Origin of the sequence: Streptomyces sp. NPDC006463 (genome assembly GCF_042870715.1) — a bacterium.
In the GTDB taxonomy this organism is placed as follows: domain Bacteria; phylum Actinomycetota; class Actinomycetes; order Streptomycetales; family Streptomycetaceae; genus Streptomyces.
Genome location: NZ_JBIAHP010000014.1, coordinates 55888 through 109438, shown reverse-complemented (window position 1 = coordinate 109438; position 53551 = coordinate 55888). Strand labels below are relative to the sequence as shown.

The following is a 53551-nucleotide window of genomic DNA, read 5'->3' as shown; positions in this document are numbered from 1 at the left end:
CGCAGCAGCCGCCCTACCAGGCGCAGTACCAGGCCCCTGAGGCGCTCCAGGCGGGCGGCTACGGCGTTCCGCCGCAGCAGCAGTCCCCGCAGCACCAGACGCAGACGATCTCGCCCTCCGGCGGCCACGGTGGCCACGGCGGCGGTGGCGCCTCCAGCCGCAAGGGCCTGCTCATCGCGGCCGTCGCGGTGGTCGGCGCGGTCGTGATCGGCATCGGCGCGGCCGTCGCCTTCGGCGACAAGGACAAGGACAAGGACAAGAAGGGCGACAACGCGGGCGGCAACCAGCAGTCGGCCGCCCCGCAGAACCCCTCGTCCCCGGCCCCGAGCGATTCCCCGCAGCCGACGGAGGCGGAGCTGCCGAAGGCCGACTTCTCCGGCGCGGGCATGTCCCTCACGGGCGGTGCGCTGCTGCAGAACACGGTGCCGGGCGCCAAGAGTTCGGGCGGCCAGTACGTGGGCGGCCTGAACCAGCTCGGTGCGGCGGCCACATGGACGCTGGAAGTCCCCAAGGCGGGCCAGTACAAGCTGAAGATGACCTACGGGGTGCCGGGCAAGGACGCCAACACCACGCTGACCATCAACGGCGAGGTTCAGACCCGGCCGATCAACATGAAGAACTTCTCGAAGGCCGCCGAGGGCGACTGGGCCAAGGGCTGGACCAACACGTACTCGCTCGTGCAGCTCAAGCAGGGCTCGAACACGATCAGGATCTCGTGCGAGGCCGGCAACCAGTGCGACGTGAACCTCGACCAGCTCTGGCTCGAAAAGGGGTGAGGCGGTGAGGCCCTAGCCGGCCGCCGTCACCTTCACCGACCCCCGTACCTCCTCGTAGGTGCGGGGGTCGAACTCTCCCGCCGCCGGGGCGTGGACCGTGGCCGCCGAGAGGGCGACCGCGCGGGCGAGGCGCTCGGGCCAGTCCAGGCCCTCCGTCAGGCCCGACAGCAGGCCCGCCACCGCGGAGTCGCCGGCCCCGGTGGGGTTGCCGGTCAGGGCGCGCGGCGGGGCGGCCTGCCAGGTGCCCTCGGGGGTGGCCGCCAGCAGTCCGGCCGGGCCGAGCGAGGTGATCACCGCGTGGGCGCCCCTGCGGCGGGCGTCGCGGGTGGCGGGGAGCGGTTCGCGCGATCCGGTCAGCTCGGCCAGCTCGGCGGCGTTCGGCTTGATCATCTCGGGGCGGGCGGCGACCCCGCGGCGCAGGGCCTCGCCGCTGGTGTCCAGGAGGACCGGGATCCCGGCCGCGCGGGCGGCCCGTACGAGCACCGCGTACGCGCCCACCGGCACGCCGGGCGGCAGGCTCCCGCACAGGGCCACGGCGCGGGCTGCGGCCAGCAGGGCCTCGTAACGGGCCAGGAAGCCCGCCCACTCCGCGGGCGTGATCAGCGGGCCCGGCTCGTTGAACTGCGTGGTGTCGCCGGAGGCGTCGTCGGCCACGGCCAGCGTGCGGCGCGTGGTGCCCGAGCAGGGGACCAGGGCGTCCACCACGCCCGGGGACTGCGCGAGCAGCTCCCGTACGACATCACCGACCGGGCCGCCCGCGAAACCGGTGGCCGTCACCTCGTGGCCGAGGGCGGCCAGGACGCGGGCCACGTTGATCCCCTTGCCGCCGGGGCGCTCGGAGACCGCGGCGACCCGGTGCGAGGCGTGCGGGAGCAGCCGCGGCACGCGGTAGGTCACGTCGAGCGCGGTGTTGAGCGTCACGGTCAGGATCATGGGCACCCCCGGGTCTGTTGCTGCCGGGATCATGCCAAAGAGAAGGCGGTCGGCCCAGTCCTGGGGGCGACCGCCTTCCTCCGTACAGCCGGTTGGCCGTCAGGAACCGTCCCCGGGGGCCGGGCTGACGATCCATTCGCCGCGCCGCATGACGCCCTTGAGGTCGAACCCGGCGTCCAGGACGACCAGGTCCGCGTACTTGCCGGGCTCCAGCGAGCCGATCTCGTCGTACAGGCCGAGCAGTTTGGCCGGGTTGGCGGAGATCGCCTGGACCACGGACTCCACCGGCAGCTCGTCCAGGGTGACCGAGCGCTTGAAGGCGGTGTCCAGGGTCAGGGTCGAACCGGCGATGGAGCCGCCCTCGACGAGGCGGGCCACGCCCTCCTTGACCTCGACCTCCAGCGGGCCGAGGTGGTAGGTCCCGTCGCCGAAGCCGGCCGCGTCCATCGCGTCGGTGATCAGCGCGACCCGGTGCGCGCCCGCGTGGTGGAACGCCAGCTCCAGCATGGCGGGGTGCAGGTGCGTGCCGTCGTTGATCAGCTCGACGGTGACCCGCTCGTCCTCCAGCAGCGCCGCGATCGGGCCGGGGGCGCGGTGCGCGAGGCCGGGCATCGCGTTGAAGAGGTGGGTGGCCACGGTCGCGCCCGCGTCGATGGCCTGGCGCGTCTGGTCGTACGTGGAGTCCGTGTGGCCGACCGCGGCGATGACCCCGTGCTCGGCCAGCAGCCGTACGGAGTCCAGGCCGCCCGGCAGTTCGGTCGCGAGCGTGAACATCCGGGCGGCGCCGTGCGCGGCGTCGACGAGCTTGCGGACCTCGGCCGGGTCGGGGTCGCGCAGCAGCTCCTCCTTGTGCGCGCCCTTGCGGCAGGCGTTGATGAACGGCCCCTCGAAGTGGATGCCCGCGATCTCGCCCTGCTGGGTCAGTTCGGCCAGCAGCCCGGCCCGCCTGGCCAGTTCGTCCAGGTCCCCGGTGACGGTGGAGGCGACCAGGGTGGTGGTCCCGTGCTCGCGGTGGGTGCGGACGCCCGTCAGGACCTCCTCGGCGGTGCCGGAGGTGAACGAGGCGCCGCCGCCGCCGTGGTTGTGCATGTCGACGAAGCCGGGGACGATCCAGTGCCCGGACAGGTCCACGACCCGCACGTCCTCCCGGGCACTGCCGGCGATGCGGTCGCCGTCGACGATGACCCGTCCGCCCGCCACGGTTCCGGTGGGCAGCACGACCCTGGCGCCGGAGAGAACAGTGCTGTGCGCGCTTCCGGACATCAGGCAGGTACCTCCGTGGCGAGTAGGTCCCAGGCGAGCAGCCCTGCGCCCAGGCATCCGGCGGTGTCCCCGAGGGCCGCCGGGACGATGTGGGGGAGCCGCTGGAACGTCACGCGCTCCTCCACGGCCGTCCGTAGTGGTGTGAACAAGGTTTCCCCGGCCTCGGCGAGCCCGCCACCGATGATCAGAGTGCTCGGGTCCAGCAGGGTGATGGCGGTGACCAGCCCGTCGGCGAGGGCGCCGACGGCGGCCAGCCACACCTCCCGGGCGCGCGCGTCGCCGGATTCGACGGCCTTGGCGCAGTCCGCGGCGTCGGCGTCGGGGTCGCCGGAGGCGGCCGCCCAGGCGCGGCTGACGGCGGAGGCGGAGGCGAGCGTCTCCAGGCAGCCGTGCTGGCCGCAGCCGCAGGCGGGGCCGCCGGGGCGGACCACGATGTGGCCGATCTCGCCCGCGTAGCCGTGCGCGCCGGCCTCGATGCGGCCGCCGATGCCGATGGCTCCGGCGATGCCGGTGCCCAGCGGCACGAACAGGAAGCGGTCGGCGCCGCGACCCGCGCCGATGCGGCCTTCGGCGAGTCCGCCCGTGCGCACGTCGTGGCCGAGGGCGACCGGGATGCCGCCGAGGCGCCGGCCGAGCAGCTCGCGCATCGGTACGTCGCGCCAGCCCAGGTTCGCCGCGTAGACGGCGATCCCGTTCTCGGCGTCGACGATGCCGGGGACGGCGACCCCGGCGGCCGAGGCGGGCCGTGCGAACTGCTCCCGGCCGATGTCGAGGAGCTCGGCGGCGAAGTCCTGGATCGTCTCGACGACGGCGTCGGGGCCCCGCTCGCGGCCGGTGGCGCGGCGCGCCTCGTGCAGCAGGGTGCCGTCGGCGGCGACCAGGGCGGCCTTCATCCCGGTGCCGCCCACATCGAGGGCGATGACGTGTTTCACGGGTTTCACAGGTGACAGTCTCGCGTGCTCGACGGGGAAAGGTCTAGTCCATTGGATGGGATTGTTGAGCGGCCATACAAATTCGGGACCCGGTCCGGATCCGGATGTGAACGAGCCGCCAAAGTGGTGTAGACCTTACGTGGATCGTACGTACAACTAGGGGTGGACGAGAACTGTGAAGCGCCGATACCTGAGCCTGGCCGCGTCCGGCGCCGCACTGAGCCTGACGGCGGTGACGCTGACGGGCTGCGGAGCTCTCGGTGGACTCACCGGGGACAACGAGGTGACCCTGCGGGTCGTGGCGGCCGAGTACGGGGACAATCCGCAGAACTCGTCCGCGACGTACTGGAAGACGCTCGCCGACGGCTTCGAGAAGGCCAACCCGGGCATCAAGGTCGAGGTCAGCGTCTACTCCTGGTCGGAGGTCGACGCCAAGGTCGCCGCGATGGTCAAGGCCGGCAAGGCCCCCGACATCGCGCAGATCGGCGCCTACGCCGACTACGCGGAGGCGGGCAAGCTGTACACGGCGGACGAGCTGCTCTCGGTCAAGACCGAGGCCGACTTCCTCGGGCCGCTCGCCGACGCGGGCAAGGTCAAGCGGATCCAGTACGGCCTGCCCTTCGTGGCCAGCACCCGGCTGCTCTTCTACAACGAGAAGCTCCTCACCGACGCCGGGGTCATCGCCAAGGACGCCAAGAACGGCTGGCAGCCCAAGAGCTGGGCGGAGCTGGAGGCGGCCGCGAAGAAGCTCAAGGGCGCCGGCGTCCAGACCCCCTTCGCGCTGCCGCTGGGCCGCGAGGAGGCGCAGGCCGAGACGATGATGTGGATGCTCGCGGGCGGCGGCGGCTACACCGACAACGAGGAGCAGTACTCCATCGACTCCGCGGAGAACGTCAAGGCCCTGGAGTTCCTGCGGGACAAGATGGTCGGACAGGGGCTGACCGGGCCGGGCGAGCCCGGCAAGACGAACCGGCAGGACGCCTTCGACGCCTTCACGCGCGGCGAGGTCGGCATGCTCAACGGCCACCCCACGCTGATCAAGCAGGCGGCCGGGAAGGGCGTCAAGTTCGGCATGGTGACCATGCCGACCATCGACGGATCCGATCGCTCGGCGATGGGCGTCGCGGACTGGGTGATGGCCTTCAAGAACGGCCACCCGAAGGAGTCCGGCAAGTTCCTGGACCACCTGTACGAGGCGAAGAACGTGACCGCCTTCACCAACATGTACGACCTGCTCCCGGTCACCACCACCGGCTACCGGGCGGTGCAGGCCGGCAAGGGCGGCGCGGCGCCGCAGCTGAAGACCTTCCTGGAGGCGCTGCCGAGCTCGCGGCTCTACCCGGTCGGCAAGAAGTCCTGGGCGGGCGTCAGCGAGGACATCAAGCAGAACATCGGCAAGTCCGTCCAGCCGGGCGGGCAGCCGGCGCAGGTGCTGGAGGAGATCGCCGGGTCGGCGCGGGCGGCCGACCCGCGCTGACGCGGGGCGGGCCGCGGTGGTGCCGCGGCGGCGGTGGCCGCGGCGGCCCGGGCGGTCGGGCCCGTGTCGGTGGGCGGCGTTAATCTGGCCGTATGACGGACGAGGGGCAGCTGACGGCCACGGAGGCCGCGGTGCTCGCGTACGAGGGGCGCACGTGGCCCGGGCCCGGGGCCAAGGAGCGCGCGATACGGGAGGGGCTGGGGATGGCCCCGGTCCGCTACTACCAGCTGCTCAACGCGCTGATGGACGACCCCCGTGCGCTGGCACACGCCCCGGGCACGGTGAACCGCCTGCGCCGGATCCGCGAGGCCCAGCGGGCCAGGCGATAGCCGTCACGCGGCTGGGCCGTTAGGGTCGTCCGTATGGGGAGCCATCCGCACGACTTGCCGATGCCCGTCACCGCAGCCGGACGCGAGGGACTCGAAGCCCTGCTCCGCGCACCCCGCCGGTCCGTGATCGCCCTGGACTTCGACGGGACCCTCGCAGACATCGTCCCGGACCCGGACCAGGCACGGGCCCACCCCCGAGCCGTACCCGCCCTGGCCGCGCTGGCCCCCGAGGTGGCCTCGGTGGCCGTGGTCACCGGCCGGCCGGCGGGCGTCGCCGTCCGCTACGGAGGCTTCGCCGGGGTCTCCGGACTGGAACACCTGGTGGTCCTCGGTCACTACGGGGCCGAACGCTGGGACGCCGTCACCGGGATAGTCCACGCCCCCGCCGAACACCCCGGGGTGGCGGCGGTCCGGGCCGAGCTGCCGGGATTCCTGGACTCGATCGGGGCCTGGCGGGGCACGTGGATCGAGGAGAAGGGCCGGGCGCTGGCGGTCCACACCCGCCGCGCGGAGGACCCGGAGGCGGCCTTCGCGGCGCTCCGGGAACCCCTGGCCGAGCTGGCCGCACGGCACGGGCTGATGGTCGAACCGGGCCGGGCCGTGCTGGAGCTCCGGCCGCCCGGCACGGACAAGGGCGTCGCCCTGACGGAGTTCCTCACGGAGACGGACGCGGGGCCGGTGCTGTACGCGGGCGACGACCTGGGTGACCTGGCCGCGTACTCGGCGGTCGAGAAGCGCCGGGCCGACGGCCTGCCGGGGCTGCTGGTGTGCAGCGGTTCCGCCGAGGTCCCGGAGCTCGCCGCGCGCGCCGACCTGGTCCTGCCGGGCCCCGGCGCGGTGGCGGCCTTCCTGGCCGACCTCGCCGGGGCCCTGCGCTCCTGACCCGCGGGTCAGCCCTGCAGGTCCGCGAGTTGGGCCGCGAACCACTGGGACGGGGGGAGGGCGGTGGCGGCCGCCGCAAGGCGCTTCGTGCGGTCCGCGCGCTCGGCGTCCGGCATGGACAGCGCCGCGTGCAGTGCCTCGGCCGTCTGCGTCACGTCGTACGGGTTCACCGTCAGCGCGTCCTGGCGGAGCTCCTCGTACGCCCCCGCCCCGGTCGACAGCACCAGCACGCACCCCGCCTCCGACACCACCGGGATCTCCTTCGCCACCAGGTTCATCCCGTCCCGCACCGGGTTCACCAGCGCGACGTCCGCCATCCGGTAGGCCGCGAGCGAGCGCGCGAAGTCGTCCTGCACCGACACGTGCACCGGCTGCCAGTCCGCCGTGCCGAACTCCGCGTTGATCTCCTCTGCGAGCTCCCGCACCGACTCCGTGTACGCCCGGTACACGGCCAGGTCCTGCCGCGACGGGTACGCGGACGCCAGGTGAACCACCCGGCCGCGCCATACGGGGTGCGTGGTCAGCAGCTCCCGGTAGGCGAGGAGCCCGCGCACGATGTTCTTCGACAGCTCCGTCCGGTCCACCCGGACGATCGTCTTCAGGCCGCCGACCTCCGCCCGCAGCGCCGCCAGCTTGTCCTCCACCTCCGGCCGGTGCGCCAGCACGCGCAGCTCCTCCGCATCGACCCCGAGCGGGTACTGGGCCACGTGCGTGAACCGCTTCTCCCCGTAGCCCCGGCCGTCCGGCCGGGGCCGGCGGTGGTACACCCCGCGCTCGGGAGTCCCGCTCGGGATCGAGGACTGCGCGATGCCGGTCTCGTCGTCCAGGTTCGCGCTGGTGATGAAGTTGACCGACCAGGCCCAGGTGTGGAAACCCAGCCGGTCCGCCCCGAGCATCCCCCACAGCAGCTGCTCCCGGATGTCGTCCGGCAGCATCCGCAGGAAGTCGGACGAAGCCCACGGCGTGTGCGTGAAGTGCCCGATCCGCAGGTCCGGCCGCAGCTCACGCAACTGCCCCGGCACGAGCGCCAGGTGGTAGTCCTGCACCAGGACGCGGGCGCCCTGCGCCGCCTCCTGCGCCAGCGCCTCCGCGAAGGCCCGGTTGTACTCCACGTAGGACCCCCACTGGCGGCGGAACTCCGCGTCGAAGACCGGCGTGCGCGGGATCTCGTACAGGTGGTGGTGGGTGAACCACAGCACCGAGTTCGCGATGCCGTTGTACGCGTCGTCGTACACCGTGGGATCGATGTCCAGCATCCGGACACCGGGCTCGGCCACGCCCCGGCGGACCGCCTCCCGGTCCGCCTCCGACAGAGCAGCGCAGATCCACACCGCGTCCGGCTGCTCCGCCAGGGCCGCGGAGAGTCCGGAGACGAGACCGCCCCCGCCGCGCCGGGCACTGAGCGTGCCTTCGGCGGAGAGGGCGTACGAGAGCGGGCCGCGGTTGGCGGCGACGAGTACCTGAGAAGCCATGCGGCGAACCTAGCCCGGCCCGGGTCCGCTCAAACCGTTCCCCGCGTCACGCCACGCTGCGCAGCGCGTACTCCTTCACGCTCAGCATCGGCGGCCGCTCCTCCGTGTCCACCGCGTACGTCCGCGGCACGAACCCCTCCGGCCCCCGCTCGAACTGCGTCAGCTCGGGCCGTACGTGGGGGTACCCCCAGCGGTAGCTGGGGGAGTGGCCGCGCGAGAGCCGCAGCTGCGCCGTGCGGTATATCGCCGCGGCCATCCGGCCCAGCGCCTGCCCGTCCTGGTGGCGGTGGACCCGTACGCCCACGTCCACCTGGGCCAGCGCGTCCAGCCCGACCGTGTGCAGCGCGTCCACCAGCAGGCCCAGCTCGACGCCGTACCCGACGGGGAACGGCAGCCGCTCCAGCAGGGAGCGGCGTACGGCGTACTCGCCGCCCAGCGGCTGGACGAAACCGGCGAGCCGCGGCCAGTGCAGGTTGAGGAGCGGGCGCGCCACCAGCTCCGTCACCCGGCCGCCCTGGCCGGGGGCGTCGCCCAGCGGGCGGTCGTACATCGCCTTGACGAACTGCACGTCCGGTTCGGTCAGCAGCGGCCCCACGATCCCGGAGACGAAGTCGGCCGAGAAGTCCCGCAGGTCGGCGTCGACGAAGCAGACGATGTCCCCGTCGGTGGCCAGCAGGGAACGCCACAGCACCTCGCCCTTGCCGGGCAGCGCCGGGATCCGCGGCAGGATCTCGTCGCGGTGCACCACGCGGGCGCCGGCCTTCGCCGCCACCTCGGCCGTCCGGTCGCTGGAGCCCGAGTCGACCACCACTAGTTCGTCCACCAGGGGGAACGGCAGTCCCTCGATCAGCTCGCGCCGGATCACCTCGACGATCGCGCCGACGGTCGCCTCCTCGTCGAGCGCGGGCAGCACCACGCTGACCGTGGTCCCAGCCGCCCGTTTCCGGTCCAGCAGCTGGTCGAGCGGTCGGTCGGCGGCGGACCAGGAGCGGTCTGCCAGCCAGCGCTCCACCTCTTCCAGCACCCTCGGTACTCCCTGCATCGTCACTTGTTCGGACCGATATGCGATCCATCTCGCGGTTCGGACGGCTGTCTCAACCGCCCGGCCCTTCGGTTACAGTCTTGAACAACGCAAAGGACCACCGCATGCCGGGGGTCCTTGCGCACAAACGCCCGGGTGCGCCATAGCGCGCGCAACCCGGTGCCATACCGCTCATCCAGAGGGGCAGAGGGACACGGCCCGTTGAAGCCCCGGCAACCCTCCAGTCGGTTCTCGCGATGCGTTTTCACGCACCCCAGCGAGGTCCCCGGCTAGGGAAGGTGCCAATTCCGTCTCATGGCGAAGTGCGCCATGGGGAAGATGAGGAGAAAGGGCCTCGCCATCATGGCTGTACAGACGCATCCCACCTCTGTTGATCTCGGACCTGCCACCGGCCTTTCCTGTCGCGAGTGCGGTACCCGCTTCGAGCTCGGACCCATCTTCGCGTGCGTCGAGTGCTTCGGACCTCTGGAAGTCGCCTACGACCTCCCGACCGGAGACCCCGAGGCCCTGCGAGCCGCGATCGAGGCCGGTCCGAACAACATCTGGCGGTACGCGCCGCTGCTGCCCGTCCCCGCGGACGTGGCCTCGAAGCCGAGCCTGAACCCGGGCTTCACCAAGCTCGTGGACGCCCAGAACCTGGCCAAGGAGCTCGGCGTCACCGGCAAGCTCTACGTCAAGGACGACTCCGGCAACCCGACGCACTCCTTCAAGGACCGCGTCGTCGCGATCGCCGTCGAGGCCGCCCGCGCCTTCGGCTTCACCACGCTGTCCTGCTCCTCCACCGGCAACCTGGCCGGCGCCGTCGGCGCCGCGGCCGCCCGGGCCGGTTTCCGCTCCTGCGTGTTCATCCCGCACGACCTGGAGCAGGGCAAGGTCGTCATGGCCGGTGTCTACGGTGGCGACCTGGTCGGCATCGAGGGCAACTACGACGACGTCAACCGCTTCTGCTCCGAGCTCATCGGCGACCCGCTGGGCGAGGGCTGGGGCTTCGTCAACGTCAACCTCCGCCCGTACTACGGCGAGGGCTCCAAGACCCTGGCGTACGAGATCTGCGAGCAGCTCGGCTGGCAGCTGCCCGACCAGATCGTTATCCCGATCGCGTCCGGCTCGCAGCTGACGAAGATCGACAAGGGTCTGCAGGAGCTGATCAAGCTCGGCCTGGTCGAGGACAAGCCGTACAAGATCTTCGGTGCCCAGGCCGAGGGCTGCTCCCCGGTGTCCACCGCCTTCAAGGCCGGCCACGACGTGGTCCGCCCGCAGAAGCCGAACACCATCGCCAAGTCCCTCGCGATCGGCAACCCGGCGGACGGCCCGTACGTCCTGGACATCGCCCGGCGCACCGGCGGCTTCGTCGAGGACGTCAACGACGAGCAGGTCGTCGAGGCCATCAAGATCCTCGCGCAGACCGAGGGCATCTTCGCCGAGACCGCGGGCGGCGTGACCGTCGGCGTCACGAAGAAGCTCATCGAGAACGGGCAGCTCGACCCGGCGCTCACCACCGTCGTCCTGAACACCGGTGACGGCCTCAAGACCCTGGAGGCGGTGGCCGCCGACAGCGGTCAGACCGCCACCATCCGCCCGAGCCTGGACGCGTTCCGCGCCGCCGGCCTGGCCTGACCATCTCCCAAGCCCTACCGGAAAGGCAGTAGCGCCATGAGCGTCAACGTCCGCATCCCCACCATCCTGCGCACCTACACCGGCGGCCAGGCCGAGGTCCCGGCCGAGGGCGCGACCCTGGCCGAGGTCATCGAGTCGCTGGAGAAGAGCCACCCGGGCATCGCCGCCCGCGTCCTGGACGACCAGGGCAAGCTGCGCCGCTTCGTGAACGTCTACGTCAATGACGACGACGTGCGATTCGAGGGAGGGCTGGAGGCGGTGACGCCGGACGGCGCCGGTGTCTCGATCATTCCCGCCGTCGCCGGAGGCTGACCAGCCCGGCACAGTGCCGGCGGCTGCTGACGCACGAAAACCGTAATTGCCCCCTCCGCTAAAAGCGGAGGGGGCAATTCTGTTTGATTGGGCACGGTAGAGTTGGGGAAGTCCCCTCCGCTGGACTTGCCCGCAGCATATGAACGGGTCGCGTGAGGGTCGACATCGGGTCAATGTGCAAGCGCGGTATGGGGCTTTGGCGAGATATGTCGGGCCCGAGTTGCCCTGCGATATGCCAAATTTTCACTCTATTTCAATGTTTCTGGGTGTCCAGATTTCTCGTCGGATTGACCTGTTGCAGACAGCACCGACGCGGATACATTCAGCCTCGGTCGACGCGTTCCGACGCAAGTTCTGACCCGGGAGCGCGAAGTGCGTTCCTGCGCAAGGGCCAGTAATAGGGGAGTTAGGCATGGCTCAGGGCACCGTCAAGTGGTTCAACGCGGAGAAGGGCTACGGCTTCATCGCGGTCGACGGTGGTGCGGATGTGTTCGTCCACTACAGCGCCATCCAGATGGACGGATACCGCACCCTTGAAGAGGGTCAGCGGGTCGAGTTCGAGATCTCGCAGGGCCAGAAGGGTCCGCAGGCGGACATGGTCAAGCTCGCACTCGGCTAGTCCCGGCGCGATCGACCGCCCACGCGTACGTAAGAGGGGCCCACATCCTGGACACGGGGTGTGGGCCCCTCGTGCGTTCACGGGGGCGTTCGCCCAAGCCGCTTGCACTCGTGGGGGTCGAGTGCTAATCATTGGCGTTAGCACTCTCCAGGTGAGAGTGCTACCAAAACGAGGACCGGGTCGGTGAGGCCCGCAGGGTCCGGCGGGAAGGAACCGCCGGGCACGCAGGCCGTCCGTCGCGGGCGCGGGCGCGGTCCGGGAGCAATCCACCGCTGTCCGGGAGGACCACTTCAGATGGCCAAGATCATTGCGTTCGACGAGGAGGCCCGGCGCGGTCTCGAGCGTGGGATGAACCAGCTCGCCGACGCCGTCAAGGTCACCCTTGGCCCCAAGGGTCGCAACGTCGTCCTTGAGAAGAAGTGGGGCGCGCCCACGATCACCAACGATGGTGTCTCCATCGCCAAGGAGATCGAGCTCGAGGACCCGTACGAGAAGATCGGCGCCGAGCTGGTCAAGGAAGTCGCCAAGAAGACGGACGACGTCGCCGGCGACGGTACGACCACCGCGACCGTGCTCGCCCAGGCGCTCGTCCGCGAGGGCCTGCGCAACGTGGCCGCCGGCGCCAACCCGATGGCCCTCAAGCGCGGCATCGAGAAGGCCGTCGAGGCCGTCTCCGGCGCCCTGCTGGAGCAGGCGAAGGATGTCGAGACCAAGGAGCAGATCGCTTCCACGGCCTCCATCTCCGCCGCCGACACCCAGATCGGCGAGCTCATCGCCGAGGCCATGGACAAGGTCGGCAAGGAAGGCGTCATCACCGTCGAGGAGTCCCAGACCTTCGGTCTGGAGCTGGAGCTCACCGAGGGTATGCGCTTCGACAAGGGCTACATCTCGGCGTACTTCGCCACCGACATGGAGCGTATGGAGTCGGCTCTCGACGACCCGTACATCCTGATCGTCAACTCCAAGATCGGCTCGGTCAAGGACCTGCTGCCGCTCCTGGAGAAGGTCATGCAGTCCGGCAAGCCGCTGCTGATCATCGCCGAGGACGTCGAGGGCGAGGCCCTGTCGACCCTGGTCGTCAACAAGATCCGCGGCACCTTCAAGTCCGTCGCCGTCAAGGCCCCGGGCTTCGGCGACCGCCGCAAGGCCATGCTCGGCGACATCGCCATCCTCACCGGTGGCACGGTCATCTCCGAGGAGGTCGGCCTCAAGCTGGAGAACGCCGGTCTCGACCTGCTCGGCCGCGCCCGCAAGGTCGTCATCACCAAGGACGAGACCACCATCGTCGACGGTGCCGGTGACAGCGACCAGGTTGCCGGTCGCGTGAACCAGATCCGCGCCGAGATCGAGAACTCCGACTCGGACTACGACCGCGAGAAGCTCCAGGAGCGCCTCGCGAAGCTGGCCGGCGGCGTGGCCGTCATCAAGGCCGGCGCCGCGACCGAGGTCGAGCTCAAGGAGCGCAAGCACCGCATCGAGGACGCCGTTCGCAACGCGAAGGCGGCCGTCGAGGAGGGCATCGTCGCCGGTGGTGGCGTGGCCCTGCTGCAGGCCTCCGCGGTCTTCGAGAAGCTGGAGCTCACGGGCGACGAGGCGACCGGCGCCAACGCCGTGCGCCTGGCCCTTGAGGCCCCGCTCAAGCAGATCGCCGTCAACGGTGGTCTCGAGGGTGGCGTCGTCGTCGAGAAGGTCCGCAACCTGCCGATCGGTCACGGCCTCAACGCCGCGTCCGGCGAGTACGTGGACATGATCGCCGAGGGCATCATCGACCCGGCCAAGGTCACGCGCTCCGCGCTGCAGAACGCCGCGTCGATCGCCGCGCTGTTCCTGACCACCGAGGCCGTCATCGCCGACAAGCCCGAGAAGGCCGGCGCCGGCGCCCCGGGCGGCATGCCGGGCGGTGACATGGACTTCTGATCGGCCTGAAGGCTGATCGGCTGTTCTCGAACGAGGGCGGCACTCCCGTACGGGGGTGCCGCCCTCGGGCGTTTCCGCGTGTCTAGAAGCCGGTGGTGTCGATGGTGAAGTCGAACGGCTTCGGGACGTGCAGGGGCTGGTCGAAGGACACCTTCGTACGGGAGCGGTATCCGTGCGGCGAGGGGTCCCAGAAGCAGGTGATCTCCGAGCCCTGCATGTCGACGACCAGGTAGACCGGTACGAGCCGACCGTACACATCCAGCTTCTCGCTCCAGTCGGTATCCCTGGTGGAGACGGACGTGAACTCTCCGACGAGCGACAGGGCCGCCCCGTCCGCGTGCCGGCCCTCGCCCTCGAAGGCCGATTCGTCCGCGACGAAGAGGGCGGGCCCGTACGCGCGCTCCGCTGCCGAGAACCGGAAGAGGAAGGGTGCGATCTCCGCGATGTGCCCCTCGGGTGCGTGGGCCTCGAGCTGTTCACGCAGCGCACGCATGCGACGCAGGTGGCGCAGCTTGGAGAACGGCGAAACGATGATCTTCCCCCGGATGAGCTCGGCCTTGAAGCCCTCTGGCGTGTCCATCTCCTCAACGGTGCGCAGGAGCGTCTCGAACGTCGGCAGTGCCGCCTGCTCTATCGGTGTGGCCCGCTCGGTCATGATCGTCACCGTAGTCCTCCGCGTGGCGTGCTGGGCACTGGCCGTGATGCTCGTTCCAGGCTGGTGACGGGCGGACGGTCCCGCCCGGTTGCCGAGACGGATCACCACCCAACAGGGGGCTTTGGTTGACTGGGGGCATGAGCGATCTCTTCGTCAAGATCTGCGGCCTGAAGACCGCGCACGACGTCGACGTGGCCGTGGCCGCCGGGGCCGATGCCGTCGGGTTCGTCTTCGCGCCCGGCAGCCCCCGTACGGTCGACGCGGCCACCGCGCGGGAGCTGGCCGCGCGGGTGCCGGACGGGGTGCTCACCGTCGGCGTGTTCCGGGGGCAGCCGGTGGCGGAGGTGCGCCGGTTCGCCGAGGAGAGCGGTGTACGGGGCGTGCAGCTGCACGGCGAGGAGGGCCCCGAGGACTTCGCGGCGCTGCGCGCCGAGGGGCGGACGCTGCTGCGGGCCACCGCCGAGCACGTGAAGCGCTGCGGCGAGTACGGCGAGGACCTGCTGCTCCTCGACGCCCCCGACCCGGGCTCCGGCAAGCCGTGGAACTGGGGATCTGCGGACTTCACGCCGCCCGAGGGTCGGTGGCTGCTCGCGGGCGGGCTGACCCCCGCCAACGTCGGCGAGGCCGTCCGGGTCACCGGCGCGTGGGGCGTGGACGTCTCCAGCGGCGTGGAGCGCGCGCGGGGGGTGAAGTCGCCCGAGCTGATCCGCGCCTTCGTCGAGGCGGCGCGCAACACCGGTCGCTGAATGCTTCCATACGATTACCCTGCGCGATGATTCCGGCATGGGTGCGTCCGGTTGTGGGCACACCCCCTGCATGGACTCGGAAAAGCTCGGCTGGCTGCGGCGCTTGACGTCGCGCCTCGCCCCGGCGGGCGCCGGCGGCGCGGGTGCGGTCAAGGCGCGCCTCGCCCCCCTCTTCACCGCCGACTTCACCTCGCCCACCCAATGGGTCGCGGGCCGCTCGTGGGCGTATCCCGACGGCGGCCCGACGAACCCGGGCGACAACAAACTGGACCACCTCGTCGACGATCCCGCCTACAGCCGCAGCGGCGTCTTCCGGGCCAAGCTCAGGCCCGACGGCAACTGGAACACCGGGCTGCTCACCACCGAGGGCAGCGACGAGGGCTTCATGGTGCGCACCGGCGACGTCCTGGAGGCCCGGGTCAGGCTCCCGGTGGAGCTGGGTGCCTGGCCGGCGATCTGGACCTGGCGGGACGGTGGCCAGGAGATCGACGTCTTCGAGTACCACCCCGACAACCCGGACCTGCTGGAGCTCTCCAACCACGTCCGCCAGGCGCACCGCTACCACCGCGACCCGTCGGTGCGGCCGGGCGCCTGGGTCGACCTCAAGGTCGAGTTCGGGCGGAGGTCGGTCGTCTGGTGGGTCAACGGGGCCCGGGTGTTCGCCGACCGCGCGGGCGTCGGCCGCTCCTGGCGCGCGTACCTCATCGTGAACCTGTCCGTCTGCGCCGGGCGTTACCACCCGGCGCCCGGCCCGGGGGTGACGGAGATGGAGTACGAGGTCTCGCGGTTGTGCGTGTACCGGACCTAGGTGGCCGGGCGGGCGGGCCGCTCCGTCAGGATGCGCGCCAGACGGTCATGTCTGCGGACACGAAGGACAGCTCCTTCAACTTCGGGGTCGACTTGATCTGGATCACGAGCAGCGCGATGTCCCCCGACGGGTGCATGACGCAGATCTCGCTGCCGGCCGCCGCCGCGGCCAGCGGGACCTTCTTGGACACGGCGGGCCTCGTCATGAGGCGGCACGTGTCGAGGTTGCCGGTGCCCGGGGGGCCGTACAGCAGCGTGAGCACGCTCGCGTCGCTCTCCAGCTGACAGCCGGTCACCTCGCAGTTCAGGCGGATGTCCCCCGTGCGGTCGTCGCGCCGGACCGGTTCCTTGATGCCGATCGAGTTCTCTTCGTCCAGGCGCACCTGGGGGAAGGGGACCGCCGCGGGCGGCTTGGACGCCGTGGGCGTGCTGGGTGTGCCCGGTGCGGATCCGGAGGTCTTGGGCGCCTTGCCGCCGGTCGCCGACCCGGTCGGCCCCGACGGTGTCCCCTGGGCCCCGGCGGCGGCCGAGCCGTTCGGCTTCGCCCGGGACGCGTCCAGTTCGCGCATCCGGTCCGCCGCTCCCTTGCCCAGCCAGGCCAGGCCCGTCAGCAGCACTGCTCCCGCTGTCACCGCCGCCGCCGTGATCAGCGCGATGCGCCGCCTGCGCGCCCGCTGTTCCTCCGGCCCGAGCGGCGCCGTCGGCTGCGGCGGAAGCCAGTTCACCGGGGTCGTGTGCACCGCCGTGGGCTGCGGGACCGGAGCCGGAATCTCCACCTCGGGCCCCGTCACCTCCCGCCAGACGGCCGGTCCGCCGCCCGCGTCGGCGTCCTTGCCCAGATGCTTCCGGCACCACGCCACGATCTCCGCCGGGGTGGCCCGCTCCTCCGGATCGGAGGCCAGGCACCGGGCGAGCAGCGGGCGCAGCGGCTCCGGGAGCCGGGACAGGTCGGGCTCGGAGTGCACGATCCGGAACAGCACGCTCACCGAGGGCCCGTCCCCGTACAGCGGCTCGCCCAGCGCCGCGAACGCCGCCGTCTGGCCCAGCGCGAACACGTCGGTGGCTGCCGTGACCTCGCCCCCCGACGCCTGCTCGGGGGCCATGTACTGGGGCGTGCCGATGGCGGTGCCCGTGGCGGTCGCCGCGGTGGTGCCGGACGCCAGCGATATGCCGAAGTCGATGACCCGGGGCCCGTCGGAGGCCAGCAGCACGTTCGACGGCTTCAGGTCCCGGTGCACGACGCCCGCGCCGTGGATGGCCTGCAGCGCCTCGGCCACCCCCGCCACCAGCCACAGCACCGCGGGCACCGGCAGCGGTCCGCGCCGGGCGACGGCCTGCGAAAGCGAGGGCCCGGGCACGTACAGGGTGGCCAGCCAGGGCGGCATCCCGTCCGCCTCCGCGTCGATCAGCTCGGCGGTGTACGCGCCCCGGACCCGCCTCGCCGCCTCCACCTCCCGGCGGAAGCGCCGCCGGAACGCCGGGTCCTCGGCCAGTTCCGGCCGTACCACCTTGATCGCGACCGGGCGGCCGCCCTGGGTGTGCGACAGGTAGACGCGGCCCATGCCACCCGCGCCGAGCCGGGCCGCGAGGCGGTAGCCGGCCACGGTCTGCGGATCGTCCGCGCGCAGCGGCTCGAACACCTCGGTCGCACTGTCCATCGGTCTCCCCCCGATCCCCCGATCAACCGATGGGTTGATCCGCATCACCCTAAGCGTCGGGCGGGGGCGGGGAATTGCCGGGGAGTCCGTGCGCGCGAGGCCTTCGCGGTCAGACGGCGGTGCCGAAGGAGGACGCGCCGCCGTCCTCCTCGACCGACTTCACGACCGCGGTCGCCCGCAGGGCCTGGACCTGCTCGGGGGAGAGGCGGGCGGCGAAGCCGTTCAGCGCGTCTCGGTAGACGTGCAGCGGGGTGATCCCGTACGCGTCCGCGACGGCGGCCGGGTCGAGGCCCGGGTGCACCGTGACGATGTACGTGGCATGGTCGGCGGCGGCGGCGGCGGCCGTGCGGGGCACGGGCTCGGCCACGGCGGCGGTGGCCGCGGACACGGGCAGGGCGGCGACGGCGGCCAGTACGGCGGCGACGGCGGCGGCCGTCGGCAGGGCTCGGTTCAGACGGTTGCGCATGGGCCGAGGGCATCACGCGCGGCGGGGCCGGTCAACGACGCCCGCGGGTGTGGCGGGAGCGTGGCGGCTGTGCGCCCCCTTGGGCGGGGGCGGCCCATACGGGTGATCTTTCCGGGGTGGGCACGGCCGTGCGGTCCGGGGCGAGGCCTTGACGGCAGAGGCGGTTAACCCTTTCTGCAGCGTGTCGGACGCGCCGTGTTGACGGTACTGCCGACCGATCGGCCAGGAGGGGGCGTCGGTTCAAGCCGCGCCGAGGCGGCACCCGATGGAAAGGAGGGCCGCACCCGCACGGCACTCCTTGCCGCGGGGCAGCTCACCCAGCCGACCTTTCACCCCGTCAGGGAGATTCCGACATGCGCCTGCTCGCACGCGCCGCCACCGCCGCTCTCCTCACCATCGCCCCCATCGGCGCCGGTACGGCCTCGGCCGCGGCCCCGGAGCCGACGCCGGCACCGCTCCTCACCTCGGCCGATGCGGTTCCCGGCAACTACATCGTGACCCTCGACCAGGGCATGGACGCGGCCAGGACGGCGGAAAAGCTGAAGCTCAAGCCCTCGTTCGTCTACCGGTCCGTGATGAACGGCTTCGCGGCCCCCCTCACCCCGCTCCAGCTGGATGCCGTCCGGAGGAGCCTCGGAGTGAAGTCGGTCGAGGAGGACACGAAGGTGGCCGCCCCGAAGATGCCCGCCGCCGCCAGGGCGAACAGGGCCCCGTCCGTCTCCTGGGGCCGGGACCGGATCGACCAGCGGGAGTCGGCCCTGGACAACAACTTCACCGCCAAGGGCAGCGGCTCCGGAGTGAACGCGTACATCCTCGACACCGGCATCGACTACAAGCACACCGAGTTCGACGGGCGCGCCAGCTTCGGCTTCGACGCGATGCCGGACGCCGCCATCCAGAGGGGCCAGGACTGCCAGGGCCACGGCACGCACGTCGCGGGCATCGTCGGCGGCAAGACGCACGGCGTGGCCACCAAGGCCAACCTGATCAGCGTCCGCGTCCTCGGATGCGACGGCAAGGGCTCCTACTCGGGGATCCTCGCGGGCCTCGACTGGGTGGCCAAGAACGCCAAGCAGCCGGCCGTCCTGAACGCCTCCTTGGGCGGCCCGAAGTCCGAAGCCATCAACAACGCGGCCAACGCGGTCTCCGACGCCGGCATCCTGCCGGTCATCGCGGCGGGCAACGAATCGCAGGACGCCTGCAACGTCTCTCCGGCGTCCGCGAGCCGAGTGCTGACGATCGCGGCCACCAACCGCTACGACGAGGAGACCAGCTTCTCCAACTACGGCGGCTGCGTCTCCCTCTACGCACCCGGGGAGGAGATCGTCTCCGCGAAGCTCGGCGGCGGCAGCATGGCCCTGAGCGGTACGTCCATGGCCGCGCCGCACGTCGCGGGTGTCATCGCCCTCTACAAGCAGGCGCACCCGTCCGAGCAGCCTGCGGACATCGCCAACTTCGTGACCGACGAGTCCACCAAGGACGCCGTCCTCAAGATCAGCAAGGGCACGCCCAACCAGCTGCTGTTCACCTCGGGTCTCTGACCCGGGCCCGTTGACCGGCCCCCCTCGGGCGCGCCAACTAGGCTGCGCCCAAGGGGGGATCATGGGCAACGACTCGACTGACGACACATCTCGGGGCGCGCGGTGGCTGTCGCGCGCCCTGTTCGTTTGCGGCGTGGCGGTCGCCGCCGTGACCGTGCTGTACCTGGTCCTGCTCGGCAGGATGGCGTTCGTCGACTGGTCACGGGGCAAGGGCTGGCTGCTGTTGTTCACCCCGGCCCTGGGGCTCCTCGCGTACGTGCTGCTGGCCCGGGGGCGACGCGGCGCCCGGGGTGCGCCGGTCCGCTGGCTGGCGGTGGTGCTCGCGCTGGCCGCGCTGTGGCCCGCCTGGGAGGCGTACGCGTGGATGCGCGGCCCGCAGATGTACGTGTGGACGTGGTGGCAGCGGGAGAACCCGGAGTCGGCCCGGCCGGTCGGCGCCTGGCTGCTCCCGTCCAAGGGGCTGGCGCGGGCCCGTACGGACGGCGTGTTCGTCTACAACGGCGAGGGCCGCTCGGCCGGAGGGCTGGCCGCCGCCGAGGGCACCACCCTGTGCGCCCTGAGCCGGGCCACCTCGCACGAGACCGGGCTGGTCGCCTCCGCGCGGACTCCGGGCGGCTGCGGCTCGCGGGTCTCGGCCGTGGACCTGCGGGAGGGCCGGCAGCTGTGGGCGAAGGACTTCCCGGCGGCGCCGTCCCGGGACCGGGACGCGGTGCCGGTGGCGGCGGTGGACGGTACGGCCGTCGCCGTGACGCAGGGCGCCCTGCTCGGCCTGGACCTGCGAGGGGGCGCCGAGCGCTGGCGGGCGCCGGTCCCGGCCGGCTGCGAGGTCCGTGCGCTCGACGGGGCCGCGGGCCGGGTCCTGTACGTCGAGGACTGCTCCGGCGGCGGTGACGGCGGAGCAGCCCGGCTGACGGCGCTGGACGCGCGCACCGGCACCGTGGCCTGGCAGAGCCCGCTGCGCACGCCGGGCACCAGTGGCCCGCACACGGAACTGCGGATGGTGTCGGCGCGGCCGATCGCGCTGCGGGCCGGGGAGTCGGTGCTGCTGTTCGACGACTCCGGGCACGAGCGGGGCGCCGTGCCGGTGTCCGGCCCGCGGGAGGACCTGCTCACGGAGCCCGGACCGCTGGTCAGCGGCGACCTGCTGATCACCCCGGTGAAGGACAAGGTCCCGGGTGTCTCCGCGTACTCCCTGGTGGACGGCCACCGCGTCTGGCACGCCGCGCTCGACGGCGCCACGGTCCTCGGGATCGCGCAGGGCCGCAGCCCGGGCGGGGCCGACGTGGTGACGTCGACCGCCGCGCGGACGTACCTGTGGCACCTGGACGGGAGCACGGGCAGGCGGAAGGCCGAGCCCGCGATCCTCCGGGACGTCCCGCTGGGCAGGCGGTTCGAGATCTACCCGGAGGCGGCGGAGGGCTACACGTTCGTGAACCTGGACGCGGGCGGCGAGCTGCCCGCGTTCTTCGCCCTGGGGCGGGTCAGAGGCTGGTGACGAAGGCGGCCCAGGCCGGGCCGTTGAAGGTGAGGTGGGGGCCGTCGGGGACCTTGGAGTCCCGGACGGGGACGATGCCGGGGTGGCCGTCGGCGACCTCGACGCAGCTGCCGCCGCTGCCGCCGCTGTGGGGGGACTTCCGCCAGGTGGCCATCTCCAGGCAGTTGCCGCCATCGCCGGCGCTGTAGCTGGACTTGTGCCAGATGGCCGCTGAAAGGTCGTACTCAGGCGTGCTGGTCATGTGAGTAATCCTCCGCCACTGACTCGATCAGAGCCAGGGATTCTCGTGGTGAGAGCGCGCTGGCCGTGAGGAGATCGTAGGTCAGGGTGTGATGGGCCACCGTGGCTGGATCGTCCAACAGCAGTCCTGTTTCGAGGCCTTCGACGTAGGCGAGCGGCGGAGCATCGTCGAAGTGCATCAGCCTGAGGGGGCCACCCAAAGCGGCGTGGGCTCCCGCCTTGAACGGGATCACCTGGGCGATGACCCGATGCGATTGGATCAGCGTAGCGAGGTGCCTCAAGGACTCGGCCATTACCTGCTGGTTGCCGACCTCACGGCGGAGCACCGCCTCGTCAAGGACGGTCCACAACAGTGGCGTTGTTGGATCAGTGAGTAGCGAGGCCCTGGCCAGCCGGTTCGTGACCAGCTCGTCGATGGTCTCTTCCGTAGCCGTCGGCTGGTACGCACGGAACACGGCCCGCGCGTACGCCTCCGTCTGCAACAGCCCCGGGATGATCAGTGGCGCGTACTCCCGGATGGCCTTCGCCAGAGCCTCCGCCTCGGCCGCCGCCGCGAAGTGGTCCGGGTACTTGGACTTGGCCGCCGCCCCGCAGTTGCGGACGAAGAATCCGCCCGTCTTGAGGATGTCGTCTATCTGGCGGGCCAATTCGAGGTGCATGCGGCGCGTGCCCGCTTCGAGCTGGCCGATGAACGAGCCGCTGACGAAGAGCGGCTCGCCCAACTCGGCCTGGCTGTAGCCGGCGCGCTCGCGCGCCACGCGCAGTTCGGCGCCGAGCAGGGCGCGGGGTGAGGAGGAGGGGTCGAGGTTCTTTCCTGGCATGGCAACTCCCTGACCAACACGTGCGGTTGTTGCGGTTTCCGCATTGAAAGGCTAGCGAGCGCATCGCCACTCTGAGTACTGAAGCCGGATACGCAGAGTAGAAAGGTGACATGTCATGGTGCTCACGCCACAGGAGCGCATGCAGGCGGCCGAGGAGGCCGTCCGCCAGCTTAGGGAATCCCTGGCCGGAGTGGGGGTGCTCTTCCCGTCACTGGGTGTGGAGCGGGTCTCGGCGGCGGGTACGTACGGGCTGCCGCTGGTCGACCTGGGCCGCTGCAACCTGGACACCGCGCTCCGGCTGGCCGCCGTTCTCCACGAGCGGGCCAACCCGTGACCGGGTCGCCGCGCGGCCGGCGTCATGCGATGGCTGCCCGCCTGGAGGAAGCGCTGTCACGCGCCATGGTGGACCTTGACGAGGTACTTCTCGCCGAGGCGGCGGAAATCCTGGGCACGACGAGCAGGCGGGCGACGGTCAACGGCGTGCTGGCGGAGTTCGTGGCGGCCCGGCGGCGGCACGCCGAGGGGGCGGCGGCGCCCCGTTGTTAGCCTGCGCCGATGGGACTGGACATCACCGTGGTCATGGCCGACTGGGAAGAACTGGCCCGGATACCCGCGGGCGGGCGCCTGGAGGCGCTGACCGACGCCGTGTGCCCGTCCTTCTGCTGCGTCGCGTGCGAGGACGCCGACTTCGCGGTGGCGGGCGGCTGGGTGTGGCCACGGCAGTCGCCTTGGTGTGCTGAGTACCGGTTCTTCGGAACCACCGGTTCGTACAGCTGGCACTTCAACCTGGCCAACGCCTGGGAGGAGCTCAGGGCATCGGCCTCGCCCGGTCTGCGGGACGCCCTCGACCGCTTCCTGAGCGGCCTGGTGTGGGACGGCCCGGACGGCGTCGCGGGGACGGATCCGGACGATGGCCCCCCGCCCGCGCGCGGCTTCCCGGAGGACCCCGAACCGTGGCGGCCGGGGGCCCTCCTGCTCCGTGCGCCGGACGAGGTGCCGGCGCTCGTCCGCGCCTGGGAACTGGCCGCACCGCGGCTGGAGGAGCTCCGTGAGCCCTTCGATGCCGAGGCCGCCCGCTGGGCGGCCCGGCCCCGCACCTTCGACGGGACCGTCGCGCTCATGCACGAGTGGGGCGAGGTGGTCACGAGGGCGGAGGTACGGGGCTGGGGGCTGGTCGGACTTCCGTGGTGATCGCGCTGCCGTGGCGGTCGGCGGTCGGCGGGCGCTAGGGGCGCGGGGGGAGTTGGTCGTACGTCTTGAAGGTGTAGTGCGCGGACAGGGCGATCGAGTTGCCGGTCGCGGCCGGGAGGCCGAGGCGGTCGTTGAGCAGGCGGCCCAGGGGGCCGCAGCCGGTGGCGGCAGGGGCGGTGAAGGCGTCGTCGCGCGCGTCGAACTTGATGACCGGCGGGTTCTTCGAGACCCACTGGGACTTGCCCGTGCGCTTGAGGCGGATCTCGATGGGAGCCTCGCCGGCGCCGATGACGCAGCCGTCGGGCAGCGCGGGGCCGACGGCGCGGAAGCGGAGGGTGAACAGGCCCATGTCGTCGCCGACGGAGTAGAAGTCGGACCGGCCGCCGTACTCCGGCCGCAGGGAGAGCTGTCCGAGGCGGGGGTTGTGGTGGCCGGCGGGGGTGCCGAGGATGCCGCCGGGGACGGCGGTCGGGCCGCCGCGCAGGGCGCCCCAGACCTGGCCGTCGGTGCCGTCGGGCAGGGGGCCCTCGGCGTGGGTGATGGTCATCGGGGAGAGCTCGGGCAGGGTGCGGCTGCCGAGGGTCAGGGAGCCGGTCGCGGTGAGGACCTCGCACTTCCAGCGGGCCGCGTCGACCCCGGCGGGGATCGCGGGGCAGTCGCCGAAGTCGTACGAGGGCGCCGGCTCGGCCGCGCTTGCCACGCCGGTGGCGGTGACGGTGGCGGCGGCGAGGACGGCGGCGAACGCGATCCCGGCGGCCCCGCGCCGGACGGCCGAGGTGCGCTTGTCAGTGGTGATCTGCATGCCGGCCAGCCTGCCGCCGCGCCGTGCCCACCGGCTATCGGGGCGTGCCCTTGCCCTACCCCGACCTCCCCCTGACTCCGTGTCAGGGTGACCCTCAGGCCGAGCGGAAGCGCAGGCGGAGGTACTGGGCGTACGGGGACGCCGCGTCGAAGAGCTGGAGGCCCAGGTGTCCGGGGACGGCCGCGCCCCAGAGCCAGACCTGGTCGCAGCCGTAGCAGAACGCCGCCTCGAAGAGCGGCTCCGTGCCGTCGTCCCCGTACGCGCGGATGCCCCAGCCAGGGTCGAACCGGCACAGGTTGATCCGGCCGGCGGGCAGCTTTCCGATCACGGTCAGGGCCTCGGCGGCCTGGGGGCCCTCCCAGTGGGCCAGCAGTTCGCCGGTCATCGCGTCGCCCCACCGCTGGGGCGGCGCGGAGATGCGTACGACGTCCACCCGGGTGGTTGCGGCGACGGCCGCCGCGGGGAGCTTCATGCCGGTGCGTCGGTGCGCAGGCGGGCGTGGAGGTGCTCGTCGTGCCAGCCGTCCGCGTGGAGGAGGGCGCCGCGCATGGTGCCCTCCAGCTGGAAGCCGGCCTTCGTCGCGATGGCGCAGGAAGCCGGGTTGGCCACCGAGTGGGTGATGCGCAGCCGGTGCAGGCCGAGGTCGTCGAAGGCCCAGCGGCTGACGCGTTCCGTGGCCCGGACCATGACCCCGGCGCCGCGCCCGGCGGGCAGCAGCCAGTACACGATCTCGCCGCTGCCGCCGCGCAGATCGAGGTCGGCCAATCCGATGGACCCGACGGCGGGGCCGCCCGCGGCGGGGGCGACGGCCCAGATCGCGGCCACTTCGGCCTGCCAGCGCCCGTGCCAGCGGGCGATGCGGTCCTCGGCCCCGGCCAGGGTGAGGGGGTCCGGCCGGTTCCAGTGCCGGATCTCCGGGTCGAGGCAGGACTCGACCAGCGCGGGGGCGTCGTACGGGGCCCAGGGGCGGAGCAGCATCCCGCCGGGGAGCGGGAGTTGCGGCTGCGGCACGGCGCTCATCCGCCCGGCGGGGACCACATCGGGTATCGGGTCGGTCATGGAGTGATCATGCCCGGTCCCGCGGCCGCCGCGCGGAAGCGGGCGAGCAGGGCGCGGGATTCCGGGGCCGCGGGGTCGAAGAACTGCTTGGCCAGCGGGGGCGGGACGGCCGGGCCGTGGAGCCGTACCTCGTGGCAGCCGAAGCAGAACTGCGCCTCGAACAGCGCGGGCGTGAGATCGCTGTCGTACGCGCGGACCGCCCATCCGGGGTGGTAGCCGCAGCGGTGCTGTCCGCTGCCCAGCAGCGACGCGATCAGTGCCAGGGCCGACGCGGCCTCCTCCGCCGTCCACAGGGCGACGGAATCACCGGTGAACGGGTCGGCGGGACGCACCGGCTCCGCGGTGAGGCGTACGACCTCGATCAGGGCGGCGGCGGACACGGCTTCGGCGGGGAGTTGCATGCTGGCATCATCGCCGCTCCCCGCCCGGAGTGCCGGGCCGGGCCGCGTCAGGTCACGTCAGGTCAGGTCAGGTCAGGGCGGGCTCCTTCGGGGGCTCGGTCACCGGGTCCGGGGCGGGTTCGGGGTCGGTGTTCAGGTCGGTCAGCATGTGGCGGGTGAAGCCGAAGAAGTACGTGGCGACGAAGCCCACCAGGTAGCCCACTGCCAGGCCGCCCGCGTAGATGGCGATGGTCGCGCCCATGCCCGACTTGCCGTCCAGCAGCGGGAACAGGGCCCAGCCCGAGGGGCCGATGGCGGTGGAGCCGAAGGTGACGCCGAGCTGGTTGAAGAGGCCGACGAAGGCTCCGCCGGCCGCGCCGCCGATGCAGGCGGTCACGAAGGGGCGGCCGAGCGGCAGGGAGACACCGTAGATCAGGGGTTCGCCGACGCCCAGGAAACCGGCCGGGAGGGCGGACTTGATGGTCGTACGGAGGGAACGGTTGCGCGGGAGGCGGTAGTAGACCGCGATGGCCGCACCGACCTGGCCCGCGCCCGCCATGGCGAGGATGGGCAGCAGGACCGTGTAGCCGGACTGTTCGATGAGCGTGGTGTGGATGGGGATCAGGGCCTGGTGCAGGCCCAGCATGACGAGGGGCAGGAACAGTCCGCCGAGGACCAGGCCCGCGAAGGCGCCGCCGGTGGCGAGCAGCCGGTCGGCGAAGGTGCCGATGGCGGAGGAGGCCTCACCGGCGAGGAACATGAGGCCGAAGATCGTGGCCAGGCCGGAGACCAGGACGGTGAGGGTCGGGGTGACGAGGACGTCCAGGGCCTCGGGGACCCACCGGCGGCACCACTTCTCCACGTGCACGGCGAGCACGGCGGCCGCCAGCGCGCCGAGGACGCCGCCCTGGCCGGGGGAGAGCTGCTGCCCGAAGGCCTCGATCTTGGTGATGCCCGGGAAGACGATGATCGCGGCGACGGCGCCGCCCAGGACGGGCGTACCGCCGAACTCCTTGGCCGTGTTGTAGCCGACGAAGACCGCGATCAGCGACATGAAGCCGGAGGCGATGGCGGCGAGTGCCGGGACGACGGCGGGCAGCCAGCCCATGTTCGTCAGCACGCCGTTCAGGCCCGCGATGATGCCGCAGCCGATCAGGGCCGGGATCAGCGGGACGAAGATGTTGGCGATGCGGCGCAGGAACAGCTTGAAGGGGGTGGCGTTGCGCGCCTTGCGGGCTTCCTTGAGCGCCGCGCCCTGGGCGGCGAGGTCGTCCGCCGTGATCGGGTGCGGCGCGGCCCGGCGGCCCTCCTCGACCAGTGCCTCGAACTCCGGGGTGACGCGGGCGACTGCGCCCGGGCCCAGCACGATCTGGTACGTGTCGTCCTCGACCACGCCCAGGACCGCGGGCAGGGCCGCCAGGGCCTCGTCCTGGACCAGTGAGCGGTCGCGCAGGGTGATGCGCAGGCGGGTCATGCAGTGCGCGATCGAGGTGATGTTGTCCGGGCCGCCGACCAGAGGAAGGATCGCGGCGGCTGTGGCGCGGTTCTTGTCAGTGGACATGGTGGTGGTCGCCTTGCCGTAGGTGGGGGAGGTCAGCGGGTCCGGGCGTGGGCGTGCGGAGGGGCGAGGGCGAGGGCCGCGCGCAGGTGGCCCTTCGAGGCGGTGAGGAGATCGGCGGCGGCCGGGCCGTCGACGCCGCCGAGGATGACGAGGACGGCGTGCTTGACCTCGCCGTCGGTGGCGGTGAGCGCGGCCTCGATCTCGGCGTCGGGCGCGCCGGTGGCCAGGGCCACGATGCGGCGGGCGCGGGCGCGCAGTTTCTCGTTCGAGGAGCGCATGTCGACCATCAGGTTTCCGTAGGTCTTGCCCAGGCGGATCATGGTGATGGTCGAGATGAGGTTGAGGACCAGCTTCTGTGCGGTACCGGCCTTCAAGCGGGTCGACCCGGTGAGCAGTTCGGGGCCGACGACGACCTCGATGCCGTGTTCGGCGCCTGCGGCGAGCGCGGAGCCGGCGTTGCAGGAGAGGCCGACGGTGAGCGCGCCGCGCGTACGGGCGAACTCGACGGCGCCGATCGCGTACGGGGTGCGGCCGGAGGCGGAGATGCCGATGACGCTGTCGTCGGGGGAGAGGTCCAGCGCGATGAGGTCCTGCGCCGCCAGCTCCTCGGAGTCCTCGGCGCCCTCGACGGCCGTGACCATGGCGGAAGGGCCGCCCGCGATGAGGCCGACGACGTCCGCCGGGTCGGTGTTGAAGGTGGGCGGGCACTCGCTGGCGTCCAGGACGCCCATCCGGCCGGCCGTACCGGCGCCCGCGTAGACCAGGCGCCCGCCGCGTGCCATGCGTGCCGCGATCGCGTCGATGGCGGCGGCGATCAGCGGCAGCTGCGCGGCGACGGCGGCCGGGACGGTGGCGTCCTCGGCGTTCATGGTGCGGGCGATGTCGAGGGTGGACAGCCGGTCGATCTCGGCCAGTTCGGGCCGGAACGCCTCGGTGGTGAGAGTCTCCAGCTGGGCGCGGAGTTCGGCGTACGCGGTCATGGGCGCGGCTCCTGGCGGTTCGGCGGGCGGTCCGGCGGGTGTTCAGCGGGTGGTGCGGTGGCGGTGGGCGAGTGCTTCGTACGAGGCGGCGAGCGCGGGCGCGGCCCGCTCGTACGTCTGCTGCGCGACGGCGACGAACAGGCAGTCCACGACGAGGAGCTGGCTGGTCCGGCTGGACATCGCGGCCGGGCGCAGCTGGGTCTCGCGGGCGGCGGACGTGGCCAGGACGTGGTCGGCGTAGTGGGTGACGGCGGAACCGGGGCGGGCGGTGAGGGCGATGGTCGCGGCGCCGTGCTCGAAGGCGACGCGCAGCGGCTCGATGACGTCGCCCGTCGAGCCGGAGTGGGTGACGGCGACGGCCACGTCGCCGGGACGAAGCTGGACGGCGTTGGTGACGGCGAGGTGGGGGTCGCTGTGGGCGTGCGCGATCAGGCCGATGCGCAGCAGCTTCTGGGCGAGGTCCTGGCCGACGAGCGCGGACGCGCCGATGCCGTAGATGTCGATGCGGCGGGCGGTCGCGAGGGCGGTGACGGCGGCGGCCAGCTGGGTCAGGTCGAGCGCGGCGGCGGTGTCGGCGAGGGTCTGCGCCTCCTCGTGGGCCAGTTTGGCGACGACGTCGGCGAGGGAGTCGTCGACGGCTATGTCGACGGTGACGGCGGGGGCGGCCCCGGATTCCTGCTGGGCGGCGAGGGCGGCAAGGGCGAGGCGCAGGTCGCGGTAGCCGGGGTAGCCGAGCAGGCGGGCGGTGCGGACGACGGTGGCTTCGCTGGTGCCGGTGTGTTCGGCGAGGGCGGAGACGGTGAGCCGGGCGCAGCCCGCGGGGTCGGCGGCGACGGCTTCGGCGACGGCCAGCATGGACGGGGTCATCGAGGGGGCGAGGCTGCGCACGCGCGCCCGGAGGGAGGATGCGGGCGGGGCCGGCGTGAGCGGGGACGGCTCTGCGGTCCGGGGGGCCCGAGCTTCGGCGGGGGCTTCGGCGGCATGGGCTTCGGCGGCCCCGGCCCCGCGGTGGTGGGCCGCGGCCCCCGTGCCGGCCGCCGCTCGGGTCTTGGCGCCGGTCTCCGCCTTGACGCCCGTCTCGCTGAAAGTTTCTTTCGCTGTCTCGCTCACACCTGAAACTTATTTTCGGACCGTGTGGGGGTCAAGGCGCCATGAGGCCCCCGGAAAATGGACCTACGCCACATGGCCCACACGGGGTCACAATGGGCCCATGGACCACGCGACCCCCCTGGAACAGGCGCTGCACGTCGCACGTGCACTTGTTCTCGCCGATCTCGCCGCCGGTGAGGTCGCCGATGCCGATGTCGTCTCCCTCGTCGAGGACTCGGTCACGCACCGCCGGTGGTGGGTGGAGCAGTGGCCGGAGGGTGTCGACTACCTGGCCGGACTCGTCGCCCAGGACGTGCAGGACGCGTTGCTGGAGAAGTACGGGCGCTGGCCGCTCTGTCCCGTCTGCGCGCACGGTGATCCGCACGCGCTGGACGTGGAGCCGGAACTGGGACCCGACCCGCACTGGGTGTGCTCGGAGGCGGGCGTGAGAGTGGCGGCGGTGGGCGGCCTCGGGCCGGTCTTCCAGCGGTGACCGTCTACATCGACCCGCCGACCTGGCCGGGCCACGGCCGCATGTGGTCGCACCTGGTCAGCGACGTCTCGTACGAGGAACTGCACGCCTTCGCGGCGGCCATCGGCTGCCCGCCGCGGGCCTTCGAACGGGACCACTACGACGTGCCCTCGTACCGGTACGCGGACGCGGTGCGGGCGGGCGCGGTGGAGATCGGCAGCAAGGAACTGGTCCGCCGCCTCACGGCGGCGGGCCTGCGACGGCCGAAACATCGCCCGCCGATGGCCTGAATGCCCGTCATCTCTCCTGCGTTCAGGGGAATTTGCTGCATTAGGATGACCGCGGTTCGGCCACTCGTATGACATGAGGGGGATCGTGCGTCGGTCAGTGCTGTTCGTACACGGGACCGGGGTCCGAGAGGCTTCGTACACGGAGACCTTCGGCGCGGTCCGGGCCCGGCTCGGAGAGATCCGGCCCGGGCTGGAGGTCCGCGGCTGTTTCTGGGGCCGGGAGCAGGGCGCGGCCTTGGCCCTCGACGGTGCCTCCGTCCCCCGCTACCGGCAGACACGCGGCGGTACGGCGGAGGACGACGAGATCGCGGTCTGGGACGTCCTGTACGAGGATCCCTGGTACGAGCTGCGGCTGCTCGGACTGCAGCCCGTGGAGGCGTCCGGGCTGGGATTCGGGCTGCCGCCCTCCGAGGAGTTCCTCGCCGAAGTCACCGGGTACACCCCGGCGCCCGCGGTGGTCGAGGCCTTCGCCGCTCGGGGCCTGGCCGAGGAGTTCACCGAGGCGCTGCGGGTCGTGGTGCGGGCGCCCGAGCTGCACGACGCCGCCTCCACCGTGGATGTTGACGGAACCGAGCACCGGCGGGCCGTGGCCCGTGCCGTGGTGGCCATGACGCTCGCCCTCGCCTTCGAGCGGGGCGCCGAGGTCTCCGGCATCGTGCGCGACGCGCTGCTCGCCACGCTCGGCGCCGACCTGTATGCCGAGGGCCGGTCCATCAGCGGGTTCCTCGCCAAGGCGCTCGCCCGGCCCGTCGGCTGGCGAGGCCGGTACCGGCGCGGGGCGTGGGGCGACGCCACCCTGCCGGCCATCGGCGACATCCTGCGGTACCAGGCGCGCGGCCAGGGCGTACGCGACCAGATCAAGCGGACGATCGAGAACACCCCGGGGGACGCGATCACCGTGATCGCGCACAGTCTCGGCGGGGTCGCCTGCGTCGACCTGCTGGTACGCGAGCGGCTGGAACGGGTGGACCAGCTGATCACCGTGGGCTCGCAGGCGCCGTACTTCTACGAGATCGGGGCCCTGGTCTCGCTCGAACACCCCGAGACCCTGCCGCCCGGCTTCCCGGCGAAGTGGCTGAACATCTACGACGGCCGCGACCTCCTCTCGTACCAGGCCGCGAAGGTGTTCCCGGGGCGTGCCGACGACCACCGGGTGGACAACCGGCAGCCCTTCCCCTGGGCGCACACCACGTACTGGTCCAACCCCGATGTCTGGAACGCTGTCGACACATGGCTGAGCTGACCGCCCCCGACCCGGCGCGCGTGCACGCCTTCGTGGTCGGTATCGAGCACTTCCCGCGCATCAAGGGAAGAGACCTGCCCGGCGCTGCCGCCGACGCGATGCGCCTCGCCCGCTGGCTGCGCAGGCGAGGGGTTCCCGCCGGGAACATCAGGCTGCTGCTGGCGCCGATGGCCGGGTCCTGGGCCGACCTCAACGCCCAGGCGGCGGAGCTGGGTCTCGACATCGAGCCCATCGCCTCCCGCGACCAGATCATCGACAAGCTCGCACCGGTGCAGACCGTGCCCGAGGGCGACGTCCTGTACGTGTACTGGGGCGGCCACGGCGTACTGGACCGGGGCGACCGCCGACTGCTGCTCTGCCCGGACGCTTCGGACAGCGAGCCGCGCTGCCTGGACCTGATGGACCTGCGGGACTACCTGACCCGGCCGGACGTGGCGCGCTGCCGCAGGCAGGTCTTCCTCGTCGACGCCTGCGCGACCTTCGTCCAGGACAACCAGGCCAAGCCGGTCGTCGCGGCTTTGCCGGCGGGCAAGCGGACGGCCGTGGAGCAGTTCATGCTGCTCGCCGCCGCGTCCGGACAGGCTGCCACGCAGCGCACCGCCGAGCGGAGCGGGGCCTTCTCGACCGCCGTCATGGACTGGCTGGAGGAGCACTCGCCGAGTCTCGCCACCGACCTCGATGCGCTCGTCGCACACGTCAAGGAGCACTTCACCGGGCACCGCCTCGGCACCCGGCAGCTCCAGACCCCGGTGACTCTGGTGATCCAGCCCTTCGGCGGCGATGTGGAGGTCCGGCAGCCGTCGGCACGCCCGGGCGGCGAGCCGGCCGAAGCCGCTGCGGAGCCGAAGCCGGAGCAGGCGCGGGCCGGCGCGGTCCGGCGGGCGGCAGCCGTGTGGGCCGGTGCTGCCGTCCTGGTGGTCGTCGCCGTGGTGGCCGCCGTGGCATCGAACGGATGGCCGGGCGGGGACGGGCCGCGCGGGCAGGCCGCGCCCGGCGGTTCGGCGGCGGCGCAGCCGAGTGCACCGGGCACCGCGTCCGCGTCCGCCTCCGGTTCGGCCTCGCCCTCTCCCTCGGCGAGTGGCTCCGTGACGCCGAGCACGCAGGCCGCTTCGGGGCCTCCGGCACCGCAGGCGCAGGCCGCCGGGGCGGCTACGGCGGGGGTTCCGGAGTCGTGCGCCGCCTACCGCCCCGCGGAAGCTTCGAAGGTCAGCGAGAAGGCCTGTTCCGTGCGGGAGGGCGCGACGGTCTCCATGCGCGCCTACGTCAGCGCCGACGTCCCGACCAAGGTCACCGTGTACGTCTGGCTGAGCCTGAAGGACGGCAACAAGTACCTGTATCCCGCCGGTGGACCGAAGTCCTGGAGCCTCACCGCCGGTCCGGAACCGCAGATGCGGACGGAGCAGGTCACCATCCCGCTCACATCCGGCACCGAATACGAGGTGCACGTCAGCACCAAAATCCCGGGCGCGAACCCGCCGAATGCCCAGAACAACCCGGATGTCACCGGACACGGGCAGTGGTTCAGGTACTGACGCTGTCCGCCGTTGCCGGGTGGGCGGGCGACGCGGCGACGATCCGCGTCGGGGACGGTGGCGTACGGCGGTCCAGGCGCAGCGCGATCGCGGTGAGGGCGATGGCGGTGACCGTCATCGCCGCGCCCGCCCACGCGGTGGCGGCGAAGCCGAGGCCCGCGTCGATGACGGTGCCGCCGAGCCAGGGGCCGCCGGTGTTGCCGAGGTTGAAGGCGGCCGTGGTGGTGGCTCCGGCCAGGGTCGGGGCGGCGCCGGCCACGTTGAACATGCGGGCGTTGAGCGCGGGGGCGGTGAAGAAGGTCGAGACGCCGAGCAGGAACGACAGGGCGATCGCCGCGGCCTGCGCCGACGCGAGCAGGGCGAGCCCCGTCAGGAAGACGGTCGACGCGGTGATGCCCCAGATCATCACGCCGAACAGGTGCGCGTCGGCGACCCTGCCGCCGATGGTGGTGCCGACCAGCGCGCCGACGCCGAAGAGGCCGAGGATCCACGGGACCCAGCCGGAGTCCAGCCCCGCCACTTCGGTGAGCAGCGGTGACAGGTAGCTGAAGGCGCAGAAGACGCCGCCCGCGGCCAGGGCCGTGATGCCGATGGAGAGCCACACCTGGCGGTCGCGGTAGATGCGCAGCTCCCGCCCGAGCGAGGGCTTCTCGGCGGGCAGCGGGATCTTCGGGATCAGCGCCAGGATGCCGGCGAGGGCGATCGCGGAGGCCGCGCCGACCGACCAGAACGCGGAGCGCCAGCCCAGGTGCTCGCCGAGGAAGGCGCCGGCGGGCACGCCGAGGACGTTCGCGATGGACAGGCCGCCGATCATGACGGCCATCGCGCGGGCCCGCTGGTCCTTGTCGACCATGGCGATGGCCACGGCCGCACCGACGGCCCAGAAGCCTGCGCAGGCGAGGGCGGAGATCACGCGGGAGGCGAAGAGGAACTCGTACGAGGAGGCCAGCGCGCCCGCGACCTGCCCGAGGCCGAAGAGGCTGATGAGGGAGATGAGGGTGGTGCGGCGCGGGAGGCGCAGGGTGGCCACGGCCAGCAGCGGCGCCCCGACGACCATGCCGATCGCGAAGGCGGATATGAGCAGGCCCGCCTGCGGGATCGTGACGTCCATGTCCTCGGCGATGGGTGGCAGCAGCCCGGAGAGCATGAACTCGCTGGTGCCGAGTGCGAACACGGACAGGCCGAGGACGTAGACGGCGACGGGCATGCGGGGGCGTGCGGCGGCTGCGGGCATGACTCTCCCCAACCACGGCGAACGTGATCGAATTCCCGCGACCTGACAGACATGACGGACCTGACACACCTGACACACCTGACAGACCTGACGGACCTGCCCGCCCCGCCCGACCTACGCGAGCCCGGCGAGCTCCGCCGCGAGGTTGGCGCGGGCCGGGGCCTCCCAGTGCGCGGTGCCGTACGGCGTACGGAAGAGCCTCGGCAGGGCGAGCAGCTGCCGGAGCACGGCGGCGCGGCCGGCGCGGAAGGCGTCGTCCGGGACGAAGCCGTACTCGGCGCGCACGGCGGCCGCGTACGCCGCGTACGCCTCGGGGTCTGCGGCCAGGACGGCCAGGTCCGCGTCGCAGAGCACCTCGCCGTCGGCGTCGCCGGGGGCGGGGTCGTGGGTGACGGTGAGCCGGACCAGCCGGGCCACCTCGGCGGTGCGGTCGGCGTCGATGCCCAGCTCGGGCAGGGCCCGTTCGGCCATGACGGCGCTGCGCTCCTCGTTCTCGGAGCGGTCGGGGCGGTACACGGCGTCGTGGAACCAGGCGGCGAGCTCGACCGCGGCGGGGTCGGCCGCGTAAGGCGCCAGTACGTCTATCCGCTCCAGTACGTCGGCCAGGTGAGCGGTGGTGTGGTACCGGCGCTGCGGCTCCGCCCAGGCGGCGAGGAGGCGGTCGGCGTAGGGAGCGGGGTCGCCGCTCGCCCCGGCGGCGATGGCACTCGCGTGCCAGCGGGCGCGGAGAGCGGTGGTGCCGGTGCGCGGGGTACTGGTGTCCATGCGCACATTGTGGGGGCGGCGCGATTGTGCTGGTGGAGCGAGGGCGGAGGCCCGTACTCTTAATATTGGACTAGACCTATTTTCGCGTACCGGACGAAGGACGGCATCGAATGAGCAACCGTGCACTCCTGGAGGTGATCGCCCTCGACGCGGAGGACGCGGTCGCGGCCCAGGCCGGTGGGGCGGACCGACTGGAGCTGGTCACCGACATGGCCGCCGACGGGCTCACCCCGCCGCGCGAGACCTTCGCGGCGATCAGAGCGGCGGTCGACATCCCGCTGCGCGTGATGCTCCGCCTGTCGGACGGCTTCGCCGCCGGTGACGTCTCCAGGCTGGTCCGGGCGGCGCGGGAGCTGCGGGCGGAGGGGGCGCAGGAGTTCGTACTCGGCTTCCTGAACCCGGACGGGAGCCCGGACCTCGCGGCGGTCGAGGCGCTCTTGGCGGAGCTCGACGGGTGCCGCTGGACCTTCCACCGGGCGATCGACCGCGCGGCGGACCGCGACGGCCTGCGCAAGGCGCTGGCCGACCTGCCCGGTCTGGACACCTACCTGACGGCGGGCTCGGCGGCCGGGGTCGACGAGGGCCTTGCGGTGCTGGTCGCCGAGGCGGCGCGGAGCGGCGAGCCGGGGTACGGGGCGCGGATCCTGGTCGGCGGCGGCCTGACCCTCGCCCACCTGCCGGTGCTGCGCGGGGCGGGCATCGACGGCTTCCACATCGGCGGCGCGGCCCGCCCCGACGGATGGGGCCGGCCGGTCTCGGCCGCCGCCGTCGCCGAGTGGCGGGCGGCCCTGGCCTGACCGGCGCGGCACCGCCCCGCAGCCACCGGCGCGCAGGGACCGGCGCGCAGCCACCGGCGCGCAGGGACCGGCGCGCAGGCACCGCCCCGCAGGCATCGGCCCGCAGGGACCGCCCCGCAGGGACCGGCGCGCAGGGATTGGCGCGCAGGCTCCGCCCCGCAGGGCCCGGCGCGCAGGGACCGCCCCGCAGGCATCGGCGTGCAGGGACCGGCGCGCAGGCTCCGGCCCGCAGGCACCGGCGCGCAGCCACCGCCCCGCAGCCACCGCCCCGCAGGCACCGCCCCGCAGGCATCGGCCCGCAGCCACCGCCACGCAGGGACCGGCGTGCAGGGGTTGGCGCGCAGGCTCCGCCCCGCAGGGGCCGGCGCGCAGGGATTGGCGTGCAGGGCCCGGCGCGCAGGCACCGCCCGGCAGGGCCCGGCGCGCAGGCACCGCCCGGCAGGGCCCGGCGCGCAGGCTCCGCCCCGCAGGCATCGGCCCGCAGGGACCGGCGCGCAGGGACCGGCGCGCAGGGACCGGCGCGCAGGGACCGGCGCGCAGGGACCGGCGCGCAGGCTCCGCCCGGCAGGCTCCGCCCCGCAGGGCGGAGCCTCAGGAGGCCGGACAGTCGCAGGTCAGGCCAGGGCCGTCGGCAGCGGGGCCGAGTGGAGGGCCGTCAGGCCCGAGACGGCGCGGGTGAGGCAGACGTACAGCCGGCGCAGGCCCGTGCGCTCGTCCGGCTCGCCGTCCACGATCGCCGCAGGCTCGTCCAGGACCACGTAGTCGTACTCCAGACCCTTCGCCAGCGACGCCGGCACCAGCGTCAGCCGGGCCTGCGCCGTCGTCTCCTCACCCGGCGACAGGTACGGCAGGCCGGCCTCGCGCAGGGCGTCGGCCAGCACCGGGATCCGGGCGTCCGCCGCGATCAGGCCGATCGAGCCCTCCCGGGCGAGGGACTCGCGGCACGCCGAGACCACCGCCGCCGTCAGGTCCGCCGCCTCCGCCGTCCGCGAGATCCGCAGCGAGCCCGGCGTCTCGCGGACCGAGGAGACCGGGGCCAGCCCCGGGGAGATCGACGGCAGCAGGCGGGAGGCGTACGCGATCACCTCGCGCGGCACGCGGAAGCCCGCCGTCAGCTCCTCCAGCACCGCCTGCGGCTTCCCGAGGTGGGTCAGCGCCTCGTCCCAGCTGCGCGTGGCCCACGGGGTGGTGCCCTGCGCGAGGTCGCCCAGCACCGTCGCCGAACCCGTCGTGCAACGCCGCCCCACCGCCCGGTACTGCATCGGCGACAGGTCCTGCGCCTCGTCGAGGACCACATGCCCCAGGGAGTGCGTGCGCTCGACGAGGTCGGTCGCCTCGTCGATCAGGACCAGGTCCGCCGCCGACCACTTCGCCGACTTCACGGTCCTCGGCGGCTTCGGCCAAAGCAGGAGCTTCTGCTCGTCCGCCGTGAGGACGTCCTGCGCGTGCAGCGCGAGGAAATCCGGGTCGGACAGCAGACGGAGCACCAGCTTCGCCGGTTCGACCGGCGGCCAGATCTCCTTCACCGCCGCTTTCACCGCGGGATTGCGGGCCACCGCGTCCTGCACGCGGTCGTCCGGCGCCTCGCCCGCCTGCTCCATCCGTACGAGGACCGCGTGCGCGATCCGCTGCGGCAGCGCGTCGCGGGCCGCGCCGTAGCGGATGTCGCGGTCCTGGAGCTCCTGCACCATCTCCGCGAGCTCGTACGAGGGCACCCGCCAGCGGCGCGAACCGCGGACCACCATCAGCGCCTCGGTGGGCTGCGTGACATGTGATTCGAGCGCGCGGCGCAGCACCTGCGCCATCCGGGCGTCGCCCTTGACCACGGCGGTTTCGGCCGGGTCCGTGCCGCGTACCTCCAGGCCGCCCTGCGCCACCAGGTCGTCGACGGTGGCCTGCTTGACCTCCAGCTCGCCCAGTGCGGGCAGGACCTGCTCGATGTACTGCAGGAAGGACCGGTTCGGCCCGATGACCAGGGTGCCCGTACGCGCGAGCCGGTCGCGGTGCGCGTACAGCAGGTACGCCACCCGGTGCAGGCCGACCGCCGTCTTCCCGGTGCCGGGGCCGCCCTGCACGCAGACGGAGCCGGACAGGCCGGAACGCACGATCTCGTCCTGCTCGGGCTGGATCGTCGCGACGATGTCCCGCATGGGGCCGACGCGCGGGCGCTCGATCTCCTGCTGGAGCAGCTTGCTGACCGCGGCCGCCTCGGCCGGGTCCGACAGGTGCTCGTCCTCGTACGCCGTCAGCTCGCCGCCCGTGTAGCCGAAGCGGCGGCGCAGCGCGATGTCCTGCGGGTCGGTCTTGGAGGCGCGGTAGAACGGCTGGGAGACGGGCGCGCGCCAGTCGATGACCATCGGGTCGCCGTCGGCGTCGTGGACGTGGCGGCGGCCGATGTAGAACTGCTCGCCCTCCGCGCCCTCGGCGAGCTCCGCGCCCGGGGCGTGCAGGTAGTTCAGGCGGCCGAAGAAGAGCGGGGTGTGGGCCAGGTCGGCGAGGGCCTTGATCCGGTCGTCGATCTGGGCCTGGAGGACGATCGCGTTGACCCAGTTCGCGGTGACGTCGCGGATGTCGAGGGCCTCGACGTCGGCGCGCATGGCGCGCAGCGCGGCGCGCGAGGCGGTGAGGTGGGCCCGCTCGCGCGAGAGCGGGTCGATGTCGGATGCGGGGTCGGATGCGGGGGCGTGCGCGGGCACGGGACTGCCTCCAGCTGCTGGTACGGAACAGATGGCCCGCCGGTTCCGACCGGCGGGCGGCTCTCCCCGATGAGGCGGCGGGAGGCGGCAAGAGCGGAGATTCTAGCCAGGGGGCCCGGTCCGCGCGAATGGATTACCGGGATCGGAAGTCCGTTTCCCGCGGGACCTCCGTCCGGGTGGCGGGGGCCGCAGGCGTCAGACCTGCGGCATAGCCACTAGGGGACGGCATGGGCCGGGAGGAGGAGGCGGGACGCCCGGGGGTTACGCCCCGGGAGCGATGTGGCGGGCGGCCCGGAAGCGCACCATGGAGACATGAGCACCGCAACCTTCACCCCGATCCGGGGCGGCCGCCCTAGCGGCGCCACCGCCACCTCCGACTCCCATCCGCGCTTCGGCTTCGGCAGCGTGCTGCGGGCGGCGAAGATCTTCGCGGAGACCACCGTCCGCGTCGTCGTCCTGGGCGAATACGCCGAGGACGCGGGCGTCGTCCGCCGCTGAGCCGGGACAGGCCGCCGGGGCCGCGCGAGCCCGCCGCCCCCGTTGTCCCAGCCACTGGCCGTCACCGCTCCCCGCCGCGGGTTGCGTCCGCCGACCTCCGCCCTGCCCGTCGGGGGCGGTAGCTGGGGGGAGATCGAGGCGCGGGGTCTGGGGCGGAGCCCCAGCCGGCACCCGGAGGCTAGTCCGTCGCCAGCAGCTCGTCGGCGTCCATGATCCGGTAGGCATAGCCCTGCTCGGCCAGGAAGCGCTGGCGGTGCGCCGCGAAGTCCTGGTCGATGGTGTCGCGCGCGACCACCGAGTAGAACCGCGCCTCGTGGCCGTCCGCCTTCGGCCGCAGCACGCGGCCCAGACGCTGAGCCTCCTCCTGGCGCGAGCCGAAGGTGCCGGACACCTGGATGGCGACCGTCGCCTCGGGCAGGTCGATCGAGAAGTTCGCGACCTTCGACACGACCAGCACGCTGATCTCGCCCTCGCGGAAGGCGTCGAAGAGCTTCTCGCGCTGCGCGTTGGAGGTCTCGCCCTTGATGACCGGCGCGTCCAGGTGCTCGCCGAGCTCGTCGAGCTGGTCGATGTACTGCCCGATGACCAGCGTCTGCTCGCCCTGGTGCTTGGCGACCAGCGCCTCGGTGACCTTCCGCTTCGTCGCCGTCGTCGCGCAGAAGCGGTACTTCTCCTCCGTCTCGGCGGTCGCGTACGCGAGGCGCTCCGACTCGGTCAGATTGACCCGGACCTCGACGCAGTCGGCGGGCGCGATGTAACCCTGCGCCTCGATCTCCTTCCACGGCGCGTCGAACCGCTTCGGCCCGATGAGGGAGAAGACGTCCGACTCGCGGCCGTCCTCCCGTACGAGCGTGGCCGTCAGGCCGAGGCGACGACGGGCCTGGAGGTCCGCGGTGAACTTGAAGACCGGCGCGGGCAGCAGGTGCACCTCGTCGTAGACGATCAGGCCCCAGTCCCGGGAGTCGAAGAGCTCCAGGTGCGGGTAGACGCCCTTCCGCTTCGTCGTCAGGACCTGGTACGTGGCGATCGTGACGGGGCGGATCTCCTTCCGCGTACCGCTGTACTCGCCGATCTCGTCCTCCGTCAGCGAGGTCCGCTTGACCAGCTCGTGCTTCCACTGGCGGGCCGAGACGGTGTTCGTGACCAGGATCAGCGTCGTCGCCTTGGCCTTCGCCATCGCCCCGGCGCCGACCAGCGTCTTGCCGGCGCCGCAGGGCAGCACGACCACACCGGAGCCGCCGTGCCAGAAGCCCTCGACGGCCTGCTGCTGGTACGGGCGCAGCGCCCAGCCGTCCTCGGCCAGGTCGATCTGGTGCGCCTCGCCGTCGACGTATCCGGCGAGGTCCTCGGCCGGCCAGCCCAGCTTGAGCAGCGTCTGCTTGATCTGCCCGCGCTCGGAGGGGTGCACTGCCACGGTGTCCGGGTCGAGCCGCGCACCGACGAGCGGGGCGATCTTCTTGGACCGCAGGATCTCCTCCAGCACCGGCCGGTCGGTGCTGGTCAGGACCAGCCCGTGCACGGGGTGCTTGGAGAGGGTGAGACGGCCGTAGCGGGCCATGGTCTCGGCGACGTCGACGAGCAGCGCGTGCGGGACGGGGTAGCGCGAGAACTCGACGAGCGCGTCGACGACCTGCTCGGCGTCGTGCCCGGCGGCCCGCGCGTTCCACAGGCCGAGGGGGGTGATCCGGTACGTGTGGATGTGCTCGGGAGCCCGCTCCAGCTCGGCGAAGGGAGCGATGGCGCGCCGCGCGGCTCCGGCGAGCTCGTGGTCGACCTCGAGAAGGAGTGTTTTGTCGCTCTGGACGATGAGTGGACCATTCACGCGCGGCGCCCCGTTTCATTCAGGTCAAACCTCCAGTGTGCCGTATCGCCGCGCGGGCCGGGAGGTTCTGTGCGCGTGGGGCGGTTGACGGGGCGGCAGGTGGGTGGGTTCGCTGGGGGAATGTGTGATCTTCGTATTGAGGCTGTGGGTGACGACGCCACGTCGCGGGACTGGCGGTACGTGCACAATCTGATCATTCCGACGGATCCGCTCTCCCCCGAGGACGTGCGGGAGCGGGCCGGACGGAACGTGCTGGAGGTCGCGTACCTCGGTGACGAGGTGGTGGGGTGCACGACCGTGCGGCCGCCCCGGGACGGGGAGCCGGTGGGCACCGTCATCGCGCGGGTGCTGCCCGGCCATCGGGGGCAGGGATACGGCGGGGTGCTCTACGCGCGCGGGCTGGCCCGGGCCCGGGAGCTGGGGGCCGAGCGGATCCGGACCGTGGTCCTGGAGTCCAACCCGGAGGGGCTGCGGTTCGCCCTCGCGCACGGCTTCGAGGAGGTCGAGCGGTACCTGCTGCCGGGCGACACCGTGCCGTACATCGACCTGGAACTGCGCGGACTAGCCTGATCCCAGGCCGCGCAGGAGCAGGGCGAGGCCGCCGTGGAACTCCCGGTCCTGGGTGAGGGACCGGGCGCCGCGGGCGGCCTCGGTCAGGTACGGGTACTCGTCCGCCGGGAGTCCGGCGATCGCGGCGGTGCCCGCGCCGGAGAGGGCGCCGAGGTGCTCCTGCTGGATCGCGCCGATCACGTAGGCCAGCAGGGCGCGCAGGGCGACGATCCGCTCCTCGGCCCCGAGCCCCGCCTCGGTGAGCACCCCGAGCAGGGTCTCTCCCCACCGCAGCACGCTGGGGGAGCGGTGCCGGTGGGTGAAGGCGAGCGGCAGGACGGCCGGGTGCGCGCCGACCGTGTCGCGCAGCCGGTCGACGAGGACCGTGACCCGCTCGTGCCAGGGGCCGGCGGGCGGGGGCGGGGTGGTGTCGACCCTGCTGAGGACGAGTTCGACGACGAGGGCTTCGAGCTCCTCGCGGTCCTGGACGTACCGGTACAACGCCATCGTGCTGATGCCGAGTTCGACGGCGACTGCCCGCATGGACAGGCCCGGGAGTCCGTCGCGGTCGATGACGGCGAGCGCGGCGGCGGCCAGGTGGTCCGGGGTGAGGGAGCGGGGGCGAGGCATGACGGTTGACAGCGTACGGCATACGCCTACGCTGTAGGTGTACGACGTACGCCTAACTGTCCGTCTGCCTGCCGAAGGGGTCCTCCCATGCAGCTCAGCACCGGTTCCGTCGTCCGCGCCCGCGCGCTCACGGCCGTCATGGACGGCGCCCCCGTCCCCGTCCCCGATCCCGAAGGGCGCCTGGTCCACCTGCAGTTCCGGCGGTTCGCGGGCTGCCCCGTCTGCCACCTCCACCTGCGCTCGGTGGTGCGGCGGCACGCCGAGATCGAGGCGGCCGGGATCCGCGAGGTCGTCGTCTTCCACTCGCCCGCCGAGCAGCTGCGCGAGCACGTCGCCGACCTGCCGTTCGCGGTGGTCGCGGACCCGGACAAGCGGCTGTACGCGGAGTTCGGCGTCGAGGCGTCCTACCGGTCGCTGCTGAGCCCGCGCGCCTGGTGGCCCGTACTGCGTGCGATCGCCCTCGGCACGGCCGAGATGCTGCGCGGCCGGGCGAAGGCGCCGGCCCGCGTACAGGACGGCGGGCGCCTGGGGCTGCCGGCGGACTTCCTGATCGCGCCGGACGGCCGGGTGCTGGCCGCCGGGTACGGGGAGCACGCGGACGACCAGTGGCCGGTGGAAAAGCTGCTGACGCTCGCGCGGCGGGCACGTACGGTCCAGGCATGAACGATGATCAGCAGACCTTCGTGCCCGCCGATTTCGAGGTGCCGGGCGGACTGGAAGGCGAAGCCTTCCGGCTGGAGCCCCTCGGGGAACGGCACAACGAGCGGGATCTGGCCGCCTGGACCGGGAGCATCGCGCACATCAGGGCCACGCCCGGGTTCGTGGGTCGCGGCTGGCCGCCCGTGGAGGGGATGTCCGCCGAGGCGAACCGGGACGATCTGGCCGGGCACGCCCGGGACTTCGCCGAGCGGCGCGGGTTCACCTACTCGGTCCTGGAAGGGGAGGACGAGGTCATCGGGTGCCTGTACGTGTACCCGGGCAAGGACGACCCGCGGCGCGTCCAGGTCAGCTCCTGGGTGCGCGCGGACCGGGCGCACCTCGACCTCCCGCTGTACGAGGCCGTGAGCCGCTGGCTGCGCGAGGTGTGGCCCTTCGACGCTGGGCGGATCGACTACGCCCCGAGGTGAGGCAACGGGCCCGAGGCGTACGGGGTTTCCACGGGCAGCAGGGCCCGCGCCGCCGCCTCGTCCCCGGAGCGGAGCAGGCCGTGGATCTCCCGGGCCAGCGGGGTGACGTCCCGGATGGCGACGGTCCACTCGTCGGCGTAGGCCCGCGAGGCGGGCCCCGACAGGCCCAGCTGGAGGGAGCGGTACGGCAGCGGGTTCAGGTGGAGGTCGCGCTCCGGGTCCCACTGGACGCGGGCGGATGTCGCGCGCAGCGACTGCTGCCAGGCGTCACGGTCCGCGTGCACCCCCGGCTCGTAGTGGGACAGGCATGCCTCGCGCAGCGCCCGGTCGAAGCCCTCGCGGGTGATGTCGATCGCGAGCACCGTCTCCTGGTCGGCCTTGGTGGCCCAGCCGCAGCGGTACATCATCCACAGGAACGACGGCTTGATCCACGTCATCCGCTCGCGCTTCCAGGCGGGCGGGAAGCGGCCGTCGCGTGCCGCCGGGACCCCGAGGGACGGGGAGTACGCCTGGTAGACGGTGATCGTGGTGTCGGTGTGGGCGGCGCGGATCCGGCGGCCCGGCACCTCGGAGGACATGGCGTTGGACATACCTCCAGGGTGCGGGGTCCGGACCCGCCCGGCCAGCGCTTTTGGACCGGCCCGGCCAGCGCTTGTGGACCTGCCCTCCGTCAGACCTGGTCCTCCGCCAGCTCCGCGACCCCCGTGATCCGGTGCAGCGCGTACGTCCGTACCTCGTCCGCCGTGTGGTCGTAGCCCGTGACGAAGCCGCCCTCCACCCGTACCGGGGCGATGACCCGCTGGCTCGCCGCCCCGTCCGCGTTCACGTACCCGATCCACACGGCCGACCCGGTCAGCGCGGCCGCCTGCACCGTCGCCAGGGTCTCCGCCGGGCTCGTGCGGGGCAGTTCGCCCGGCACGACCGCGGAGGCCACCGGCTCCTTGCGCACGGCCGTCGCCGCCAGGTCGCCCGCGCGGATCGCCCGTACGGCAGCCCCCAGCAGCGTCTCGTCCGGCACCGGCGGGCCGTCCGGCACCGGTACGGGCGCCGAGCGGGCCGGCGTGCGGTGGGCGTCGGCCCGGGCCACCAGCACGTCGCCGGTACGGGACTCCGCGGCCGGGGCGTAGCCCATGGCCCGCAACCCCTCCAGCAGGGCGGTGGGTTCGGCCTGCGCGGCCAGCACCGTCGGCGCGAGGCGGCGCAGCCCCATCCCCGCCGACCGCTTGTCGGCCAGGATCTCGCCCAGCATCGCGTCGTCGTCGCAGCGCACGTACGAGGACGCGGAACCGACCCGCAGGTGCCCGTGCCGCCGGGCGACGTCGTCGATCAGGTAGGCCAGCGGCTGCGGGACCGGCGTGCGGCTGTGTTCCTTGAGGAAGACGTGCAGGTCGGCGGCGGCGTGCCCGGCGTCCAGGGCGCGCCGCACCGACCCGGGCGTGAAGCGGTACACCGTGGCCCCGCCCTTGGACTCCACGTCCGCGAGCAGCGCCATCGTGTCGCCGAGCGGGCGGCGCAGCGGGCCGGGGGCCACCGCCGTCAGGTCGGCCTGCAGCAGTACGTGGTCCACCGGCTCCGGCAGCAGCGGGCTCAGCAGCGGCGCAGGGTCGCGATGCTCCAGCAGGGCGCGGCCGAAGCTGCTGAGCGCGCCCCGGCCGCTGACGCCGAGGATCTCCGCCTCGGTCAGCGTCCAGTGCGCGAGGCGGGCCCGCAGGTCGCTGGTGCCGCGTACGGGACGCTCCCACGCGAGCCGGTCCAGCAGGGCGTCCGGGTCGGGGGAGGCGCCGTCGGGCAGGGCGGCCAGGAGTTCCAGGACGCGTCGGCGTACCTCGGGGGCGGCGGAGCGGTCGAGTTCGGGGCCGAGCACCGACAGGGTGCGTCCCTTGCCGTCCTGTTCGCCGGCCAGGCCGGAGGTGCGGGTGGCCGGGAGCCAGGCCGCCGCGAGCGCCGACCACCGCTCGGCGGGAGGCAGTTCGACCCAGTCGTCGAAGGCGGGGGTGGGCGCGTACCGCTCGTCCGCCTCCCCGTCGCTGGCCAGCAGGCCGGCCGCGTAGGCGAGTTCGATCCAGAACGCCGCCGCGGACTCGGTGGTGTCCAGGGTGGCCGCGGCCCGCTTGAGGTCCCGTACGGAGAGCCCGCCCGCGCGCAGCACCAGCGGACCGGCGTGCTCCCAGGACTTCACCAGCTCCTCGACGGTGGACAGCGCGCCCAGCGCCTGCCCGGCGGCGTTCGCGTCCACAAGCTGTGGACGGTGCTCGCGGTGCGCGGGAACGGGCGGGGCCACCGGCGCGGTGACCCGGTGCGCGAGCCCGCCGCGCAGGTGCAGCGCCACCTCGCGGGGCAGGACCACGGTCCGTGCGGTGGTGGGGAGCAGCAGCCCGTGGTCGCGCAGCCAGCGCACCGGCGCGGTCGGGTTCGGCGTGACCTCCCCGTACGGCGGCCCCCACACGAGCCGCCCGAGCACCTGGTGGGCCTCCGCGGGGGCCTGGTCCAGCAGGGCCGACATCCGCTCCGGATCGGTGAACAGCCCGGTCAGCGCCGATACCGCGGACACCGGGTCGTGGGTGGCGGGCAGTCCGACGGCCGCCACGATCTCCTGGATGCGGGTCGGCGACATCCCGGCCGTGGCCTCGGCGACGGTGGGGCCGAGGCCGGTCGGGGAGGGCCGCTGGGGCGACGGCGCGAGCAGTTCGCGGGCGGTGCGCACCAGGCGCAGCCGGTCGTCGTCGCCCCACACCAGGGCCTGGTCGCGCAGGGTGGCCATGGCCCTGGGGAGCGCGGCGCGGGCCCCGTTGTCCTCGCCGGTGGTGCCCACCTCGCCGGTCAGCAGCGATTCCAGCACCGGGTACGGGCAGGGGTCCGGGGCGACCGCCAGGGCCTCGGCGGTCTGCAGCGCGAACCGGTCCAGGCGTTCGAGCGCCCGTACCACCGAGGCCCGGGTGCCTGCGCGGGTGGCCAGCTGGGTCACGTCGCCGGGCACCGGGCTGAGCAGGTCCGGGCGGGCGTGCAGCAGGGCGGCCAGCGCCGAGTCGTCGCGGGCGCGGAGCGCCTCGGCGAGGGAGCGCGGGGCGCCGCTTCCGCCGGATCCTCCCGCAGTGCTTTCCTCGGGCACAGTCGCCTCCTGGTCGCGCCGGCCGGTCAGTCGGCCGGTCCCCATCCGGTCCACGGTATCCGCTGCGTCCGCGACTGCTCCACGGGCGCACGCGCTACCTTCGGTTGAGGCGGTACGGGAGGAGCCGGGGCGTGGGGATCGAAAGCGACCAGTTGGTCTACGAATATCTGAGCCGCGTCGGGGACTTGGCGCAGCAGCGGCAGCTGTCGTCCGGCGACCGGATGCGGCTGGTGTCGGGGCTGCGGGACGAGATCGACCGTCGGCGCGCCAAGTACGACCCGGAGACGCCGGCCGCGGTACGGGCCATCCTGGAGCGGATCGGCACGCCGGAGGAGGTCCTGGACACCGTCGGGACGCGGTCGGGGCCCTCGCAGACCCCGCTGGATCCGGTTCCGGCGGTGCCCGCCCAGCGCGGTCCGGGGCGCCCGGGCCGCAAGCGGGTGCCGCCGCCGCGCCAGGAGGCGGAGCCGCAGAACGTGCCGCCGCACCTGGCCGGGCTGGATGAACTCGGCCCCTCCGGTGGGTCGGAGCCCGACTGGTGGCGCGTCGGGGCGGGCGGGTTCGGCTCGGGCCCGCAGGTCGACGGTTTCGCGGGCGGGATCGAGTTCCCGGAGCTGGTCAAGGAGGCTCCGGAGGAGGACGAGGAGCCGAAGGCGCAGCCGCCCGGCCCGGAGCAGGGGCGCGCGCGGAGCCTCGTACGGTTCCTGCGCGAGCGGCGGCGCGCGAAGAGGGAAGCGGCGGCGGAGGCGGCGGGGCCGGAAGCCGCGGCAGCCGTCGCCCCCCGGCCCCGGCCGAACGCCTTCCTGATGCTGGCCGCGGCCGTCCTCGTCGTCGGCGTGGTCACCGGCTACTGGCTGCTGCTCGTGGTCGGCTGGCTGCTGCCGTACGCCTCGCGCGTGCTGCGGCCCGCCGAGCGCAAGTGGGCCGTCTTCGGCCCGCCCGGCGTGGTCCTGGCGGGGGCGGGGGTGTGGCTGTGGGGCCGTATGAACGACAAGTGGGGCGAGACCCTGGCCGAGGACCAGGTGAGCGGGGTGGTGCACGGGATGTGGCCGTGGCTGCTGCGGGGCGCGGCGCTGGCCTCCGTCCTCTACCTGGTGTGGCGGGCCCGTCGCCGCTGACGGGCCGCGCCGCGCCGCGTCGTCCCGGTCTCAGCCGGCCGGGACGATCGTCTGCTTCTCCTGTACGGGCTCGCGGTCGGCGGCCTCGATCAGGTCGAGGAAGCCGGGGGCCCTGACGACGTCCAGCAGCTGCCCGGCGGCGCCGCGGCCACATCGATCACCCGGCCACCTCCTGGCCGCGGCCGTCCGGCGGCACGAAGGCTCCGGCCACGCCGATCGCGGCGACGGCCACCACCCCGGCGCCGATCGCCGCCCGGACGCGCGCCCTGCGGCGCAGGCCCTGGGCGCGGGCCGGGCCCACCAGGTCCGGCAGCGCGGGCAGTTCCGCCGTCGTACGGCAAAGGCCTCGAAGTCGAGCCCGGAGTCGTGCTCGGTGCCTGGCGGCATCCGCCCTCCCCTTCACCTCGTGTCTCTCACCCCGGTCCTGAGTGCTGCCGCACGGAAAAGGTTGAGCACGAGTTCGAGGAGGGGCGTTCGACGGGGCGAGGGGAGCATGTTCCCCTGCCGTAAGCCTCCTGTCGGCCCGCTGTCGGCCCGCCTCGGCACAATGGCGGGTATGAACCTCACCGTCGGCTTCGACCTCGACATGACCCTCATCGATTCGCGTCCGGGCATCAAGGCCGCCTACCAGGCACTCTCGGCCGAAACGGGTACGTTCATCGACGCCGACGAGGCGGTCACGCGGCTCGGGCCGCCGCTGGACGAGGAGCTCGCGTACTGGTTCCCGGAGGCCGAGATCCCGGCCATGGCGGACCGCTACCGCGAGATCTATCCCACATACGCCATCGGGCCGACCCCCGCGATGCCGGGCGCGCGCGAGGCGATCGAGGCGGTCCAGGCGCTCGGCGGCCGCGCGATCGTCGTCACGGCCAAGCACGAGCCCAACGCCCGCCTGCACCTGAAGCACCTGGGCATCGAGCCCGACGCCGTCATCGGCTGGCTCTGGGCGGAGGCCAAGGCCGGGGCGCTGCGCGAGTACGGGGCGCAGGTCTACGTCGGTGACCACGTGGGCGACGTACGCGGGGCCCGCAAGGCCGGCGCGCTGTCCGTGGTCGTGCCGACCGGCCCCTGCCCGGAGCCGCAGCTGCGGGCGGCGGGCGCGGACGTGGTGCTCCCGGACCTCACCGCGCTGCCCGAGTGGCTCTCGCGGTACGTCGCCGAGCAGCCCGTCTAGGGAGCGCCGTCCCCGGCCCGGGTCAGGCCTGCGAGGCCCGGGCCGCCTTGCGCTGCGCCGCGGCCGACCGCAGCACGCCCGCCGCGGAGATGGCGAAGCCGACGCCCATCAGCATGCACACGGCCCACGCGTACGACGGGAACGGGTCGATGTCGAGGAACAGCGGGGCCATCGTCGCGAGCGTGGCCACGGCGCCCACGATGAACACGATGCCGCCGGTCTTCACCAGTGCGTCACCGGGGCGCGCTTCGTCGGGATGAGGAGTAACAGTCACCCGACCAGGGTAGTTCCCAGGCCGGAGCGGCCGAAGCGGCCGCCCGCGAAGGACCGGGGAACGTCTTGTCACCCGGCCCTCGGCCATTAGCCTTGAGGTGGCGGGTCATCCATGGCCCGCTGCGCTGTTATCCGGGGCCGTTTCCGCGGCACTCCGGACCCCGACGAGCACAAGGACAGAGGACGGACGTGCCTACCGGCAAGGTCAAATGGTTCAACAGCGAGAAGGGCTTCGGCTTTCTCTCCCGGGACGACGGCGGCGACGTCTTCGTCCACTCGTCGGTGCTCCCTGCCGGGGTCGACTCCCTCAAGCCCGGCCAGCGCGTCGAGTTCGGTGTCGTGGCCGGACAACGCGGTGACCAGGCGCTTTCGGTGACGGTGCTGGACCCGGCGCCGTCCGTCGCGGCGGCCCAGCGTCGCAAGCCGGACGAGCTCGCCTCCATCGTGCAGGACCTCACGACCCTGCTGGAGAACATCACTCCGATGCTGGAGCGCGGCCGCTACCCCGACAAGGTGCACGGCACGAAGATCGCCGGCCTGCTGCGCGCGGTGGCCGACCAGCTCGACGTCTGACCTGAACGAGGTCCGGTGCCCCGCCACTCGGGAGAGTGGCGGGGCACCGTCGTTCGGAGGCTCTTTTGAGGGCTTCGGGAGCTACGGGAAGGCGAGCGCGCCGGGCGAAATGGCCGGTACCAGTCCCTCGGCCGCCGCCCTGGTCAGCAGCCCGCGTACGGCCGCGTAACCGTCGTCGCCGAGGTCGGCGGTGAACTCGTTGACGTAGAGCCCGATGTGCTGGTCGGCGACTGCCGGGTCCAGCTCCTGCGCGTGGGCGCGTACGTACGGCCGGGACGCCTCGGGGTCGTCCCAGGCCATCCGCACCGACGTACGGGCGGACTCGGCGAGCGCGTGCAGCCGCCGCTCGCCCAGCGAGCGCTTGGCGATGATCGCGCCGAGCGGGATCGGCAGGCCGGTCGTGGACTCCCAGTGCTCGCCCATGTCGGCCAGGCAGTGCAGGCCGTAGTCCTGATAGGTGAACCGGGCCTCGTGGATGACCAGTCCGGCGTCCACCCGGCCGCTCTGCACCGCCGGCATGATCTCGTTGAACGGCAGCACGACCACCTTGCCGACCCCGTCCGGCAGCACGTCCGCAGCCCACAGCCGGAACAGCAGGTAGGCGGTCGAGCGCTCGCTCGGCACGGCCACCGTCTTCCCGGCGAGGCCGGCCCCCGGCTCACGGGTGAGCACCAGCGGGCCGCAGCCGCGCCCCAGGGCGCCGCCGCAGGGCAGCAGCGCGTACTCCTCCAGCACCCACGGCAGCACGGCGTACGACACCTTCAGCACGTCCAGCTCGCCGCGCTCGGCCATGCCGTTGGTGATGTCGATGTCGCCGAAGGTGACGTCGAGGGCGGGCGCGCCCGGGACGCGGCCGTGTGCCCAGGCGTCGAAGACGAAGGTGTCGTTCGGGCACGGCGAGTAGGCGATCTTCACGGCGTTACCGCTCATGGCGTTCTCCCCAGTTCGCGAGTACGGGCCCCAGCGTGCGCAAGCCGTCGGCGAGGGCGGCGAGCGCGTCCCCGATCCGCCAGGCGGCACGGTCACGGGGGCCCACGGCGTTGGACACGGCGCGGATCTCCAGTACGGGCAGCCCGTGCGCGGCGGCCGCCTCCGCGACCCCGAACCCCTCCATGGCCTCGGCCCCGGCCATCGGGTGCCGGGCGGCGAGCTCGGCGGCCCGGGCGGCGGTCCCGGTGACGGTGGAGACGGTCAGCACGGGCGCGAGCAGCGCCCCGGTCGCCTCGGCGGCGCGGGCGGCGAGCTCGGGCGGCGGCAGGTGCACGCTGTGGCCGAAGCCGAGCGCCCGGACGTCCACGAAGCCTTCGGGGGTCTCGGCGCCCAGGTCGGCGGCGACGATCGCGTCCGCGACCACGAGGGAGCCGGGCGGCGCGGCGGGCTGGAAGCCGCCGCCGATCCCGGCGGAGACGACGAGCGTGTAGTCGGCGAGGACCAGGGCGGTGGCGGTGGCGGCCGCGGCGGCGGCCGGACCGACGCCTCCGACGAGGACGTCGAAGGCGATGCCCGGAAGGTCCCGCCGGGTGACGCGGTAGCCCCCGGCCAGGGTGCGCGGCTCGGGACCGGGGGTGTCCGGATGAGGGGACAGACCGGTCGCGACGGAGTCGGCCTCCGCCGCCACCGCGGTCACGACGAGCACGCGCACCGGTGGCGTCCGGTTACTTGAGCTTGAGGTTGAAGGTCCAGACGGAGGTCGGCTTGCCGTCCTCGCCGAGCTGGACGATGGCCAGCTTCTTCGAGGCGGGGGCCTCGCCCTGGCCGCCGGTGGCGAAGACGTCGGCGCCCGGGAAGCTGCGGTAGGTGTTCTCGGACGGCTCGGTGATCTGCTGGCCGTCCAGGACCGCCTGCCACTTCTTGCCGCCCTCGACGACCTCGGGCTCGACCCCGAGACGCAGGGTGTCACCCCGCCCGTACTCGACGGTCTTGGCCTTCTTCGCCTCGGTGAGGCACTCCTGGAGCCTCTCCATCGTGAGCGGCTCGTTGCCTTCTTGGCAGGCGGCCTCGGCGGACACCGTCGAGGTGCCGACCGTCACGGTGGCCAGGGGCGTCGGCTTGTCTCCGCATGCGGAGAGGAGGAGGAAGCCGGCGGAAACGGCTCCGAGGGCCGCGACGCTGCGGCGGGCCCTACCCGGGATAAGCGGTGCGGTCATGAGCCGAAGGCTATCGGGCCGCCGGGCCGCGCCGCTGCATGGGGTACCACTGACCTGCTGTGGCGCGGGTCGCACGGTGCGGCGCCGTTCTCCGGGCACCGCCCCGGACTTCAGGCCACCCGGGGGCGGGAGGTGCCCGGGTGGTGGTGGCGGGGGGCTCCCAGGAGGCCGCGGAAGGCCATCGTGGTGCCCAGGGCGACCATGGCCGCGGCCACCGACATGCCCAGGACGCCGTTCAGCGGCAGGACGATGCCGATCGCGCCGCCGAGCACCCACGCCACCTGGAGCAGCGTCTCCGACCGGGCGAAGGCGGAATTGCGTACCGCCTCCGGGACGTCCCGCTGGATCATCGCGTCCAGTGACAGTTTCGCCAGCGCCTGGCAGAAGCCCGCCGTGGCGGCCAGCACGGCCATCATGAGGCCGCTGAAGAAGGCCGCCGCCAGGATCGCGACCGCGAGGGTCAGGCTCAGTACCGCCGCGACGATCGCCTCGGGCGCCCTGGCCCGCAGCCACGCGCCCACCGCCGTGCCGCACGCGTTCCCGACGCCCGCCGAGACGCCCACGATCCCCAGCGACACCGCCGCGCTCTGCCCCGCCAGGGGGTGCTCGCGCAGCAGGAACGCCAGGAAGAAGATCAGGAAGCCGGACAGCGCGCGCATCGAGGCGTTCGCCAGCAGGCCGCACAGGACCGAGCGGCTGACCGTCCGCAGCCCCGGCCGCTTCGAGTGCGCCTCGTGCGTGGAGAGCCGGGCCCGCCGCTCGCCCTTGGCCTCGTCCACCTTGTGCGGCAGCGTGAACGCCGCGACGGTGCCCCAGACGAAGATCATGCAGGCTCCGTACAGCGGCCACTCCGGCCCGATCAGGTGCAGCGCGGCGCCCACCGGCGCCGCCGCGCCCGTGGCCAGCAGGCCGGCCAGCGTGACCCGGGAGTTCGCCTTGACGAGTGGGAATCCGGGCGGGAGGAGGCGCGGGACCACGGCGCTGCGCACCACTCCGTACGACTTGGACGCGACCAGCACCCCCAGCGCCGCCGGATACAGCTCCAGCCCGCCCGTGGCCACCGCGCCCGACATCATCAGCGCCAGCAGTGCCCGGGCCAGCATCGCGGCCGCCATCGCCGCCCGCCGCCCGTGTGGCAACCGGTCCAGCAGCGGCCCGATCACCGGGGCCAGCAGGGTGAAGGGGAGCATCGTGATCCCCAGGTACAGGGCCACCCGGCCGCGTGCCTCGTCCGTGGGTACGGAGAAGAAGACCGTCGAGGCCAGCGCCACTGTGATCATCACATCGCCGGCGCCGTTGATGGCGTGCAGCTCGATCAGCTTGCCGAGGCCCGATTCACCAGCCCCGTGCGCGTGCGTGGCCCGCCGGATGCCGCGCGCCGTACCGGTGAACGGCAGGTGCAGGGCACGCCCCAGGGCCCGGCCGGCCCGTCTGACCGGTCCCGAGCCGTCGCCGGACGACCGTACGGGTGCCACCTGGCCATAGTGCCCCACCGGGCCCGGCGGAACCCCTCCCGGCGCGTCGCGGACGCGCCCCCACTCGTGGGCTTGTCCGCGAATCGGACCTTGCATGTGGGCCCAAGGCTTCGGAGGAGGTAGCGTGCGTAGCGCGCCACCGGCGGTTGCTCTTGGCCGCGCGCCTCTTCGCGATCCCGCAGAATGGATCGCATAAAGGTGCGCCCGGAGTCCGATCGGGTGCGGACGTCGACGCGGCCCTCTGGTCCGCTCCGCCCGCTCCACGTACGGACAGGACCGACGGGTCGTTGTGGACGACAGTACGGACGGCGCACTCGTGAGACGGCGTAGGAGAGAACGAGACCAGTGAGTGCTGCGACGACGCGAAGCCGTACCCCCCGTACCCCCGACCGTCTGTGCGTCGAGGCGGTAGAACTCGCCCGCGCGGCGGCCGAGGAGGCCGCCTTCCCCGGTGTGGTGGGCGCACACGTCTCCGCCGTGGCGGAAGGTGACCGGGTCGTCACGCACTTCTTCGAGTCCAAGGAACCGGGCTACCGGGGCTGGCGCTGGGCCGTCACCGTGACCCGCGCCTCCCGCGCGAAGAACGTCACCCTCGACGAAACGGTGCTCCTGCCCGGCGACGACGCCCTGCTCGCCCCCGAGTGGGTGCCGTGGAGCGAGCGGCTGCGCCCCGGCGACATGGGCCCCGGCGACCTGCTCCCCACCGACTCCGACGACCTGCGCCTGGAGCCGGGCTGGTCGGGCGAGGACACCCCGCCGCCGAACTCGATGGTCTCCACCGAGATGGCCGAACTGGTCGAGGCGGAGGACGCCGACGTCACCGACCGCACGGTGGTCCCGGTGCGCGGCTCCATCACCTCGGTCGCCGAGGAGCTGGGCATGCGGCGCGCCCGCGTGCTGTCGCGGTACGGGCTGCACACCGCCGCCGACCGCTGGGACGAGTCGTTCGGCGCGAAGACCCCGAT

At 72.9% G+C, this 53551-nt stretch carries 58 protein-coding genes and 1 riboswitch (2 of these 59 running past the window's edge); of the genes, 28 read left to right on the top strand and 30 right to left on the bottom strand.

Features of this window, described 5'->3' with window-relative positions; genetic code table 11:
• Positions 1 to 776 carry the 3' portion of a CBM35 domain-containing protein gene (locus ACFYOB_RS25340; protein ID WP_388563071.1) on the top strand. The gene continues 256 nt to the left of window position 1, outside the view, so only the last 776 of its 1032 coding nucleotides appear in the window; the start codon falls outside the window, past its left edge; its stop codon occupies positions 774 to 776.
• Between the two features lie 12 nt (positions 777 to 788).
• On the opposite strand, the gene ACFYOB_RS25335 is transcribed toward ACFYOB_RS25340, so the two are convergent.
• The 3 genes from ACFYOB_RS25335 to ACFYOB_RS25325 form a co-directional block, all read right to left on the bottom strand.
• On the bottom strand, positions 789 to 1709 hold the full coding sequence (locus tag ACFYOB_RS25335) for a 1-phosphofructokinase family hexose kinase (RefSeq protein WP_388563069.1): 921 nt from the start codon (positions 1707 to 1709) through the stop codon (positions 789 to 791).
• Between the two features lie 99 nt (positions 1710 to 1808).
• Positions 1809 to 2972, bottom strand: a complete 1164-nt coding sequence (gene nagA / locus ACFYOB_RS25330) for an N-acetylglucosamine-6-phosphate deacetylase (RefSeq protein WP_388563067.1) — start codon at positions 2970 to 2972, stop codon at positions 1809 to 1811.
• The gene (locus tag ACFYOB_RS25325) at positions 2972 to 3904 is read right to left on the bottom strand and encodes an ROK family protein (protein ID WP_388563236.1); all 933 of its coding nucleotides are present in this window, start codon (positions 3902 to 3904) and stop codon (positions 2972 to 2974) included. The genes nagA and ACFYOB_RS25325 overlap by 1 nt, the downstream gene beginning before the upstream one ends.
• A 175-nt stretch (positions 3905 to 4079) precedes the next feature.
• On the opposite strand from ACFYOB_RS25325, the gene ACFYOB_RS25320 reads away from it, so the two are divergent.
• From ACFYOB_RS25320 to otsB, 3 genes are all read left to right on the top strand, one after another.
• Entirely contained in the window at positions 4080 to 5381 is a 1302-nt protein-coding gene (locus ACFYOB_RS25320; RefSeq protein ID WP_388563065.1) for an extracellular solute-binding protein, read from the top strand.
• Positions 5382 to 5473: 92 nt separating this feature from the next.
• A complete protein-coding gene (locus tag ACFYOB_RS25315; RefSeq protein ID WP_123079326.1) occupies positions 5474 to 5710 on the top strand; it encodes a DUF3263 domain-containing protein in 237 nt (78 codons plus the stop codon).
• A 33-nt stretch (positions 5711 to 5743) separates the two neighbouring features.
• Positions 5744 to 6592 carry a trehalose-phosphatase gene (gene otsB, locus ACFYOB_RS25310; RefSeq protein WP_388563062.1) on the top strand — a complete coding sequence of 283 codons (849 nt, stop codon included), beginning with the start codon at positions 5744 to 5746 and terminating at the stop codon, positions 6590 to 6592.
• Between the two features lie 8 nt (positions 6593 to 6600).
• On the opposite strand, the gene ACFYOB_RS25305 is transcribed toward otsB, so the two are convergent.
• Both ACFYOB_RS25305 and ACFYOB_RS25300 read right to left on the bottom strand, forming a co-directional pair.
• A complete protein-coding gene (locus ACFYOB_RS25305; RefSeq protein WP_388563060.1) occupies positions 6601 to 8064 on the bottom strand; it encodes a trehalose-6-phosphate synthase in 1464 nt (487 codons plus the stop codon).
• A gap of 46 nt (positions 8065 to 8110) precedes the next feature.
• Positions 8111 to 9088 carry a glucosyl-3-phosphoglycerate synthase gene (locus ACFYOB_RS25300; protein WP_388563058.1) on the bottom strand — a complete coding sequence of 326 codons (978 nt, stop codon included), beginning with the start codon at positions 9086 to 9088 and terminating at the stop codon, positions 8111 to 8113.
• A gap of 186 nt (positions 9089 to 9274) precedes the next feature.
• Positions 9275 to 9431, top strand: a riboswitch (SAM riboswitch).
• On the opposite strand from ACFYOB_RS25300, the gene thrC reads away from it, so the two are divergent.
• From thrC to groL, 4 genes are all read left to right on the top strand, one after another.
• Entirely contained in the window at positions 9425 to 10723 is a 1299-nt protein-coding gene (thrC, locus tag ACFYOB_RS25295; protein WP_388563056.1) for a threonine synthase, read from the top strand. (Overlaps the previous riboswitch by 7 nt.)
• Before the next feature lie 36 nt (positions 10724 to 10759).
• On the top strand, positions 10760 to 11035 hold the full coding sequence (locus ACFYOB_RS25290) for a MoaD/ThiS family protein (protein ID WP_388563054.1): 276 nt from the start codon (positions 10760 to 10762) through the stop codon (positions 11033 to 11035).
• A 412-nt stretch (positions 11036 to 11447) separates the two neighbouring features.
• Positions 11448 to 11654, top strand: a complete 207-nt coding sequence (locus ACFYOB_RS25285) for a cold-shock protein (RefSeq protein WP_030009783.1) — start codon at positions 11448 to 11450, stop codon at positions 11652 to 11654.
• A gap of 294 nt (positions 11655 to 11948) precedes the next feature.
• Positions 11949 to 13571, top strand: a complete 1623-nt coding sequence (gene groL / locus ACFYOB_RS25280; RefSeq protein WP_388563053.1) for a chaperonin GroEL — start codon at positions 11949 to 11951, stop codon at positions 13569 to 13571.
• A gap of 82 nt (positions 13572 to 13653) precedes the next feature.
• On the opposite strand, the gene ACFYOB_RS25275 is transcribed toward groL, so the two are convergent.
• Entirely contained in the window at positions 13654 to 14226 is a 573-nt protein-coding gene (locus ACFYOB_RS25275) for a Uma2 family endonuclease (protein ID WP_388563234.1), read from the bottom strand.
• Positions 14227 to 14363: 137 nt separating this feature from the next.
• On the opposite strand from ACFYOB_RS25275, the gene ACFYOB_RS25270 reads away from it, so the two are divergent.
• On the top strand, positions 14364 to 14972 hold the full coding sequence (locus ACFYOB_RS25270; RefSeq protein WP_388563052.1) for a phosphoribosylanthranilate isomerase: 609 nt from the start codon (positions 14364 to 14366) through the stop codon (positions 14970 to 14972).
• Positions 14973 to 15042: 70 nt separating this feature from the next.
• Complete coding sequence (locus ACFYOB_RS25265; protein WP_388563051.1) at positions 15043 to 15780, top strand: beta-glucanase; 738 nt, start codon at positions 15043 to 15045, stop codon at positions 15778 to 15780.
• A 25-nt stretch (positions 15781 to 15805) separates the two neighbouring features.
• Here ACFYOB_RS25265 and ACFYOB_RS25260 read toward each other — a convergent pair whose 3' ends face one another.
• Both ACFYOB_RS25260 and ACFYOB_RS25255 read right to left on the bottom strand, forming a co-directional pair.
• Positions 15806 to 17437 (bottom strand): serine/threonine-protein kinase, encoded by a 1632-nt coding sequence (locus tag ACFYOB_RS25260; RefSeq protein WP_388563050.1) that lies wholly within the window; start codon positions 17435 to 17437, stop codon positions 15806 to 15808.
• 109 nt (positions 17438 to 17546) lie between these two features.
• Positions 17547 to 17903 carry a protease inhibitor I9 family protein gene (locus ACFYOB_RS25255; RefSeq protein ID WP_388563048.1) on the bottom strand — a complete coding sequence of 119 codons (357 nt, stop codon included), beginning with the start codon at positions 17901 to 17903 and terminating at the stop codon, positions 17547 to 17549.
• Positions 17904 to 18256: 353 nt separating this feature from the next.
• Here ACFYOB_RS25255 and ACFYOB_RS25250 point away from each other — a divergent pair, with 353 nt between their 5' ends.
• Both ACFYOB_RS25250 and ACFYOB_RS25245 read left to right on the top strand, forming a co-directional pair.
• Complete coding sequence (locus tag ACFYOB_RS25250) at positions 18257 to 19444, top strand: S8 family peptidase (protein ID WP_388563046.1); 1188 nt, start codon at positions 18257 to 18259, stop codon at positions 19442 to 19444.
• 61 nt (positions 19445 to 19505) lie between these two features.
• Entirely contained in the window at positions 19506 to 20939 is a 1434-nt protein-coding gene (locus ACFYOB_RS25245) for a PQQ-binding-like beta-propeller repeat protein (RefSeq protein ID WP_388563044.1), read from the top strand.
• Here ACFYOB_RS25245 and ACFYOB_RS25240 read toward each other — a convergent pair.
• A complete protein-coding gene (locus ACFYOB_RS25240) occupies positions 20926 to 21180 on the bottom strand; it encodes a DUF397 domain-containing protein (protein ID WP_388563042.1) in 255 nt (84 codons plus the stop codon). The genes ACFYOB_RS25245 and ACFYOB_RS25240 overlap by 14 nt on opposite strands.
• Positions 21164 to 22000 (bottom strand): Scr1 family TA system antitoxin-like transcriptional regulator, encoded by an 837-nt coding sequence (locus tag ACFYOB_RS25235; RefSeq protein WP_388563040.1) that lies wholly within the window; start codon positions 21998 to 22000, stop codon positions 21164 to 21166. The genes ACFYOB_RS25240 and ACFYOB_RS25235 overlap by 17 nt, the downstream gene beginning before the upstream one ends.
• 115 nt (positions 22001 to 22115) lie before the next feature.
• On the opposite strand from ACFYOB_RS25235, the gene ACFYOB_RS25230 reads away from it, so the two are divergent.
• Genes ACFYOB_RS25230 through ACFYOB_RS25220 form a run of 3 tightly spaced genes read left to right on the top strand, consistent with a single transcriptional unit; the run spans position 22116 to position 23191 of the window.
• Entirely contained in the window at positions 22116 to 22334 is a 219-nt protein-coding gene (locus ACFYOB_RS25230; protein WP_388563038.1) for a hypothetical protein, read from the top strand.
• A gap of 29 nt (positions 22335 to 22363) precedes the next feature.
• Complete coding sequence (locus ACFYOB_RS25225) at positions 22364 to 22546, top strand: type II toxin-antitoxin system VapB family antitoxin (RefSeq protein WP_388563036.1); 183 nt, start codon at positions 22364 to 22366, stop codon at positions 22544 to 22546.
• Between the two features lie 9 nt (positions 22547 to 22555).
• The gene (locus tag ACFYOB_RS25220; RefSeq protein ID WP_388563034.1) at positions 22556 to 23191 is read left to right on the top strand and encodes a hypothetical protein; all 636 of its coding nucleotides are present in this window, start codon (positions 22556 to 22558) and stop codon (positions 23189 to 23191) included.
• 34 nt (positions 23192 to 23225) lie between these two features.
• Here the strand turns inward: ACFYOB_RS25220 and ACFYOB_RS25215 are convergent, their stop codons facing one another.
• The 7 genes from ACFYOB_RS25215 to ACFYOB_RS25185 all read right to left on the bottom strand — a co-directional run bounded on the left by ACFYOB_RS25215 (position 23226) and on the right by ACFYOB_RS25185 (position 28861).
• The gene (locus ACFYOB_RS25215; RefSeq protein ID WP_388563032.1) at positions 23226 to 23993 is read right to left on the bottom strand and encodes a hypothetical protein; all 768 of its coding nucleotides are present in this window, start codon (positions 23991 to 23993) and stop codon (positions 23226 to 23228) included.
• 94 nt (positions 23994 to 24087) lie between these two features.
• On the bottom strand, positions 24088 to 24465 hold the full coding sequence (locus tag ACFYOB_RS25210) for a hypothetical protein (protein ID WP_388563030.1): 378 nt from the start codon (positions 24463 to 24465) through the stop codon (positions 24088 to 24090).
• Positions 24462 to 25052, bottom strand: a complete 591-nt coding sequence (locus ACFYOB_RS25205) for a GNAT family N-acetyltransferase (RefSeq protein WP_388563028.1) — start codon at positions 25050 to 25052, stop codon at positions 24462 to 24464. Before ACFYOB_RS25205 ends, ACFYOB_RS25210 begins: the two co-directional genes overlap by 4 nt.
• On the bottom strand, positions 25049 to 25453 hold the full coding sequence (locus tag ACFYOB_RS25200; protein ID WP_388563026.1) for a hypothetical protein: 405 nt from the start codon (positions 25451 to 25453) through the stop codon (positions 25049 to 25051). The genes ACFYOB_RS25205 and ACFYOB_RS25200 overlap by 4 nt, the downstream gene beginning before the upstream one ends.
• A gap of 67 nt (positions 25454 to 25520) precedes the next feature.
• Entirely contained in the window at positions 25521 to 26993 is a 1473-nt protein-coding gene (locus ACFYOB_RS25195) for a PTS transporter subunit EIIC (protein ID WP_388563024.1), read from the bottom strand.
• Between the two features lie 32 nt (positions 26994 to 27025).
• Positions 27026 to 27973: an N-acetylmuramic acid 6-phosphate etherase gene (murQ, locus tag ACFYOB_RS25190; protein WP_388563022.1), complete on the bottom strand. Its 948-nt coding sequence runs from the start codon at positions 27971 to 27973 to the stop codon at positions 27026 to 27028.
• Positions 27974 to 28015: 42 nt separating this feature from the next.
• Positions 28016 to 28861, bottom strand: coding sequence for a MurR/RpiR family transcriptional regulator (locus tag ACFYOB_RS25185; protein WP_388563232.1), 846 nt, complete (start codon positions 28859 to 28861; stop codon positions 28016 to 28018).
• A 322-nt stretch (positions 28862 to 29183) separates the two neighbouring features.
• On the opposite strand from ACFYOB_RS25185, the gene ACFYOB_RS25180 reads away from it, so the two are divergent.
• The 4 genes from ACFYOB_RS25180 to ACFYOB_RS25165 all read left to right on the top strand — a co-directional run bounded on the left by ACFYOB_RS25180 (position 29184) and on the right by ACFYOB_RS25165 (position 32599).
• Positions 29184 to 29555 (top strand): hypothetical protein, encoded by a 372-nt coding sequence (locus tag ACFYOB_RS25180; protein ID WP_388563020.1) that lies wholly within the window; start codon positions 29184 to 29186, stop codon positions 29553 to 29555.
• Positions 29552 to 29824, top strand: a complete 273-nt coding sequence (locus ACFYOB_RS25175; RefSeq protein ID WP_388563018.1) for a DUF4031 domain-containing protein — start codon at positions 29552 to 29554, stop codon at positions 29822 to 29824. The genes ACFYOB_RS25180 and ACFYOB_RS25175 overlap by 4 nt, the downstream gene beginning before the upstream one ends.
• 85 nt (positions 29825 to 29909) lie before the next feature.
• A complete protein-coding gene (locus ACFYOB_RS25170) occupies positions 29910 to 31067 on the top strand; it encodes a hypothetical protein (RefSeq protein ID WP_388563016.1) in 1158 nt (385 codons plus the stop codon).
• A complete protein-coding gene (locus tag ACFYOB_RS25165; protein WP_388563014.1) occupies positions 31055 to 32599 on the top strand; it encodes a caspase family protein in 1545 nt (514 codons plus the stop codon). Before ACFYOB_RS25170 ends, ACFYOB_RS25165 begins: the two co-directional genes overlap by 13 nt.
• On the opposite strand, the gene ACFYOB_RS25160 is transcribed toward ACFYOB_RS25165, so the two are convergent.
• Positions 32589 to 33806, bottom strand: coding sequence for a Cmx/CmrA family chloramphenicol efflux MFS transporter (locus ACFYOB_RS25160; protein ID WP_388563230.1), 1218 nt, complete (start codon positions 33804 to 33806; stop codon positions 32589 to 32591). The two genes, ACFYOB_RS25165 and ACFYOB_RS25160, sit on opposite strands and share 11 nt — an antisense overlap.
• Before the next feature lie 141 nt (positions 33807 to 33947).
• Positions 33948 to 34598, bottom strand: coding sequence for a hypothetical protein (locus ACFYOB_RS25155; RefSeq protein ID WP_388563012.1), 651 nt, complete (start codon positions 34596 to 34598; stop codon positions 33948 to 33950).
• A gap of 110 nt (positions 34599 to 34708) precedes the next feature.
• Here ACFYOB_RS25155 and ACFYOB_RS25150 point away from each other — a divergent pair, with 110 nt between their 5' ends.
• Positions 34709 to 35395: a copper homeostasis protein CutC gene (locus ACFYOB_RS25150; protein WP_388563010.1), complete on the top strand. Its 687-nt coding sequence runs from the start codon at positions 34709 to 34711 to the stop codon at positions 35393 to 35395.
• 614 nt (positions 35396 to 36009) lie between these two features.
• On the opposite strand, the gene ACFYOB_RS25145 is transcribed toward ACFYOB_RS25150, so the two are convergent.
• Complete coding sequence (locus ACFYOB_RS25145) at positions 36010 to 38091, bottom strand: HelD family protein (RefSeq protein WP_388563008.1); 2082 nt, start codon at positions 38089 to 38091, stop codon at positions 36010 to 36012.
• A 312-nt stretch (positions 38092 to 38403) separates the two neighbouring features.
• On the opposite strand from ACFYOB_RS25145, the gene ACFYOB_RS25140 reads away from it, so the two are divergent.
• Positions 38404 to 38589 carry a hypothetical protein gene (locus tag ACFYOB_RS25140; protein WP_388563006.1) on the top strand — a complete coding sequence of 62 codons (186 nt, stop codon included), beginning with the start codon at positions 38404 to 38406 and terminating at the stop codon, positions 38587 to 38589.
• Positions 38590 to 38767: 178 nt separating this feature from the next.
• Here ACFYOB_RS25140 and ACFYOB_RS25135 read toward each other — a convergent pair whose 3' ends face one another.
• Positions 38768 to 40411 carry a DNA repair helicase XPB gene (locus ACFYOB_RS25135; protein WP_388563004.1) on the bottom strand — a complete coding sequence of 548 codons (1644 nt, stop codon included), beginning with the start codon at positions 40409 to 40411 and terminating at the stop codon, positions 38768 to 38770.
• Between the two features lie 120 nt (positions 40412 to 40531).
• Here ACFYOB_RS25135 and ACFYOB_RS25130 point away from each other — a divergent pair, with 120 nt between their 5' ends.
• Positions 40532 to 40981 (top strand): GNAT family N-acetyltransferase, encoded by a 450-nt coding sequence (locus tag ACFYOB_RS25130; RefSeq protein WP_388563002.1) that lies wholly within the window; start codon positions 40532 to 40534, stop codon positions 40979 to 40981.
• Here ACFYOB_RS25130 and ACFYOB_RS25125 read toward each other — a convergent pair.
• Entirely contained in the window at positions 40973 to 41590 is a 618-nt protein-coding gene (locus ACFYOB_RS25125; RefSeq protein ID WP_388563000.1) for a TetR/AcrR family transcriptional regulator, read from the bottom strand. The two genes, ACFYOB_RS25130 and ACFYOB_RS25125, sit on opposite strands and share 9 nt — an antisense overlap.
• 87 nt (positions 41591 to 41677) lie before the next feature.
• On the opposite strand from ACFYOB_RS25125, the gene ACFYOB_RS25120 reads away from it, so the two are divergent.
• Together ACFYOB_RS25120 and ACFYOB_RS25115 are read left to right on the top strand one after the other, a co-directional pair.
• Positions 41678 to 42253, top strand: a complete 576-nt coding sequence (locus ACFYOB_RS25120; RefSeq protein WP_388562998.1) for a peroxiredoxin-like family protein — start codon at positions 41678 to 41680, stop codon at positions 42251 to 42253.
• Positions 42250 to 42717, top strand: a complete 468-nt coding sequence (locus ACFYOB_RS25115; RefSeq protein ID WP_388562996.1) for an N-acetyltransferase — start codon at positions 42250 to 42252, stop codon at positions 42715 to 42717. The genes ACFYOB_RS25120 and ACFYOB_RS25115 overlap by 4 nt, the downstream gene beginning before the upstream one ends.
• Here the strand turns inward: ACFYOB_RS25115 and ACFYOB_RS25110 are convergent.
• Both ACFYOB_RS25110 and ACFYOB_RS25105 read right to left on the bottom strand, forming a co-directional pair.
• A complete protein-coding gene (locus ACFYOB_RS25110) occupies positions 42702 to 43307 on the bottom strand; it encodes a DUF4291 domain-containing protein (RefSeq protein WP_388562994.1) in 606 nt (201 codons plus the stop codon). The two genes, ACFYOB_RS25115 and ACFYOB_RS25110, sit on opposite strands and share 16 nt — an antisense overlap.
• 80 nt (positions 43308 to 43387) lie before the next feature.
• Positions 43388 to 45871, bottom strand: coding sequence for a helicase-associated domain-containing protein (locus ACFYOB_RS25105; protein WP_388562992.1), 2484 nt, complete (start codon positions 45869 to 45871; stop codon positions 43388 to 43390).
• Between the two features lie 86 nt (positions 45872 to 45957).
• Between ACFYOB_RS25105 and ACFYOB_RS25100 the strand changes: the two genes are divergently transcribed.
• Positions 45958 to 46944, top strand: coding sequence for a hypothetical protein (locus ACFYOB_RS25100; RefSeq protein ID WP_388562990.1), 987 nt, complete (start codon positions 45958 to 45960; stop codon positions 46942 to 46944).
• A gap of 157 nt (positions 46945 to 47101) precedes the next feature.
• Here the strand turns inward: ACFYOB_RS25100 and ACFYOB_RS25095 are convergent, their stop codons facing one another.
• Positions 47102 to 47245, bottom strand: a complete 144-nt coding sequence (locus ACFYOB_RS25095; protein WP_388562988.1) for a hypothetical protein — start codon at positions 47243 to 47245, stop codon at positions 47102 to 47104.
• Positions 47246 to 47491: 246 nt separating this feature from the next.
• Here ACFYOB_RS25095 and ACFYOB_RS25090 point away from each other — a divergent pair, with 246 nt between their 5' ends.
• On the top strand, positions 47492 to 48118 hold the full coding sequence (locus ACFYOB_RS25090; protein ID WP_388562986.1) for an HAD family hydrolase: 627 nt from the start codon (positions 47492 to 47494) through the stop codon (positions 48116 to 48118).
• Positions 48119 to 48140: 22 nt separating this feature from the next.
• Here ACFYOB_RS25090 and ACFYOB_RS25085 read toward each other — a convergent pair whose 3' ends face one another.
• Entirely contained in the window at positions 48141 to 48392 is a 252-nt protein-coding gene (locus ACFYOB_RS25085; RefSeq protein WP_388562984.1) for a hypothetical protein, read from the bottom strand.
• Between the two features lie 188 nt (positions 48393 to 48580).
• Between ACFYOB_RS25085 and ACFYOB_RS25080 the strand changes: the two genes are divergently transcribed.
• The gene (locus ACFYOB_RS25080) at positions 48581 to 48964 is read left to right on the top strand and encodes a cold-shock protein (protein WP_322975534.1); all 384 of its coding nucleotides are present in this window, start codon (positions 48581 to 48583) and stop codon (positions 48962 to 48964) included.
• Between the two features lie 81 nt (positions 48965 to 49045).
• On the opposite strand, the gene ACFYOB_RS25075 is transcribed toward ACFYOB_RS25080, so the two are convergent.
• From ACFYOB_RS25075 to ACFYOB_RS25060, 4 genes are all read right to left on the bottom strand, one after another.
• Positions 49046 to 49894 carry a 1,4-dihydroxy-6-naphthoate synthase gene (locus tag ACFYOB_RS25075; protein ID WP_388562982.1) on the bottom strand — a complete coding sequence of 283 codons (849 nt, stop codon included), beginning with the start codon at positions 49892 to 49894 and terminating at the stop codon, positions 49046 to 49048.
• A complete protein-coding gene (locus ACFYOB_RS25070; RefSeq protein ID WP_388562980.1) occupies positions 49884 to 50606 on the bottom strand; it encodes a futalosine hydrolase in 723 nt (240 codons plus the stop codon). Before ACFYOB_RS25070 ends, ACFYOB_RS25075 begins: the two co-directional genes overlap by 11 nt.
• Positions 50607 to 50619: 13 nt before the next feature.
• Positions 50620 to 51111: a DUF2771 domain-containing protein gene (locus tag ACFYOB_RS25065; RefSeq protein WP_388562978.1), complete on the bottom strand. Its 492-nt coding sequence runs from the start codon at positions 51109 to 51111 to the stop codon at positions 50620 to 50622.
• Positions 51112 to 51221: 110 nt separating this feature from the next.
• Positions 51222 to 52586: an MFS transporter gene (locus tag ACFYOB_RS25060; protein WP_388562976.1), complete on the bottom strand. Its 1365-nt coding sequence runs from the start codon at positions 52584 to 52586 to the stop codon at positions 51222 to 51224.
• A gap of 345 nt (positions 52587 to 52931) precedes the next feature.
• Between ACFYOB_RS25060 and ACFYOB_RS25055 the strand changes: the two genes are divergently transcribed.
• On the top strand, positions 52932 to 53551 hold the 5' portion of the coding sequence (locus tag ACFYOB_RS25055) for a DUF3027 domain-containing protein (RefSeq protein ID WP_388562974.1). The gene runs 298 nt beyond the window's last position; the window shows 620 of its 918 coding nt (coding positions 1–620); its start codon is at positions 52932 to 52934; the stop codon falls past the right edge of the window.

What these genes read in the sequence shown, in the direction of transcription:
- ACFYOB_RS25305 (WP_388563060.1), bottom strand. Translation starts at nt 8,064, where the DNA reads ATGGCTTCTCAGGTACTCGTCGCCGCCAACCGCGGCCCGCTCTCGTAC.
- ACFYOB_RS25200 (WP_388563026.1), bottom strand. Translation starts at nt 25,453, where the DNA reads ATGCAACTCCCCGCCGAAGCCGTGTCCGCCGCCGCCCTGATCGAGGTC.
- ACFYOB_RS25265 (WP_388563051.1), top strand. Translation starts at nt 15,043, where the DNA reads ATGGACTCGGAAAAGCTCGGCTGGCTGCGGCGCTTGACGTCGCGCCTC.
- ACFYOB_RS25315 (WP_123079326.1), top strand. Translation starts at nt 5,474, where the DNA reads ATGACGGACGAGGGGCAGCTGACGGCCACGGAGGCCGCGGTGCTCGCG.
- ACFYOB_RS25120 (WP_388562998.1), top strand. Translation starts at nt 41,678, where the DNA reads ATGCAGCTCAGCACCGGTTCCGTCGTCCGCGCCCGCGCGCTCACGGCC.
- ACFYOB_RS25210 (WP_388563030.1), bottom strand. Translation starts at nt 24,465, where the DNA reads ATGAAGCTCCCCGCGGCGGCCGTCGCCGCAACCACCCGGGTGGACGTC.
- ACFYOB_RS25180 (WP_388563020.1), top strand. Translation starts at nt 29,184, where the DNA reads ATGGACCACGCGACCCCCCTGGAACAGGCGCTGCACGTCGCACGTGCA.
- nagA (WP_388563067.1), bottom strand. Translation starts at nt 2,972, where the DNA reads ATGTCCGGAAGCGCGCACAGCACTGTTCTCTCCGGCGCCAGGGTCGTG.
- ACFYOB_RS25270 (WP_388563052.1), top strand. Translation starts at nt 14,364, where the DNA reads ATGAGCGATCTCTTCGTCAAGATCTGCGGCCTGAAGACCGCGCACGAC.
- groL (WP_388563053.1), top strand. Translation starts at nt 11,949, where the DNA reads ATGGCCAAGATCATTGCGTTCGACGAGGAGGCCCGGCGCGGTCTCGAG.
- ACFYOB_RS25275 (WP_388563234.1), bottom strand. Translation starts at nt 14,226, where the DNA reads ATGACCGAGCGGGCCACACCGATAGAGCAGGCGGCACTGCCGACGTTC.
- ACFYOB_RS25165 (WP_388563014.1), top strand. Translation starts at nt 31,055, where the DNA reads ATGGCTGAGCTGACCGCCCCCGACCCGGCGCGCGTGCACGCCTTCGTG.
- ACFYOB_RS25205 (WP_388563028.1), bottom strand. Translation starts at nt 25,052, where the DNA reads ATGACCGACCCGATACCCGATGTGGTCCCCGCCGGGCGGATGAGCGCC.
- ACFYOB_RS25335 (WP_388563069.1), bottom strand. Translation starts at nt 1,709, where the DNA reads ATGATCCTGACCGTGACGCTCAACACCGCGCTCGACGTGACCTACCGC.
- otsB (WP_388563062.1), top strand. Translation starts at nt 5,744, where the DNA reads ATGGGGAGCCATCCGCACGACTTGCCGATGCCCGTCACCGCAGCCGGA.
- ACFYOB_RS25225 (WP_388563036.1), top strand. Translation starts at nt 22,364, where the DNA reads ATGGCTGCCCGCCTGGAGGAAGCGCTGTCACGCGCCATGGTGGACCTT.
- ACFYOB_RS25110 (WP_388562994.1), bottom strand. Translation starts at nt 43,307, where the DNA reads ATGTCCAACGCCATGTCCTCCGAGGTGCCGGGCCGCCGGATCCGCGCC.
- ACFYOB_RS25235 (WP_388563040.1), bottom strand. Translation starts at nt 22,000, where the DNA reads ATGCCAGGAAAGAACCTCGACCCCTCCTCCTCACCCCGCGCCCTGCTC.
- ACFYOB_RS25230 (WP_388563038.1), top strand. Translation starts at nt 22,116, where the DNA reads ATGGTGCTCACGCCACAGGAGCGCATGCAGGCGGCCGAGGAGGCCGTC.
- ACFYOB_RS25255 (WP_388563048.1), bottom strand. Translation starts at nt 17,903, where the DNA reads ATGCGCAACCGTCTGAACCGAGCCCTGCCGACGGCCGCCGCCGTCGCC.
- ACFYOB_RS25215 (WP_388563032.1), bottom strand. Translation starts at nt 23,993, where the DNA reads ATGCAGATCACCACTGACAAGCGCACCTCGGCCGTCCGGCGCGGGGCC.
- ACFYOB_RS25140 (WP_388563006.1), top strand. Translation starts at nt 38,404, where the DNA reads ATGAGCACCGCAACCTTCACCCCGATCCGGGGCGGCCGCCCTAGCGGC.
- ACFYOB_RS25125 (WP_388563000.1), bottom strand. Translation starts at nt 41,590, where the DNA reads ATGCCTCGCCCCCGCTCCCTCACCCCGGACCACCTGGCCGCCGCCGCG.
- ACFYOB_RS25195 (WP_388563024.1), bottom strand. Translation starts at nt 26,993, where the DNA reads ATGTCCACTGACAAGAACCGCGCCACAGCCGCCGCGATCCTTCCTCTG.
- ACFYOB_RS25130 (WP_388563002.1), top strand. Translation starts at nt 40,532, where the DNA reads ATGTGTGATCTTCGTATTGAGGCTGTGGGTGACGACGCCACGTCGCGG.
- ACFYOB_RS25155 (WP_388563012.1), bottom strand. Translation starts at nt 34,598, where the DNA reads ATGGACACCAGTACCCCGCGCACCGGCACCACCGCTCTCCGCGCCCGC.
- ACFYOB_RS25245 (WP_388563044.1), top strand. Translation starts at nt 19,506, where the DNA reads ATGGGCAACGACTCGACTGACGACACATCTCGGGGCGCGCGGTGGCTG.
- ACFYOB_RS25285 (WP_030009783.1), top strand. Translation starts at nt 11,448, where the DNA reads ATGGCTCAGGGCACCGTCAAGTGGTTCAACGCGGAGAAGGGCTACGGC.
- ACFYOB_RS25160 (WP_388563230.1), bottom strand. Translation starts at nt 33,806, where the DNA reads ATGCCCGTCGCCGTCTACGTCCTCGGCCTGTCCGTGTTCGCACTCGGC.
- ACFYOB_RS25240 (WP_388563042.1), bottom strand. Translation starts at nt 21,180, where the DNA reads ATGACCAGCACGCCTGAGTACGACCTTTCAGCGGCCATCTGGCACAAG.
- ACFYOB_RS25090 (WP_388562986.1), top strand. Translation starts at nt 47,492, where the DNA reads ATGGCGGGTATGAACCTCACCGTCGGCTTCGACCTCGACATGACCCTC.
- ACFYOB_RS25260 (WP_388563050.1), bottom strand. Translation starts at nt 17,437, where the DNA reads ATGGACAGTGCGACCGAGGTGTTCGAGCCGCTGCGCGCGGACGATCCG.
- ACFYOB_RS25065 (WP_388562978.1), bottom strand. Translation starts at nt 51,111, where the DNA reads ATGACCGCACCGCTTATCCCGGGTAGGGCCCGCCGCAGCGTCGCGGCC.
- ACFYOB_RS25115 (WP_388562996.1), top strand. Translation starts at nt 42,250, where the DNA reads ATGAACGATGATCAGCAGACCTTCGTGCCCGCCGATTTCGAGGTGCCG.
- ACFYOB_RS25220 (WP_388563034.1), top strand. Translation starts at nt 22,556, where the DNA reads ATGGGACTGGACATCACCGTGGTCATGGCCGACTGGGAAGAACTGGCC.
- ACFYOB_RS25105 (WP_388562992.1), bottom strand. Translation starts at nt 45,871, where the DNA reads ATGGGGACCGGCCGACTGACCGGCCGGCGCGACCAGGAGGCGACTGTG.
- ACFYOB_RS25290 (WP_388563054.1), top strand. Translation starts at nt 10,760, where the DNA reads ATGAGCGTCAACGTCCGCATCCCCACCATCCTGCGCACCTACACCGGC.
- thrC (WP_388563056.1), top strand. Translation starts at nt 9,425, where the DNA reads ATGAGGAGAAAGGGCCTCGCCATCATGGCTGTACAGACGCATCCCACC.
- ACFYOB_RS25250 (WP_388563046.1), top strand. Translation starts at nt 18,257, where the DNA reads ATGCGCCTGCTCGCACGCGCCGCCACCGCCGCTCTCCTCACCATCGCC.
- ACFYOB_RS25150 (WP_388563010.1), top strand. Translation starts at nt 34,709, where the DNA reads ATGAGCAACCGTGCACTCCTGGAGGTGATCGCCCTCGACGCGGAGGAC.
- ACFYOB_RS25075 (WP_388562982.1), bottom strand. Translation starts at nt 49,894, where the DNA reads ATGAGCGGTAACGCCGTGAAGATCGCCTACTCGCCGTGCCCGAACGAC.
- murQ (WP_388563022.1), bottom strand. Translation starts at nt 27,973, where the DNA reads ATGACCGCGTACGCCGAACTCCGCGCCCAGCTGGAGACTCTCACCACC.